The following is a 45,757-nucleotide window of genomic DNA, read 5'->3' on the forward strand; positions in this document are numbered from 1 at the left end:
CGAGAACATCATGATCTGCCGGGACGGGAGCGCCAAGCTCGCCGATTTCGGGATCGCCATCGAAATGCGGGAGAACGTCCAGCGGCTCACCCAGGTGCACGGGGCGCTGGGCACCCGGCAGTATTCGGCCCCGGAGTATCTGCACCACGGGCAGATCACCGACCTGAGCGATGTGTACTCGTTCGCGGTGGTGTGCGCCGAGGTGCTCAATCACGCCTACGGTCCGGCCGGGATGCCGGATGAGATCAAAGTCGTACTGGAGCAGTCGCTTTCGCCGGATCCGACGCAGCGGCACCAATCCGCGGCGGAATTCCAGCATTACTTCCGCGAGGCGATCGAACGGTCGCGGCAATCCAGCAGAGCGCCCCGGCCCGCGGTTCCGGATCAGCCACGCCTGACATCGGTGCTCACCCCGGGTCCGCCGCGTGAGACCGAGTCCGAACCGCCCGACCCGCTGGTCTATTCGTCCACCTGGAGCTACCTGACGGCCCCGGTGCTGGCGTCCAGGCAGAAGCTCTTGGCCGGATTGTCCAGGGATGACTACCGTTTCGTGGCTGCCCTGCTGGCCACCACCGCGGTCATCGGAATCATGCTGGGCGGCTTGGCTTTCACGCTGCTCACCTGGGTGGTCGTCGAGATCGGAAAGCTCTTCTAAAAAGGTGATGCGGTGAGATATCGACAGGCGGGCATGGCATGGCAGCGTTACCTCTACCCGGGTTCGCGTGCCTCGCACTGGCTTTGGATTGGCGTCCGGGTGGGCGTGGCGTTCTTCGTGCTGACCATCGTGGTCATGACCTTCGCGGTGCTCTCGTGAGGTGCACGCGGTGAGAACCGTCTGCCTGAACTGCCTCACCGAATTCCGCTACGACCGTGAGCGCAACCGCTGGTACACGGTCATCCGCCAGCGCAACGGCGGCTATGCCAAACAGATCGAAACCTACTTCGACAAGCTGAATCTGCGCTGCCCCAAGGGTTGTGAACTCGATCCGGTCACCCTGGATCACCCCACCAAGGTGATCGGCTTCGTCGGTGAGTCGGCCTCGTCCAAGAGCCATCTGATCGTATCCATGATCCATTCGATGATGAACGATCCGCACCTGGCCGGGCGCTTCTCCTTCATCGTCTCCCCAAAGTCCGCGAGCCTGTGGACCGCCCTGGAGGCCCGCCTGCTCGATCGCCGCGCCCTGGACGCCACCGGACCGCGCCGCATGGCCATGGACCAGACCCAGCGCACCGACGGCATCGCCATGAACGCGCAGCGGCAATCCCAAGGCCACACCTGGGCCGGGCTGGAACAGCGCAGACCCATTCTGGTGACGGCGTATTCGGTACACACCGCGAGCGCGGTGAATCTGGCGTTCGTGGATGTGGCCGGGGAGGACATCGCCGACGGCGCGGTCGCCGCGCGGGTGAGCCCGCATCTGGCGGTAGCCGATTTCCTCTGGTTCGTGGTGCCGTCCACGCTGAACAAGCAATACTTGGCCCTCATGCGCGAACAGGCCGATCCCGATGATCAGGAGAGCCTGAGCAATATCGTCGAACATTCGCAGACCGTGGGGCGCACCACGCTCATGATCGATCAGATCGCCAAACTGTGGCGCGCGGCGAACAGCTATCCGATCCAGTTGCCCATCGAACCGCCGCGATTGCACGTATCGACCATTGTCGCCAAGACCGATCTGCTCTCGCTGCTGGATCTGCCGGAGGCCAATATCGTTGCCCCGCCCGCGAATTGGGCGGACAGCCCGGTCAGCACCAATGGTTCGGGCAATGCCTACGATCCGCCGCGCATCCGGGAGCGCTGCGAGATCACCCGCAATATGGTGCGGCAGCTGTTCCCGGCGGTGGATTCCGCACTGTCCATTCACTTTCCGTGGAATATGTACTTCCCGGTATCGGCGGTGGGCTGCGGTAAGCGCGGTAACGGCACGTATCCGGTCTTCAAACCGTACGGCGCGGCCGATCCGGTGGTGTACATGCTGGAGATGATCGAGGAGCTGCGGGCCTACCGATGACTGGATTTCCACAGCTGGTGTGTGGCTGGGCGCTGGTTAATCTCGAATCCTCCGGCGCCGGAGTGGGTGTGGTGGCGCGGTCCGGGAATTGGCCCGCGGCACTGGGTTTCACGGTGCGCGAACTGGGATCGCTGGCGACCCTGCCCGAGGGCGGTGAGCCGGTGGGGTTCGCGCTGGAGTTCACCGTGACCAGGGGGATCGCCGTCGCCGGATTGAAGACGCCGTCCCAGGTGCGGCCGGGCACCTGCGTCACGCATTTGATCGCGGGCAATCGCGAGCAACTCGACGGGGCGATGGCGCTGCGGCTCTTCGGATCCGGTGCGTTTCTGCACACCCTGACCGAATCCGTCTCACCGACCGACAGCTGGCCGGAGGCCGCGGCCGAAACGGGGAGCGGGCTCGCCGGGGCGGTCGAGAGCGCCCTCGGACTGTCCTGGCTGCCGGTGCTCGTGGGCGCGGTGCTCGCCCACCTCGACGGCCGGGGGCCGACCCTCGCGCTCCGGGTCGAGGATGCGGGAGAGGCGGTGCGCATGCTGTCCGCGCTGTACGGGGTGCTGCCACGGAATACGCTGCGGGAGTTGACATTCACCACCGGTGCCGCGCCCGTGGCGGAGTTGCCGGGTATCACCGCGGTGATCGGCCGTACCGCTCCCCCGCCGCCGGATCGGCGGATCATCGACGCCGACAGCGGTATCGACAATATCGCCGACACCTATCAGCGCCTGGGCCGCGATATCGTCGAGCATCGACGGGCCGGACTGGCGGTGCCAGCGATGCTGGTGTCGGTCAACGATATTCGGCAGTGGTGCTATCAACAGCAATTGCGCGCCCTGGAACCCGCGCTGCTCGATGACGCGCAAATGGTGCAGGTGCTCACCGATCCGACCCTGAGCCCGGACTGGTTCACCGATGCCACCGTGGCGCGGCGCGCGATTCATCTCGCGCTCGACAACACCGATGTCACAACGGCTTTGGCGAATCTGCCGGTGCGGAATCAGGTGCGCGAGGTCTTCGAGCAGACGCTCATCGATCGGGTCATGTCCGAGACCCGCGATCGCGGGCATGCCACCCGGGTCGCCCGGCAGCTCGGCTTCGACCTCAGCGAAGTCGTGGCGGCGGCGGCCTTCCGGCGGCTGGACACCGGAACGCTCAGCGCGAGCGATGCCAAAACCGTCTGGCCGCAACTCGAACGGGACTGGACCACCGGCGATACCGAACAGCGCGCCCTGGTCATCGAACGGCTGCAACGACATCGGGCGCTGCGCGAGTTCACCGTCGGCGCGAAGGACCGCTATCTGGTGTACGAGACGGTACGCGCCGAGATCGGCGATCCGGCGGTGCATACCGGCAGTAGTCAATTGCTGCGCACCGCCATGTACAGCCAGCTCGCGATCGTCGCGCAGCTCATGGTGAATATCTCCTGCACCAGCCGGGATCGCTATGTGTTGGAGCAGATCATGGCGTGTGCGCCGCCGGATCGGCTGCCCGGACTCATCGCCGAATGCACCCGGTACCCGGCGGTGGACGCGTTCGAACTCATGAAGGCGGTCACCATCGTTCGCGCCGAACCGGCCGAGCTGGTGGACGCGCTGAAACCGGCGTGGAGCGCACTGCGCCGTGTCATCGGCCTGCCGCAGGCGCTGGAGGATCTGGCGGTGCTCGATGCGCAGGCGGCACAGCCGCAGGCTCAGGCCGGGCGGAATCGGTTGCGGCCGAATCTCTTCGGGCGCAGCGGCAAAGGGCGCGGCGACTGGACCCGGGCGGAGGTCTCGGCGCTCATCCGGGCGGCGATCGACGACCCGCTGCTGATCGCCGAACACCGGGAAATGCTCAGCGCGGCAATAGAAACCGATAACGAGTTCGTCGCCCGCCGCATGTCCGAACACTCGGACGCCACCGGCGCACCCGCGCTGCTGAAGCAGATCCTCATCGTCGCCGGACACGATCGGGTGCCCGCACTGCTCACCCTGTGCGCACAACAGCACGACCTGGAGCCGCACGCCCTGTTCCGCGCCATCTGCGATCTGGATCTGGACTCCGCCGCCCTGGTCGAACTCCTCGACGGCGGCTGGCCGCACCTGCGCACCCGCCTGGACCTGCCGCACCGCATAGCCAACCTCATCGTGCTGGACGCGACGGCCACGCTCCCGGCCCGCTTGAAACCGCTATCCGCCCCGAAGAAGCAGCGCCGCAACAGTTTCTGGCGCTGAGATGAGACAGACGGGTGTGAATCCCGACCAAAGGCACGCCGGGATGACGGGGGTCCTCACCTCGAAGCTGATGGGTCTGCGAGGGATGTTCAGCAGCCGAGGCAGCCTGGCGGGAGCACCTCGCACCACCAGGGTTTGGGCGGTGGGATGGGGTCGTCGGGGCTGCCCGCGCCCGAAACCAGCCAGTCCCCTTGCACATTCACCTCGCGGGGGTCCAGGGCTCGGGTGGCGGGGCCCGCCGCGACGGAACCGTCGAGGTTGAATTTGCTGCCGTGGCATGGGCAGTTGACGGTGCCGCCGGAGATGTCGTTCACGGCGCAGCCGAGGTGGGTGCAGATCACCGAGAGGCCGATGAAGGTGCCTGGGTTCGGCTGTGTCACAACGGTATTGCCGATGATCACGCCGGAGCCGACGGGGATGTCGGAGGTTCGGGCGAGGGCGTTGTCCGGTGCGCCGGGGTCGGTGATGACCGGGGCGGCCTCCGGGATCGGCGCCTGCTCTTCGGAAGCGGGTGCGACCGGCACGGCCGGAGCGGGACCGGCGATGAGCTGACCGTCCCGCACACTCACCTCGCGGGCGACCAGCGGCCGGGTCGCCGGACCCGCCACTACTGAACCGTCCAGGGCGAAACGGCTGCCGTGGCACGGACAATTGATCGTTCCGCCGGACAGCGAGTTCACCGCGCACCCCTGATGAGTGCAGACGGTCGAGAAGGCCAGGAAGGTTCCGGCGCTGGGCTGGGTGACGACGGTATCGCCGAGAATCGCGCCCGATCCGACCGGAATGTCCGACACCCGGGCGAGCACGGTGCCGTCGATCGGCGCGGGACCCGGTGCCGGGGGCGGTGGTTCGGTGGTCGGCGGCACGGTGGTGGATGGCGGCGCACCGGAGGTCGTGGTCGGGGACGACATCGACGAACTCGTGGGCGCGGAACTCCGCTGCCCGCCGGTGCACGCGGCCGCGAACACCAGCACGCTCGCCCCCGCCACAATTTCCCGGCGTCTGATCGGATCTGTGGTCATGTCGACCTCGGTTCACTCGGCACGCTTCGCTCGTTCCACGAGGCGACACCGGGATCGGTTCAGTCGGGCACGGTCTGACCTTCAGTCGCGAACAGCCTGAAGTTCAGTCGCGCGCAGCCCTCAACAGCCCGGGGCCGGGCGGTTCCGGACCCGGCGCGCACGCCGCCGTGGCGCGCTGACCAGCAGTGGAGCGATCGGCCCGGTGTACCCGCTGGCGATCAATTCGACGGTGGCGAGGAACTTTTCGGCGAAGCGCTCGGCGGTCTCCGGATCGAATCGGGCCATCGGATACAGGAACGGCCCGTCGATTCCGACCGGTGCGCCGGTGTGGTCGTAATGCTCGGTGAGCCCGAATTCCAGATCGTGTTTGGCGCGCACCACCCCGGTCGGCACCTCGGTCACCGACAGTCCGCCCGGAATCGATTCCCCGGGCGGGGCGGCGTCATCGCGTTGCAGGATGAGCGTGGCCTGGAAGAGCGGATGATTCGGATCCTGCGGCAGGCAGCGCAGCAGTCGCGGATTGGAGGTGTCCGGATTCGCGAAGGCGGCCAGGGCGACTCGGCGCACCTGATCGAGCAGTTCGGTCATATCGGCGGCGCGGTCCAGGCGCACCCGCATGAGCACATCGTCCGCGAGATTGCCGACGATATCGGCGAGCAGCGGATCATCACGGCCGGACACCGCGGTCGCCACGGTGACATCGGGCGATTTCGCGAAGGCAGACACCGCGACCGCGAAGGCGGTCTGCAGCATCATGAAAACGCTCGAACCGCTCTGCCGGGCGCGGTGCAGCAGCATGCGGTGGATATCGGCGTCCAGGCGCACCCGCAGTAGCGCGCCGGCGGCGTCCCGATATCCGGAACCGGCTCTGTCATAGGGCAATTCGAGCGGGATGGGCCGTCCGACCAGATTGTTCGCCCAGTACCGCAGCTGGGTGCTGGCCCGGCTGGACGGATCGTCGTACGCGCCCAGGTATTCGTGCTTCCACAGCGTGTAGTCGATGTAGTCGACCGGCAGCGGCGGCCACGCGGGAGCCTGTCTGCTCGCGCGCGCCAGATAGGCGGTGACCAGATCCCGCATGAGCGGACCCATGGATTGACCGTCCAGGGAGATGTGGTGCACAACCAGCGCCATCACCACATCCCGCGCCCCGAGCCGGAACACCCGGGCCCGGATCGGCACCTCGGTGCCGAGGTCGAAGGCGCGGCCGCTGAATTCGGCGATGCGCTCGGTGAGTTCGCCCGCGAAACTGTCCACCACGCGCACATCGATCCGTGCCACATCGGCGTCCATGACCACCTGCACGGGTCCGTCCGCGGTCGCCGGATAGCAGGTGCGCAGCGGAGCGTGCCGCCGCATGACGTCATCGATGGCGGCCAGCAGTGCGGGGATATTTACCGCCTGACCACGAATCCGAAACGCGCGAGCAACATTCCAGTCAGCGGAGTATCCGGCCGCCGCGGCATGCCACATGCGTTCCTGCGCGGGTGCGAGCGGAATCCTGGGTGTGCGCGGCATGCGCCGCAGCATCGGCGACTCGGTCACGATGCGCAGGAATTCGGCAGTGTCAGCAGGCTTTTTCCGCTCCACCGGCCGGGTCCAGGCAGCAACGGGTACCGCCATCGTCGCCGTCCTCTCAGCTGCCAGCCGATCCGAAATCACCGCCGCCCAAAGATCCGGCAGCGCTGCGGGACGACAGTGCGGAGAACGTTAGCAAAGCTATGGCAATTTGGGGGACCCAGAAAAGAGACACAGACCACTGCGTCCGAGAGGTTTACGCAAGCCCCGGAAAACTTGGGCTCGGCCCAATGGTCGGACCATCGCGCGCTGAGCCCGGGAGTCCGGGCTCAGCGGATGACGTCAGCGACGGGTGACCGTGGTGGGGATGCTGGCGAAGCCGCGGTTGTTCGAGGAGTGGATGCGGCGCAGGCCGTCCGGATCGATGTCGTAGTCGGAGACCGCGGCGGCGATCTCGGACAACGCGGTGCGCAATTCCAGCAGCGCGAGATTGGAGCCGAGGCAGTGATGCCGGCCGCTGCCGAACACCAGCGAGGAGGTGGTGTCGCGGTCCAGATAGAAGGCGTCCGGATCGGAGAAGACCTCCGGATCGCGATTGGCCGCACCGGTGAGCAGCAGTACCCGGCCGCCCGCCGGAATGGTGACGCCGTGCAGCTCGATGTCCGCGGTGGCGGTGCGCAGATTGGTCTGGGTGGACGGATCCCAGCGCATGGACTCGTCGATCCAGTCCTCGATGCGGCCGTCCAGGGCGAGGCGGCGCTGATCCGGGTGCAGCCAGCCCGCATGCCAGGTATTGCCGAAGGTCAGCATGGCGGTTTCGATGCCCGCGCCCACCAGCAGAATCAGTACGCCGACAATCTCTTCCGGGGTGAGGCGGTCATCGCCGTCGGCGGCGTCGAGCAGTCCGGAGAGCAGATCGTCCTGACGCTCCTTGCTCCGCTCGATGGTGAGTTCGGTGTAGTACCCGACCAGTGCGCCGATGGCCTGCACGGCCTCGGGCCGCAGATCGGTGGATTCCTCATCGGTGTACATGATCTCCATGCCGAGCTTGCGGATCATCTCCCGATCCGCCTGCGGCACCCCGACCAGTTCGGAGATCACATCGGTCGGGAACGGCCCGGCGAAATCGGTCATCAGATCGAAGCTGCCGCGTTCGAGCAGCGGATCGAGCACGTTGCGCGCGATCTCGCGTAGTCGCGGCGCGAGCCCCTGCACCCGATGCGCGGTGAACGCGCGCGCCACCAGTCCGCGCAGGCGGGTGTGCTTGGGCGGATCCATCGCGACGAAGGAGAAGAAATGTTCGGCCTGCGGACCCCAGAAGGCGGGCTCCATCCGGATGCCGTTCACACTGGAGAAGCGTTCGGAATCGCGCAGCGCGGCCAACACGTCGGCATGCCGGGACAGCGCCCAGAAGTCGTCGGTGTCGTTCCGGTAGACGGGAGCCTCGGTACGCAACCTGGCATAGTGGGGGTACGGATCGGCGTGAACTTCGAAGTCGTATGGGCTGTAGCGCGACATGATCAAACACTAATCGAATTGGATTGGGAGCGTTGTGAACTCGGAATCGGCAGCGGAGCGGATCGACACCACCAAACCGCACCCGGCTCGTCGCTACGACTACTGGCTGGGCGGTAAGGACAATTTCCCGGCCGACCGGGAGTCCGCGGACGCCGTCGCCGAGGCCTTCCCCACGGTCCGGCTGGCCGCGGTGGAGAACCGCAACTTCCTGCGCCGGGTGACCCGATACCTGGCCGCGGAGGCCGGGATTCGCCAGTTCCTCGATATCGGCGCGGGCCTGCCCACCGCGGGCAATGTGCACGAGATCGCGCAGGGCATCGCGCCCGAATCACGCATCGTCTACGTGGACAACGATCCGATCGTGCTGGTGCACGCGCGCACCCTGCTGAACTCCGCGCCCGAGGGCCGGACCGCGTACCTTGATGCCGATCTGAACGATCCCGAACGCATCCTGAACCATCCGGATCTGCTCGCCACCCTGGATATGAAGCAGCCGGTGGCGCTCATGCTGGTCGCCATCATGCACTTCTTCACCGACGACCGGCATCCGTACGAATTGGTGCGCACGCTCTGCGACGCGCTGCCGCCGGGCAGTCACCTGGTGATGTCGCATGCCACCAACGACTTTCTGGAGCCGGAGGATCTGGCGGCCACCACCGAGGCCAACAAGCGCAGCGGCGTGCCCTTCCGACTGCGCTCCAGCGCCGAGTTCGCGAAGTTCTTCAGCGGATACGAGATGGTGGCGCCGGGTATCACCGCCGTCATGGAGTGGCGGCCCGACGAGTATCGGGCGCAGCCGCGCGCGGAGGCCGTATCGATGCTCGGCGGCGTCGCGCAAATCTCGTAAATCGCGACAAAGCGACCGCTTACAGCCTGCCGGTTTCCTTCAGCACCCGGCGGGCCTGCGCGAATAGCATGCCGACATTCACCGTTTTACGGCAGACCACCACGATAACCACGTCATCGCGGCTCTCGGTGCGAATGAACAGGTGTGTGAGGTTATCGCTGTTGACCAGAATCTCCTGGAAATAGTGCCGCTCCAGGCGAATTCCGCGCCGCTCCTTCCAAATATCCTCGATCATCACCACATTGCGCCCCTGGAACAGATCCAGGGTGGCGGCGGCGAGCAGATCGAGCACTTCCTGCGGATGATTGTCGACGGTCTCCACCGCCAGCAGCATTCCGGTGGTCATATCGATGGCGCCGGCGGCCAGGCATTCCGGAACTTCCGAGCGCAGCACTTTGACCATAATTCCGATGCGGTCCGAGAGGCTGCCCGGTCCGGTCGCGTTCGTGGTACTCATTGCGTCCTTTCTGTTTTCCGCGCGGTGGCGGTCCGTTGATAGGCACGGGTGGCCGGTTGCGGTGGGCGCGGCGGCAGCGTGTCATTGATGCCGCTGGCGCCGCGGCGGCGGCGCGGCAGCAGTGATCTGGCCCCGCCGCGCGCGGGTTCGGTCATCGGCAGCTGCACGCGTTCCAGCGGTGCGATACCGAGCAGATCGGCGTCGAGCATCCGCACCACGTCGACGGTCACCGCGTACAGGCTGCGGCTGAGCTGCATGGCGATATCGCGGCAACTGTGCCGGCCGTTCACCCAGAGCAGGATCTCCTGCCACTGCGCGGCGCTGCCGTGACCGTCCTCGTGGCCGGCGAGCAGTTCACGGCCGGTATCGGTGAGCACCAGATGATTTCGATGCGGGGAGACGCGGCCGTGCGCGAGGGCGGCCAGCCGCCGCTCGGTCTCGAACAGCAACCAGGCGGTGTCGATGCCGGGCAGTTCGCCCGACTCCGCGGGCGCGTCCTGCCAGCCGCATCCCGACACCCAGCCCGCGGTGATGGCGAATATCCCGTCCAGGGCCGCCATCTGGGCGACCAGGCGCACATCGGCCGCACCGGTGCTGATGCGCCCGGGCCGCGCGAGCAACTGCCGCACCCCGGGCGCGCCGGGCGATTCCACCGTAATGATCTGTCCGGCACGGAAATACAGATCACCGCCGGGTTCACCGGTGACTCGCAATATTCCGGTGTGCGCGATGGCCGCCGCATTCTCCGATTCGCCGACCAATTCGCGGGCGGACTCCCGGCCGAGCACCGTCAGGCGACCGGACTCGGCGAGAGGACCCGTGGTCATGCTCGAACTCCTGGAAATGGTCGTGCACGAATAGCGAAAAACACACGCCTGGTATGTATTTCGGCGCGCTTTCGGTAGCTCGAGTGCGCCGCGTGCTCGATATCCTGACAGCCCAGCAGTTTTGGAGCAACGGAATGCGGGGAATTAGGGACCAAAGTCCCATGGTCAGCTCGTCAAGCCGGGTATGCGCGAGGGTTGCCGGGGCAATAGTTTGCTGAAATGACCTGTCCAGCAACAAATACCGGCCGGTCGAATTCGACCGGCCGGTATTTGTGAACGGTATCAACGATCAGTGATCGCGCTCCACCACGCAATCGGCCAATTCCATCAGATCCCGCGCACCCCGAAATCCCGCGATACACGATTTCGCCGCCCGCACCCGGCGGATGGACTCGGCCTGCGCCCAGCGTCTGCCACCGGCGCGGGTGATCAGATCCGCGGCGCGCAGGGCCGCCGCGGCGTCCAGCGGTTCGCCCGAGCGGTACAGCTCGGCGAACTCCCGCCCGGCCGCGGTACCGGACTCCAGCGCCACCACGACCGGCAGACTGCGCTTATGCCGCATCAGATCATTGCCGACCGGTTTTCCGGTGCGCACCGGATCGCCCCAGATGCCGATCAGATCGTCCACCAGCTGGAAGGCGATGCCCAGTTCCCGCCCGAAGTGGTCCATCGCCTCCACGACGTCCGGGCGCGCATCGGCGCACAGTGCGCCCATGGCACAGGCGCAGCCGATCAGCGCACCCGTCTTGTACTGGAGGGTCTCCAGGCATTCGTCAAGGGTCACTTCATCTTTCGACTCTGCCGCACAATCCCGCTGCTGGCCCAGGCAGAGCTCGATGACCGCCTGTTCGAGTCGCGCTATTCCGGACAGTCCGGCGATCGGCGCACCGGCGAGGGTCCAGATGGCCAGGCCGTGCATGGCGTCACCGGCGAGCACCGCATCGTCGATGCCCCAGACCCGCCAGGCGGTGGGGCGGCCGCGCCGGAGCTCATCACCGTCCATCACATCGTCGTGCAGTAGCGTGAAGTTGTGCACCAATTCCACTGCGGCAGCGGCATGTACGGCCTTTTCGGGTGATCTGTCCGAGTCCCCGCGCCCGCTCGCGGCGCGCGCGGCGGCGAGCACCAGCGCGGGCCGCAGGCCCTTACCGCCGGATTCGCCGAGGGTCGGCACCCCGGCGGCGTCCCACCAGCCCAGGTGGTAGCCCGCGACCAGCCGCAGTTCGGCGGGCAGGGTGTCCACCGCGGCGCGCAGCAGTGGTCTGGTCAATTGCTGGGCGCGCGAAAGGATTCGGTTCGCGTCACCGCCTTCCACCCAGGGCATTCCATTGCCGTAAGCGGGATCTGCCGCTGCCGAGGAACTCATGGCCACCTCCATTGACGCTGGGACTCGTAGTCGCCGAGTCGATCTCGTGGAATTCGAACCGGGGATTACCGGCCCGTGGTCGGCGTGCAGGCGATGGAGGGGCGGCGCTGCGGGCGCGGGGGTTGACGGCGAGCGCGGCGGGACAGCGTCCAGGGCTCCATCGTCAGGCCCCTCTCGCTGGGCGAAGTGCGAATTCGCTGGGCAGATTGAGAAACGAACTTGCGTCAGAACCTTTACCGCTACAACGTGATCCGAGTCACAGATCATGGTAAAGGCCCATTGGCCGTTAGCCAACACTTCGCAATCACCGCCGACCGACCGGTACCGTACGTCCGACTCATCTTCAGGAGGCTCAGCCATGACCGGATCCGCACTCGACCGCGCCGAAATCCTGCGACGCGTAGCCGCACGGGGCCGCATTCGCGTGGTCGTGGCCGGTGGCGGCACGGGCGGGCACACCTACCCTGCGGTATCGGCCGTGCGCGCGCTGCGCGATCTGACGGCCGAGGCGGGTGCTACCGCAGAGGTGTTGTGGGTCGGCGTGCCGAACAGCTTGGAACAGCGTGTCTCGGATGAAAACGACATTTCGTTCACGGGCATCAAGGCCGGAAAACTGCGGCGCGATCGCAATCCGCTGAAGATGCTGAACGCGGCCAATGCCAAGGACGCATTGCGGGTTCCGCTCAGCGTGCTCACCGCACAGGCGGTGGTGCGGCGCTTCCGGCCGGACGCGGTGCTGTGCACGGGCGGATACGTCTGCGCTCCCATCGGACTCGCCGCGGCACTGCGGCGACGGCCCCTGGTGATCCACGAGCAGACCACCGGCATCGGCAAGGCCAACCAGCTACTCGCCCGCGCCGCCGACCGGATCGCGCTCAGCTCCGCGGCGTCGGTGGAACGGCTGCCCGCCAAGGTGCGCGGGCGCGCGGTGGTGACCGGCAATCCGATTCGGCCCGCGCTGACCACCGGTGATGCGAAAGCCGCTGCGCCCGCGCTGAATTGGACCGGATACTCCCCCGAACTGCCCACCGTGTACGTCACCGGCGGCGCGCAGGGCGCGGTGCAGATCAACGATCTGATCGATGAACTGCTGCCCGAACTGCTCACCATCGCCAATGTGATCCATCAGTGCGGCAAGCTCTCCTACGATCGGGTGCGCGAGCGCGCCGCCGCGCTCCCGGCCGACCTGCGCGAGCGCTACCTGGTGCGCGAATTCCTCGGCCCCGAACTCCCCGATGTGCTCGCCCTCGCCGATGTGGTCGTATCCCGTTCCGGCGCAGGCACGCTGGCCGAGCTCACCACCCTCGGCAAGCCCTCGGTACTGATCCCCTACCCGCATTCGGTGGGCGGCGAACAGATCCGCAATGCCCAGATCCTCGCCGACCACAATGCCGCCCGGGCGCTGTCCGGCGCGGACGCCACCGCCGCCAACCTGCGCACCGCCCTGTTCGAACTGCTCACCGAACCCGATTCGCGCACAGCGGTTTCCGCCGCCGCCCGCGCCCAGGGCCATCCGGACGCCGCCGAACAGCTCGCCCTCAACGTCCTGGACCTCGCCACCCGCTGAGCCTTCGTAACCGAAGCGGCACTACAGCTTCCGGGCGATCAGCCACCCAGGACGGGGTCAGCCGCCGATGACGAGGCAGGTGCTGGTCGCCGTGGCGAGCAGTGTTCCGTCGGCGTCGCGGACGTCGGCTTCGGCGAAGGCGACGCGGCGGCCGGGTTTGGTGACCCAGCCGTGCACGGTGAGCTCACCGGTGTGCGCGTGGATGGGGCGCAGGTAGTTGATTTTGATTTCGATCGAGGTGTAGCCGACGTTCGCGGCGAGGGTGGTGTGCACGGCACACCCGGCGGCGGTGTCCAGCAGGGTGCAGGCGACGCCGCCGTGGATCATGCCGATCGGGTTGTACATGGATTCGTCCGGCGTGCAGACGAACACGACATCGCCGTTCGCCACCTGAACGGGGCGCATATTCATGAGCCCGGCGATGGGCGCGCCCGGGATCTCGCCGTCGACCATGGCGGTCAGGTACTCCAGGCCGGTGCGACCCGGCGCTGCCTCCAGCGAGACCTTGGGGTCATGCCAGTAGACGGTTTCTGCTGCGCACCTCGCCCCAGGATTCGGGGCTCGCGGGCGGTTCGGTGGTGATCGTCATGGAAATGACCCTAACACCCTGGGTTCACAATGTGAATGTAGATAGGATGTAGGGCATGGCACGGAACTGTTCGGTCGCGGCCGCACTCGGGATAGTCGGCGAGCAATGGGCGCTGCTCGCGCTGCGCGAGGTCTTCCTGGGCGTGCGCCGCTTCGACGCCATCCAGGAGGCGACCGGCGCACCGCGCGCGGTCCTGATCCGGCGGCTGCGCACGCTGGTGGATTCGGGCGTACTGGAACTGCACGACTATCGCGAACCGGGTTCGCGCACCCGCCAGGAGTACCGGCTCACCGCCGCGGGCCGCGAATTACAGCCGGTGCTGACCGCGCTCATGCAGTGGGGCGATAAGCATTTGGCGGGACCGGGCGGGCCGCCACTGGCGGTATCGCACTCCGACTGCGGTGCGCCGGTGCGCGCGGTACTGCGCTGCGATGCCGGTCATCAACTCCCCGATACCGGGCGTGGGCTGATCGCCACCCCGGCCGGGCGTCAAGCGGAGTAACCGAATCCACATCGCGGGCAAATCCGGTTGCGCACAATACCTTCCGGCACCGTTACGCACGAGTGACGTTCGCAACCGACCGATCGCCCCGAAAAACGGGTAATGTCGGTGGTGTCAGCAAGTTCTCGGCTATTCCAAGAGTTTGGAGATGCCATGCAAATCCAGGTCTTCGCCGACAAGCACATCGGCGGCAGCGCGGCACTCATCGAGCAGGCGCAGGACACCATCGAATCCATCCTCGACCGCTTCGCGGACAATCTGACCCGCGTAGAAGCCCACGTCACCGACGTGAACGGCCATAAGGGCGGCTCCGAAGACAAGCAGTGCAACCTGGAGGCGCGCCCCAAGGGGCAACCCCCGGTGGCGGTCCGCCATCGCGCCGCCACCGTCGAAGAGGCGTATATCGGCGCCGCGGAAAGCATGGCCCACCTATTGGACAGCCGCTTCGGGCGACTCCATCAGCACAAGGGCGGCGAGACAATCCGCCATATGGCAGCCCGCTAGCATCGGCGAAATACGCTGAACAACCGGGTGATTCGCGTACGCGAATCACCCGGATGCGCGGGGCTTGGAGTGACATAGGGCGATTCGCCCGAACCGAATTCGGTATGCAGCCAAAGAACCTGTATCACATACGGATTCGCCTTCGTTCGGTAAGAAGCCCGCCGCAAGTCGCGGGCAGGCTATGGTCGATCAGGGCAGTAGGCCCAGACGCCGGGCGCGCACGACGGCTTCATGGCGAGAATGCGCGCCCAGTTTGGTCATGGCGCTGCGCAGGTAGCTTTTCACCGTTTCGGCGCGAAGCGAAAGTCGCAGCGCCGCTTCCGAATTGGTACAGCCCAGGGCGATCTGGGCCAGCACGTCCAATTCCCTGGGTGCGAGGGTGATCTCCCCCGCCGGATCCGTCACACCGGACACCAGGCGTGCCAGTTTATCGGTCACAGTGCGTAATCGGTTGCGGGCCAGTGCATCCGACACCGACGGTGTGATACCGCGCAATTCCGCGTGCAGATCCCGGAGCTGTTCGGCGAATACGACATCCGGACCGGTTACCGCCGCTGCCGCATCGCGCGCGGACGCCAGCCGCAGCCGCCGGTCCACCTCATCGCGAATGGTGAGCTCGACGCTCAGCCGCTGTCCGGATCGCACCATGGCATCGGCGACCCGATCCCCTATCGGCCCCGAATCTCGGTTGGCCACGTAGAGCACCGCGCGCGCCTGCCCGCCGACCACCACGGGCACCGCCACCACCGCACGCAGGCCCTCGCCCAGGACCGGGGCGTCATAGTGATGGGTAATGGTCGACGCCGAGCGGTAGTCGGCCACCGAACGGGGCCTGCCCGTGGCGATCGCGCTACCGCCCAGCCCCGAACTCGGGGCGACAACCAGTCCGCGCATGCCATTGGTCCTGGTCCCGACGAATTCGCTCAGTACCAGGCCGCCCGCGTGCACCGTGCCGCCGAACACCACCGGGGCCTTGGAGAGCGCGGCGATCTGCCGTAGTTCGGCGCGCAGGGCGTCGCCATCGTCGGGGCGCAGCAGGGCGTCTGTGGCGGAGCTCATCGGGTACCCCCGTTCGGGGCTGGTCGGGGTGGCGGTGTGACGTGGATCCTACCGAAGTGAGCATGAGCACGGACCGGCTCCGGCCGGTGAGCTATTCCTCGGGGGCGTGGAGCACGCCGCTACTCGGGGACACCATCGGCGACAATCTCGATCGCACGGCGGCCCGGTTCGCCGACCGCGACGCGTTGATCGACTACACCACCGGCCTCCGCTGGACCTACCGCGAGTTCCTGGCGGAGGTGAATGCCTTGGCGCTGGGGCTGCTGGCGAGCGGGCTGGGCAAGGGCGACCGGGTGGGCATCTGGGCGCCGAACTGCCCGCAGTGGACGCTGGCGCAGTACGCGACCGCCAAGATCGGCGCGATCCTGGTGAATATCAATCCGGCCTATCGCGCGCATGAGCTGCGCTATGTGCTGGGGCAGGCCGGAATTCACACGCTGATCGCCGCGCCGTCGTTCAAGACCTCGGATTACGCGGCCATGATCGCGCAGGTGCGCCCGGAATGCCCGGACCTGGCACAGGTGGTGCTGCTGGACAGCCCGGAATGGCGGCGGCTCTTCGAAACCGGTCGCGCGGGCGATCCGGAACGCCTGGCGCTCGCCCAGGCCGCGCTCTCGGCGGACGATCCGATCAATATCCAATACACCTCGGGCACAACGGGTTTCCCCAAGGGAGCCACGCTCAGCCATCACAATATCCTGAACAACGGCTACTTCGTCGGCGAGCTGTGCGGCTATACCGAACAGGACCGCATCTGCATTCCGGTTCCCTTCTACCACTGCTTCGGCATGGTGATGGGAAATCTCGCCGCCACCAGTCACGGCGCGGCCATGATCATTCCCGCGCCCTCGTTCGAACCGCGCGCGACGCTGGAAGCCGTTGCGGCCGAACGCTGTACCTCGCTGTACGGGGTGCCGACCATGTTCATCGCCGAACTGGCCGATCCGGAATTCGACACCTACGACCTGTCCAGCCTGCGCACCGGCATCATGGCCGGATCGCCCTGTCCGGTCGAGGTGATGAAGCAGGTCATCGAGCGCATGGGCATGGGCGAGGTGAGCATTTGCTACGGCATGACCGAGACGTCCCCGGTCTCCACCCAGACCCGCGCGGATGACAGCCTGGCCCAGCGCACCGCCACCGTGGGGCAGGCCGGACCGCATATCGAGATCAAGATCGTCGACCCGGTCACCGGGCTGACCGTGCCGCGCGGACTGCCCGGCGAACTGTGCACGCGCGGCTATTCGGTGATGCTCGGGTACTGGAACGATCCCGAGAAGACCTCCGACGCCATCGATTCCGCGCGCTGGATGCACACCGGCGATCTGGCCACCATGGACGAGGACGGCTACGTGGCGATCACCGGCCGCATCAAGGACATGGTCATCCGCGGCGGCGAGAACATCTATCCGCGCGAGATCGAGGAGTTCCTCTACAGCCATCCGGACATCCTCGACGCACAGGTGATCGGCGTGCCGGACGCCAAATACGGTGAAGAGCTGATGGCATGGATTCGCATGCGCGAGAACGCGACTCCGCTCACCGCCGAATCCCTGCGCGAGTTCTGCACCGGCAAGCTCGCGCACTACAAGATCCCCCGCTACGTACATCTGGTGGATGAGTTCCCGATGACCGTGACCGGCAAGATCCGCAAGATCGAGATGCGCGAGATCGCCGTGAACCTGCTGAACCGATCCACCGAGGAGACCGCATGACCACCGCGACGCCCACCTCCAATACCGCGGCCTACCGCGCCGCCCGCGATCTGCTGGTCGCGCACGCCACCGACTACACCGCCGCGCTGGAGCATTTCGAATGGCCGCGCCTGACCGGCGTATTCAATTGGGCCACCGACTGGTTCGACGTCATCGCACGCGGTAACGACCGCACCGCGCTCTGGATCGTCGAGGAGGACGGCGCGGAACAGCGCATCACCTTCGACCAGATGGCCGACGCGTCGGATCAGGTGGCGACCTGGCTGTCGAGTCTCGGTGTGGGCAAGGGCGATCGGGTGATGCTCATGCTCGGCAATCAGGCCGAACTGTGGGAGGCCATGCTGGCCGTGGCCAAGCTCGGCGCGGTGATCATGCCGACCACGGCGGCGCTGGGCCCGAAGGATCTCATCGACCGGATCGACCGGGGCGGTGCGGGTTTCGTGATCACCAATGCCGCCGACACCGCCAAGTTCGACGAGGTGCCGGGGGACTACGTGCGAATCGCGGTGGGACAGCAGGTATCCGGCTGGCGTTCCTACGCCGAGGCCACGATGACCATGTCGGCGGGTCCGTTCGCAGCGGTCACCGAGGTGGATGATCCGCTGCTGGTGTACTTCACCTCCGGCACCACCAGTAAGCCGAAGATGGTGCAGCACTCCCAAATCAGTTATCCGGTAGGGCATCTGTCGACCATGTACTGGATCGGCGTGCGCCCGGGCGATGTGCATCTGGCGATCAGCGCGCCGGGCTGGGCCAAGCACGCCTGGAGTTGTTTCTTCACCCCGTGGCTGGCCGAGGCGACCATATTCGTCTACAACTACGGCCGTTTCGACGCCGCGGCGCTGCTGGAGCAACTGCGTCGCGCGGAGGTGAACACGTTCTGCGCGCCACCGACGGTGTGGCGCATGCTGATTCAGTCCGATCTCGGCGAGCGACCGGCCGGTCTGCGTGAAATCCTCGGCGCCGGTGAGCCTCTCAACCCCGATGTGATCGCACAGGTGGAGAAGGCGTGGGGTCTGACGATTCGTGACGGCTTCGGACAGACCGAGACCACATTGCAGGTCGGCAATACGCCAGGACAGCCGGTCAAGCCCGGATCCATGGGCCGACCGGCCCCGGGAGTGCCTGTCATACTCGTGGACCCCATCACCGGAGAACTCGCTGATGAGGGCGAAATCTGCCTTGACCTGGGATACACTCCGGTCAACCTGATGACCGGATATCTGGGCGATCCGGAACGCAATGCCGCTGTCACGGCGGGGGGCTTCTACCACTCCGGTGATGTCGCCTCACGCGACGACGACGGATACATCACCTATATCGGCCGCACCGACGACGTCTTCAAGTCCTCCGACTACAAGGTGTCGCCGTTCGAGCTGGAAAGTGTGCTCATCGAGCACCCAGCCGTGGTCGAGGCGGCGGTCGTCCCGCAACCGGACGACACCCGTCTCGCAGTTCCCAAGGCATACGTTTCACTCGCCGCCGGATGGGAACCCGATCGCGAAACCGCCCGCGCCATACTCGAATACGCCCGCGACCACCTCGCCCCTTATCTGCGAGTGCGCCGCGTGGAGTTCACCGAGCTACCGAAGACCATCTCCGGCAAGATCCGCCGCGTCGACCTGCGCCACCGCGAAGAGCGGGCGCACGCCGCGGGCGAGCGGATTCCCACCGAGTTCCGATACGAGGAAGTTTTCACCGAAACGCAGCCGTAGTCCCTTACACCGCACCTCATTCCGACGACCGATTGGAGCCCTGCGTGCCCCACAGCGTGGAGACCGCCACCGCCTACGTCATCGCCGCCCTCGAGGACAAGGGCACCGCTACGCGCGACGATTTCGACGTGACCGGCATCGTCAGCGCTACTCACCGTCTCGCCGAGACCTGGGATTTCCGTTCGGTGGATCGCGGCAGGTTCTGGAGTATCGCGGCAACGTTCCTCAGGTCATGAACTCGAGCGATACCGGCATGTGATCAATTCGTATGCGCGGGAAGGGCGGAACCACGAGTTCGCGCTGGCGTACACTGGGATTCTGCCCTTCTCGAGCGACCCTTTCCGCATGACCCGGTCTGCTCACCCCACCGCGGCAGCCACTCAATGGAGAGGGCGCTTGATGATGACGGTATCCGGGCACCCCGCGCACCCCTCCCCGCCTCCGCTCACGCCCCCGGCGTGGCCGACCACCGGCTGAAATCCACAGTCGGGCAAGCACATGCCGCCGTTCATGGACCGCAACGACGCGGGCCGGCAGTTGGCCGGGCTGCTCGCTGCTTTTCGCGGTGACGATGTGGTGGTCCTCGCTCCGCCCGGCGGCGGGATGCGGGTCGCCGCCGAACTGGCCGCCACCCTGCACGTGCTGCTGGACGTAATCCTGGTGCGCCCCTTGGCCGTTGCCCGTCATCCCGACCTGGTGTACGGAATTCTCGGCGAGGACGAAACACTGCTCATCGACACCACCGCCGTGGCGGGCGGGAGCCTGTGCGAAGCCGAGCGGGCCGCCACCGAGGAGGCACAGGCGGAAATACTGCGCCGCAATGCCTTCAGCCTGCGCGGTGATCGCAAACGCGTGGACCTGTCCGAGCGCACGGTGGTGGTGGCCGACGATTGCGTGGCCGATGCCACCGCCCTGCGCGATATTTGCCGAATGGCCCGGCTGCACGGCGCGATCCGCATCGCCGTCGCGGTCCCCGTCGCGGCACGGCAGGAATTGGGCACGCTCTCCCCGTACGCGGACAAGATCGTCTGCCTCAATGCCACCGCGCAGCCGCCGGATGCCGATCGCTGGTACGTGCAGAGCGATCTGACCACCAGTACCGATATCGCCGCACTACTGGCGGGCAATCACTCCTGCGGCTGGTCCGATGGTTTCGCGGGCGGGGACAAGCGCACCACCCCGGCATCGAGATCGAGTTCCAGTCGCGGCCGGTGGTCCTGACCGCCGCTGTCCTCGCTGCCCTCGTCGGTCAGCTTCTTACCCGGGAACAACTCGCCGATGACACCCACGCCGTCCACGATAGCTCGCGTGGCGGAGGCGCTCCGGGATCAGTGCGAGCGGCTCATTGCGCACCGCTGCCCAGTGCTCGCATCAGCTGATCCTCGGTGATCGGCGGCACCGGGAGCGGATGCGCGGCGGCCGCGCGCAGACCGTCGAAGACCAGGGCGAGATGGCGTCGCCAGGCATCGGGGGCCAGGGTTCCGGTGGCCTCGACGATCCGGGTGTGCGCCCAGGTGATGAAGGCGATGTCCTCGAGCACCCAGTCCGGGCGCAGCACTCCGGCTCGCTGTGCGCGCGTGACGATTTCGCGCATTCGGTGGTGGCCGTCCTCGCGGGCGCGGGCGATGGCGGCGCTCGGCGCGGCCCGGACGGCGAGTTCGTTGAGCAGCCGGTCGCCCGCCTGGAGTTCGCACACCTGCTCCACCAGATAGGTGAAGGATTCCCAGGGGTCTTCGATCAGCAAGGCGCGCTCGGCGATTCGGCCCCCGGCTTCGATGCGGTCCTCGACGGCGGCGGCGATCAGATCATCGCGGGTGGGAAATCGGTTGTAGAGCGTGCCGATGGCGACGCCCGCCCGGGCGGCGACCTCTTTGAGCGGTGCGTCCAGACCGCGTTCGGCGAAGACCTCGCGGGCCGCGGTCACCAGGGCGTCGCGATTGCGGCGGGCATCCAGGCGCAGCGGCTTGTTCGAGGACATCCGCCGATCCTACAAATTCGGCATGTGAAATATGTTGAGCATAGGTTCAACTTAAGCTAGCGTCACGACGGTAACTTGAACCAAGGCTCAACTTAGTGAGGCGCTATGAGCAAGACCATCGCGATATTCGGTTACGGACCCGGGCTCGGCGTCGGGACGGGCCGGCGCTTCGGGCGCGAGGGTTTCCGGGTCGCGGTCATCGGACGTAACCCGGACAAGGCCGAACGGCACGCCGCCGACCTGCGGGCCGAGGGCATCGAGGCGGCGGCCTTTCCCGCGGACGTCAAGGACGCCGATCAGCTGGACAAAGCCGTCGCCGCGATTGGGGAGACCTTCGGCCCGATCGATGTGGCCATGCACGGCGCGGCCGGGGAGATGAGCGATCGCGTCCCGAGCACCCTCGCATTGGATGTGCCCGGACTCCGGGTTCCCATCGCGCTGAAACTGCATTCGCCGATCCTCATGACCCGGGCGCTCGCCCCGGCCATGATCGAACGCGGTGACGGTGCGCTGCTGTACTCCTCCGGATCCTCACCGCACGCGTCGCAGCCGTACCTGTCGAATTTCGGTGTGGCGCTTGCCGCTCAGCGCGGTTACGTCCATCAGCTCGCCGATGAACTCCGGGGCACCGGCGTCTACGCGGGCGTGCTGAATATCGGCGTGCTGATCGGCGGCAGCCGCGCCGAGGAGATCGTCGACAACCATCCCGAACTGGTCCCGGCCGGGGTGGAGATCGCCCGCATGACCAATGACGAACTGGGCGAACACTATTGGCGCATGTACACCGAGCGGGACAGCGTGGAGATCGACGTCGGCTTCTAACGGCCGAACATGCGCGATTTCAGCTCGCGTTCGGCCTGACGCAGGCTCGCGTCCAGATCCAGCCAGGTGCGCTGGCGCGGGGTCTGACCCTCGCCCATCCCGGTCATGACGAAGGTGAACACGCCCCGCAGGACCTGCCGCCGCCTGCCCGGGGAGTGCACGGCCAGGGTCATGGCGATGACCATCCCGACCCGGGTGACCGTGAAGGTGGCATCACCGTCATGCCGTCCGGCGGTGAATTGCCGTGGCCGCGCGGTGATCTCGACCCAGTCGACGGTGGTGCGCGGAATCCGCTCGCACAGCATGTCGGTGAGCCGCTGCCGAATCATGGCGGGCGGATCGAAACCGAGCTGCCCCAGCCAGGTGGCGTCATCCGGCAGCAGGGTGAAATCGTCCGCGCACCATTGATTGATGCTCGGCTCATCCGATACGGCTGTTCTCATACTCACGCGCTCCCCTCTCTCGTGAGTGTCTGTGCAAGCGGGGCCCGCCGCAACCGGTTTGGGCTAATCGGTTGCGGCGGGGGCGAAAACGCCCCGGGTCAGCGTGGTCATGATGGCGTCGACGAGTTCGTGGCGCGGGGTGGTCTCCTGTTTGGCGGCCTCCCACGCGGCATAGAGCAGCGCCCAGAAGGTGCGGCGCTGCCAGGACAGCGGCAGCGTCGCACCGGTGGTCTCGCCGACGCGAATCAGGATGGCGTCCACCGCGTTCTCGCTCTGCGCGAGTTCGGCCCAGAGTTCGGCATCACCGGCGAGGGCGGGTTCGGAGTAGACGAACAGCAGGATCGGGCCGAGGTCGAATTGGCCTTCCACGACCCGGCGCAGCGCGGCCGCCGGGGTGCCGCCGCCGGGTTCGGCGCGCTCGATGGCCTCGGTGCTCAGCTCGGTGACGTGCCGGGCGAGGGCGCGCAGCAGATCGAGTCGTTCCGGGAAGTAGCGGTGCAGGGTGGTGCGGCCGACATCGGCGGCGGTGGCGATCTGGCCGAGCGAGGCCGCCGGGGTGGTGATGAGCACCTCGGCCGCCGCGTCCAGGATGGCGGCGCGGGTGCGGGCCCGGATACCGGTTCTGGCTGCTCCGGTGCCGGTGGCGGCGGGTGTGGCGGGCATATCCGGAACGGTATCAGGCCGATCCTGAACAGAGCATGACTTGACTCTAATGGAACATCTGTGTTCCATTAGAGGTATGCAGAGTACCGAAGTCACCCTTGCCGCGACCGGGCGCGCCCAGCATCTGATGCTGCTGTGGTCGTTCGTGCGCCCACATCGGGGACGGCTACTGCTCGCACTCTGCCTCGGCTTCGGCTATACCGCGACGGCGCTGGCCACTCCCCTGGCCACCAAATGGATCCTCGATTCGGTGGGAGCCGATGGCTCACTGCTGCAACCGATTTCGCTGCTGCTCGGACTGCTGGTGCTGGGCGCGGGATTCGGGCTGGCCGAATGGCTGCTGCTGGGCCGAATCGCCGAGCACATCGTGCTGGACGCGCGCGCCTCGCTGGTGCGCCGGTTCTTCCGGGGCGTGCTGCCCGATCTGCAATTCCGGCCCCCGGGCGAACTGGTCACCCGGGTCACCTCGGACACGCTGCTCCTGCGCGAAGCGGCCTCGTCCAGCCTGATCTACCTGATCAACGGCACCATCTCGCTGGTGGGCACGCTGATTCTGATGGCGGTGCTCGATGTACCGCTGCTGCTGTGCACGCTGGTGGCGGTGCTCGTCATCGCGGTGCTGGCGGGCTGGCTCATGCCCGCCATCGCGGTCGCGCAGCGGCAGGCGCAGGAATCGGTCGGGCGGCTCGGCGGCGTGCTGGAGGGCGGTCTGCGCGCGGTGCGGACGGTGAAATCCAGTGGTTCCGAGGAGCGGGAGAGCCGCCGGGTCATCGCGCACGCCCGGGATTCGGCCGCGCACGCCAACCGCGCGGTGCGGGTGGAGGCCATTGCCTGGACCGTGGCGGGCAGCGGAATCCAGTTGGCCATCATCGTGATCCTGGCCTTCGGCGCCTGGCGGGTGCATCAGGGCGCGCTGGCGGTCTCGACGCTGGTCGCCTTCCTGCTGTACGCCTTCGGACTGGTCGAACCCGTCAGCGAGATCACCCGGCAGTTGGCGCAATTGCAGTCCGGCGTGGCCGCCGCCGCGCGCCTGCGCGAAGCAGAAAGCATTCGCACCGAGGATGTTTCGGCCGGGCATTCGGCTGACGACGGTGTCTCCGGGCCGAATGTGCTTACTTTCGAAGATGTTTCGGCCACCTATTCGGGCGCTGATCGACCCGCGGTCGACCACCTGTCGGCGGTCATCCCGCGCCGCGGGCATACCGCCATCGTCGGACCTTCGGGCGCGGGCAAGACCACGCTGTTCTCGCTCATACTCCGATTCCACGATCCCGATGGCGGCCGAATCACTTTGGACGGCAAGGACTATGCCGATCTGCGCATCGATTCGGTGCGCGCCCGCATCGGCTATGTCGAACAGGAGACGCCGCTGCTGACCGGCACCATTCGCGACAATGTGTTGTATCGCCACCCGGATGCGACCGATACCGAGGCGTGGGCGGCGCTGTACGCGGTCGGGCTGGCCGAGACCGTGCACCGCCTGCCGGGCGGGTTGGACGAGCCGGTCGCGCAGACCAGCCTTTCCGGTGGTCAGCGCCAGCGCATCGCGCTGGCCCGGGCGATCGTGCGGCGGCCCGAGATACTGCTGCTGGACGAGGCCACCGCACAGTTGGACGGGCGCACCGAGGCGGCGGTGCAGGAGATCATTCGCGATATCGCCCGCGACAGCGCGGTGGTGACCATCGCGCACCGGCTCTCCACCGTGATCGACGCGGACACCATCTGGGTGCTGGAGGATGGTGCGCTGCGGGCGGCGGGAACCCACCGCGAGTTGTACGCGAACGATGAACTGTACCGCGAACTCGTTGCCGCACTGCGGATTTCCGCACCGACGGCCTGAGATCGATACGATCCCCAGGCACACGACTCGGGCCCAGCGGTGATCCGCTGGGCCCGAGGTGTTTTCGCACACCGTCGAATCAGGCGACCGCGACGAACTCCTGCTGCGCGGCGGTGGCGGCGGGGCGGCGCAGCACGGTGACGCTGATGGCCAGGGCCGCGACGAGCACGCCGGTGGCGATCATGAAGGCCAGGCGGTAGCCGTCGGTCAGGGCGGCGGCCTCGGTGGCCCCGGCGGTGAGCCGCTCTCCGGTGCGCGAGGCGGCCAGGGTGGACAGCACCGCGACACCGAACGCCATGCCGACCTGCTGGGTGGTGTTGAACAGTCCGGAGGCCAATCCGGCGTCGTCGGCGCGGGCGGCGGACATGCCCAGGTTGGTCAGCGCGGGCAGCACCAGGCCGCCGCCGGCGATCAGCACCATCATGGGCAGCAGATCGGTGACATAGGAGGCGTGCACCGGAAGCCTTGTCAGCCAGGCCATTCCGGCCAGCAGCAGCACCAGTCCACTGATCAGCACGGCGCGCTCACCGAAGCGGGTGATCAGGCGAGCCGAGACGAACAGTGACACACCGCCGATGGCCACCGCGGCGGGCAGCATGGCCAGACCGGTCTGCAGCGCGCTGTAGCCGAGCACCCGCTGCATGTACAGCGCGACGATGATCTGGAAGGCGAACATGGCCGACAGGGTCAGCATCTGCACCACATTCGCGCCGGACACATTGCGGGAGCGGAAGATACGCAGTGGCAGCAGCGGGGTGGCGGCGGTGCGCTGGCGAATCACGAAGGCGGTCAACAGGATCAGCGACAGTGCGCCCAGGCCCAGGGTGTGCGCGGACAGCCAGCTGTACTCCTCGATCTTGACCACGGTGTAGATGCCCAGCATGAGTCCACCGGTCACCAGCAGTGCGCCCAGCGCGTCGGCTCCGGCGGCCAGACCCAGTCCGCGATCGGCGGGCAGCGCCTTGATGGCGAGCGCGACGGTCAGCACCCCGATCGGCACATTGATCAGGAAGATCCAGTGCCAGTTCAGCGCATCGGTGAGCACGCCGCCGAGCACCTGGCCGATGGATGCGCCCGCCGCGCCGGTGAAGCTGAAAATGCCGATGGCCCTTGCCCGTTCGCCCTTCTCGGTGAACATGGTCACCAGGATGCCGAGCACCACCGCCGAGGCGATCGCACTGCCGACGCCCTGTAGAAACCGGGCCGCGACGAGCATGGCCGGGCTGGTGGCCGCACCCGCAAGCAGTGAGGCGGCGGTGAAGACGATATTGCCGGTCAGGAACATTTTCTTGCGCCCGATCAGATCACCGAAGCGGCCCGCGAGCAGCAGCAGTCCGCCGAAGGCGATCAGGTACGCATTGACGGTCCAGCTCAGCCCAGCCGGCGTGAAGCCGAGATCCTGCTGAATCGCGGGCATCGCCACGGTCACGATGCTGCCATCGAGGATGGTCATCAGCGTCGCGGCGGACAGCACCGCGAGGGCGAGATTTTTGGACGCAGTCATGATCTTCTCCTGTTCGAACCAACAAGAGAGACCGTACTAGATAGTTCCGTTGCAGACAATCTCTAACGGACTCTTTTTGTGAACCGGCTGGTCACTGCCGTGCACGGCGCGCGGTGGATGCCTCGGCGGTGGTCGAAAGGTGCCCTTCCACCAAATGATTCAGCGCTTTCACCAGAGCGTCCCGCTCCCCCTTGGGCAGCGACCCGAGCGCATCTCGATGCACCCCGTCCACGATCTCCTGACTGCGCGCGGCCAGCTTCGCCCCCTTCGGGGTGACCGCGATGATCCGCGCCCGCCGATCGGTACTCGACGGCTGCCGCTCGGCCAGCCCCGCCTTCTCCAGCGCATCCACGGTGACCACCATCGTGGTCTTATCCATATCCCCCAACTCCGCGAGCTGCGCCTGCGTCCGCTCCTCCTCCAGCGCATGCACCAGCACACAGTGCATCCGCGCCGTCAACCCGATCTCCGCCAACGCCGCCGACATCTGCGTCCGCAACACATGGCTGGTCCGATCCAGCAGAAACGACAGATCACGTTCGGTACGCACAGGCGCCAGAGCAGTCATACCGCAAAGTATAGTTTTGTAGCGGATAATCCGCATTCACCCGGATATGACTATCGGGCGGCGGCCCGCGCTCTGCGCTGTGCGGCCAGATCGGCATAGCGGGCGGGGGTGAAGTCGCCCAGGTATTCGGTCAGCGCGTTGCGGGTGCGGCGGGTCGGCACCTCCATATCGGTGAGCAGATCATCGATATGGTGGATCAGGTGCGGGCCGACATAGAAGCCTCGGGCGCGGGCCGGAAACTCCTCGGCCAGCCAGGCGCCCACCCGGGCTATCTCGGCATCCATCTCATCGACGGTGGGCAGCTTCAACTCGGCCGCGAATACCTGCGACAGCCAGTGCGCAGAGACCTCCGAGGTGAGCTGGCACGCGGTCGAGGAGGCGTAACCGATGAATCCCAGGCGCGGTTCGGCGGGCGGAAGGATATGACGATAGAGCCTGAATCCATTGTCCCGGAACAGTTCCGAGGCAAGATCCGCCGCGAGGAACGGTAATGTCTGACGCCAGCCGGTGGCGAACAGCACGATATCGGCCGCCAGCCGGTCGCCGTCCGCCAGGCGCACCTCGTCCGGGCCGAACGATTCGATCGTTGTGCGGCGCAGTCGGATTCGCCCGGCCCGCGCCATCGGATAGAACTCCGAGGTGAATCCGGCATTCTCCAGGCCGCGCGGCAGGCGCTGTTCCGGAACCAGGATGGACGGCATGCGGAGCAGCGTGCGCAGTACCAGTTCGACTGTGCGCCAGAAGATCCGGGGCAGTGCGCGGCCGCGCCCGTGCAGGAATCGCTCGACCCTGTTTCGCCGGTGGTAGGGCATGAACAGCTCCGCGATTCGGCCGAGTAAGACCTGGTCGGCCGGGATGCGGCCGGGAAACCAGCGCGGAGCCATCCAGTGCGGGGTGCGAAATACCAGGGTGCAGTCACGCGCGTGCGCGGCGGCCCAGGCGGCGCAGTCCAGCGCGGATTTTCCGGCCCCGACGACGATGACCCGTCGGCCCGCGAACAGTGCCGGATCGGTCGCCTCACTCGAGTGCAACACGGTTCCGGCGAAGCGTTCGCGGCCCGCGATATCCGGCAGTTCGGGTTCGGAGTAGGTGCCGGTGCAGACCACAACGAAATCGCAGGCCAGCTCGATCGGACCGTCCGGGCCGATGCCGGTGACCGTGAAGCCGGACTCGTGCCGGGCCACCTCGGTCACCCGTGTCGATAGTCGAATAACCGGGTTCAGCTCGAACCGGGCGGCATAGGAAGCCAGGTATTCGCGTACCTGGGCGGCCGTCGGGAACATGTCCGCGCCCGGATCGTACGGATGATCGGCGAAGGCGTAGGTATCACGAGAGTTGTTGGTGCGCAGTCCCGGATAGGTGCGCGACGGCGTCCACACGCCGCCGATCTCGGGCTCCTGCTCCAGCACGTGAACGTCGAATCCGTCCTCGCGCAACACTTTTGCCGTCACGAGACCCGATATTCCGGCCCCGATCACGACAACCCGCTTGCATTCGACCATTACGCCAGCCCCCTCGCGCCGAAAGACCTCCCGATGCTAGCCCGTGCGGGCGGTACCGGGAGGTTCGATCGGCAGGCGGTCAGCTCGCCTTGGGGCGGTCGCGGTAGAACCAATCGTCGAGGGAGAAGTCTTCGCGGATTTTCTTCTGGTCCACCAGGAATTGTTTGGTGCCGGTGAGGAGGGTGATGCCCTGGGGGGAGAAGAGGTCTTCGGGGATGGATTCGAGGCGGGCGGTGGCGCGGACTACGGCTTCGGGGGCTTTGGATTGGGTGACTTCGTAGTTCACGTAGTCGGTGAAGTGGTCGCGGGCGAATTTGTTGGCGTCGTTCAGGATTTGCTGCCAGGTGGGGCCGAAGTCCTTGTGGGTGTCCAGGAAGTCCTGGCTGCTGACCGCGGAGCTGGTACCCGCCAGGGTCGGATGGTTGTCGCGGACCGAGTCCACCAGGTGGAATCCCTTGGCCAGGAACGCCTGTAGCGATGCGGACGGGTTCACGTCCGGCAGCGCCACCGCCGCGACGTCACCGCCGTTGAGAGGAGCCTCGGCGTCGGTGGCGAGCAGGTGGATCAGCTGCGCGGAGATGCCTTCGGCCTGGAGTGCGCCCTGTAGGTAGCGGTCGATGTAGGAACCGAGCTGGACGCCGACCTTCTTGCCCGCCAGATCCTTCAGCGTGCGGATGGCCGGATCCTTGGCGACCACACCGGCGTTGTAGTTCACCGAATTGATGCCCAGCAGCCGGGTTTTCAGGCCGCTGCCGCGCGCCACCAGGGCGGGGGTGTCGCCGTAACTGGCCACATCGAGCCGTCCGCCGACCAGGGCCTGGTTCAGGTCCGGGCCGTTGGGGAAGCTGTAGACCTCGATATTGTCCACACCGAGGGGTTTCAGCGCGGGCAGCACCACACCGCGCTGGTGTGCGAACCCGAGGGTTCCGGTCAGCACGTTGCCGCTGCCGATGACGCCGATGCGGAGGGTTTTGATCTCGGTGCGGGTGGCCGAACTATCGGCGCCCGAACCGCAACCGGACAGCACCAGTGCGAGTGCGGCCACGGCGGCGGGAACGAGCTTTCTCAGGGTGCGCATGAAGAACTTTCGTGAAGATCAGGGTTCGGAATGCAGCGCTGTCAGTTCGGACAGGCGCGGCGGTGGAGCGCCGTGGGGCAGACGCGGGCCGATCGCGACCAGGCTGCCGGGCTTGCGGCCCTGACCCCAGCCGATCTCGCGGCGATAGCGGCCGACGTGTTCCTCGGGAATCGCCGTGGGGTCGGGCAGCGGGGTCACATCCGGCGATACGTAGAGGGCGTCGGTCGGGCAGTACGCCTCGCACATGAAGCAGGTCTGGCAATCCGATTGCCTTGCGATGAGCGGGATTCCGCTCTCGGTGCGATCGAAGACATTGGTCGGGCAGACATCGACGCACTTATCGCAGCCGATGCAATCCTGGGCGCGGACGAGCTCGATCATCAGGCCACCGCCGCACTCGCGCCGACGGGCTGCTGTCCGGGAGCCGCCGAGGTGGCGGTCCAGACCTCGTGCAGACCACCCGAGAGAATGTGATGGTGCTGCGCCGGATCGAGATCGGGGTGATCGGCGCGCTTACTCATACCGCGAGTCTCGGTGCGGGACAACGCCGATCGATACATGAGCCGCCCCACCGCGGTGATGGCGGCGGCCTGTCGGGCGCGTACCCGCTCATCACCGGTGGCATCCCCGCCCAGACCGCGCTCGGCGCGCTCCCACAGCGAATCGAGTTCCGCCAGCGCGGGGGTGATGCGATCGCCGTGCCGCATCAGGTTCTTCTCGAACGGGATCAGCTCCGCCTGCGCGGCCGCCACGACCTCTTCGGCGGACACGGATTCCGAAGTGTCAGGGCGCAATCCGACCTGTCCGGCCCCGCGCAACGCGGCGTGATCGGGACGCGAATCGCGTGCGAACTCCGCCGCGCCCCGGCCCGCCCAGCTGCCCGAGGACATGGCCCAGGCCGAATTATGGCTGCCGCCACCGGTGAAGCCGCCGCAGATGCGCTCGCGGGTGGCCGCGTCACCGGCCGCGTACAGCCCGGGAACCGTTGTGGCGCAGTTGTCATCGACGATATCGATGCCGCCGGTACCGCGCACGGTGCCCTCGGCGAGCAGATCCACCTCGAATCGATCCTGGAACGGGTCGATGCCGCGGCGATCGAACTGCAGGAAGAAGTTCGGCTGACCGAGTCGCATCTGCGCCTGCACGGTGGCGTCGGCGCGATCCAGCTGCGCGAACACCTTCTCCGACAGCAGGGTTCGCGCGATGACCGAGCGGCCCTTGGTGGAGCCCGCACCCTCGACCACGCGGCCGTCCTCGTGGAAGAAGGTGGCGTAGCCGTAATAGGCGGTCTTGGTGATGGTCGAACCCTTGGGCACGATGGCGTAGGCGTTGGAGAACTCCATACCGGAGAACCGCGCACCCACCTCGGCGGCCATGAGCGCGCCGTCACCGGTGTTCACATTGGTGCCCAGCGCCCGGGACAGGAACGCACAGCCGCCGCTGGCCAGCACCACCGCGCCCGCCGCGATGCGGTAGTCGCGGTCGGCCTGCCGCTGATAGCCCGCCACGCCACGCACCACGCCGTCGGCATCGACCAGAAGTTCCAGTGCCGGTGAATGATCCAGGATGGTGACCCCGGCGCGCTTCACCCAGGCGCGCATGCGGCGCATGTATTCCGGGCCCTGCACACCGGTGCGCATCTGTTCGCCGGTGCTCTCGTTCACCGGGAACGGGTAGCGGCCCTCGACCGCGAGGCGGTTCATATTCGCATACGTCTGATCCAGCACCCGATCCATCCAGTAGTGGTCGGCCAGGTGCCCGCCGAGCGTTTCGCGACTGGCCTTGGCATTGGCGCGGGCGGTCGCCTCGGGGGCCACGTACCAGACGCCGGTGCCGGAAGGCGCTGTGGCGCCGCTGGTTCCGCAGTAGCCCTTGTCCACCAGCGTCACCTCCGCGCCGGCCTCGCGGGCGTGGATGGCGGCCCAGCAGGCGGCGGGTCCGCCGCCGATGACCAGCACATCGGTACTCAACTGCCAGGTTTCACTCATGGTCGGCTCCTGTCGGTGCTTCGGGGTCGACGCCGAGTGCGAGCAGCAAGCGGCGGCGGAGGTCGGAGAAGGTGGGGTCGAGCACCGAACGCGGGCGCGCCACGGTGATGTCGAAGGATTCGGCGATCTGCCCGTCGCGCAGGACGAGGGCGCGATCGGCCAGCAACAGGGCCTCCTCCACATCGTGGGTGACCAGCAGCACCGCCTGCCGGTGCTGGGTCCACAGGCGCGCGACGAGCGCCTGTGCTTTGAGGCGGGTCAGCGCGTCGAGTGCGCCGAAAGGTTCGTCCAGCAGCAGCAATTCGGGATTGCGGACCAGGGCTCGGGCGAGGGCGACGCGCTGCGCCTCACCGCCGGAGAGGGTGGCGGGCCAGACATCGGCCTTGGCCGCCAGGCCGACCTCCTCCAGCGCGGCGATGGCCTGTGCCTTGGTGGCGCGGTTGACGCCGAGAACGACATTGCGCCACACCGACATCCACGGGATCAGTCGATGTTCTTGAAACACAATGGCTTTCGATGCCGGGGCCTCGAACTGTCCGGCGAATCCCCTATCGAGCCCGCCGAGTCCGCGCAACAGGGTGCTCTTACCGGATCCGCTCGCGCCGAGCAGCGCCACGAACTCCCCCGGCGCGATATCCAGATCGACTCCGCTGAGCACGGTGCGCCCGGCGAAAACCCGGCGCGCCCCGCGAATGCGTACCGCGCTCGCAATGGTGGTGGTCATCTACGCTCCCTCGAATCCGGTTCGCCAGGAAAGGAATCGGCGCTCGAGCACCCGCACGAACAGATCGGTGAGCAGACCCAGCACGGCGTAGATCACCAGCACCAGGAAGATCTGATCGGTGCGCAGGAACTCCTTGGCGTCGTTCATCAGGAATCCGAGACCCACCGGCGTGGTCTGCATCTCGGCGACGACGAGTGTGAGCCAGCCCAGCCCAAGCGCCTGCCGCAGCCCGACCAGAATCTGCGGCAGCGCACCCGGCAGGATGATCTTCGATGTCAGCTGTAACCGGTTGAGCCCCAACGATTCCGCCGCCTCGACCAGGCGGGTGTCAACCCCGCGAATACCGGCCAGCACGTTCAAGTAGATGGGGAAGATCGGCGCGACGATGATCAGCGCGATCTTGAACTCATCCCCGATCCCGAACCAGATGATGAACACCGGCACCAGCGCCAACGTCGGCAACATCCGCATCGCCTGCAGCGGCCCGTTCACCAAATCTTCCGCTATGCGGAACAACCCGGCCGCCGCCCCCAACACCAGCCCGATCACGATCCCGATCGACAACCCCACCGCGACCCGCCGCGACGAAGCCGCCAAATGCTCCCACAACTCCCCAGAGACAATCAGCTCCCGCCCAGCCTCGATCACCTCCGTGGGCGCGGGCGTGGTGGCCCCCAGCCACCCCCGAGCCCCCAACTGCCACAGCACGAGTACCAGCACCAACCCGGAAGACTTCCGAGCCACCGACACCAACCTGCGCGCAATCACCCGCGCCCGGGATTCCGTCGTATCGAATGGTGCAGCCTCGGGCACAACAGCCGGGCGAGGGTCGGAAGCGACCGCCACCGCCAATCCAGGCGGGTCCAATTGCAGAGTCATCGGACACGTTCCTCACGGGAGAGTAGGTGCCCGAAACCGTAAGTTCCCCAACCCTTCCCCTTGAACGTTTCAGATCAGACCGATTCTGAAGCCCCGAATTTTTCCACGATGTGGAAAGCCCCTTGCGGAATTCCGCGCGGCTACCGTGGGGAACATGATCGGCAACATGCTCTACGCCCACCTGGCCGAGATCCACGAGCGCCTGCGCGGATTCCCCGTGGAGAAGAACATATCCACCGCGCGCTTCAACGAAATCCTCGACCTGCACCGTGCCGACGGCTGGCACCGCGTCTACGAGTACACCGGCCCCGACGCCTGGATCGACTACGGCCGCATTCACCTGAAGAACGGCCGCACCGTCCTCAGATTCCGCTGGAACAACTACGACGAAGGCAGCGTCACCGGTCCGCGCGGGAACATCGAGGACATCGCCCGCCTGGTCCGCTGAACCATTTCACAACCGCGAGGGTTCGGTCGCGACGGCCGTGCCGGCGCGACGCAGGGATCGGCTGATGAGCCAGCCGAAGGTGGCGGCGAAGGGGGACATGACCACCGCGTATAGGGCTGCGGGGACGGCTATTTCGGTGCTGTCCAGGACGCTGATGGCAATGGTGATGGCGATGGCGCTGTTGTGGACGCCGATTTCCATCGAGGAGGCGATGGCTTGGCGTTCCGGTACGCCGAGCAGGCGTGGGAGCCAGTATCCGACGGTGAGGCTTATCGCGCACAGGAGGGCTACGACCAGGCCGATTGTGGGGAGGTCGCCGTTCATGCCGGAGCGGTCCGATGCCACCGCACCGATTACGACGAATACCAGGATGATCGCCGATGCGATGCGGACCGGGCGATCCATTCGGTCGGCGAACAGGGGGCGTAGCGCTCGCACCGTCATGCCGATCGCCACGGGGATCAGCACTATCGCGAATACCTGTACGGCCTTTCCGAATTGCACGCCCAGGGAGCCCGTTCCATCCTCGGGACCGAAATGGTCGATGGCCGCGTTGGTGATGAGCGGGACCGTGAGCACCGAGATGACCGAATTCACCGCTGTCAGGGAGACATTCAGCGCGACGTCACCGCCGAACAAGTGGCTGAAGAGGTTCGCGGTCGCGCCTCCCGGGGAGGCGGCCAGCAGCATGACGCCGATGGCAGCCAGTGGTTCCAGCCCGAACAGTGTCACCAGGCCGAACGCCACCAGCGGTAGCACCACCATCTGGCAGACGAGGGCGATCAGCACCGCTTTCGGCTGTTGCGCGACGCGGGTGAAGTCGGCGGGGGTGAGGGATAAGCCCAGGCCGAACATGATCACGCCGAGCGCGATCGGCAGTGCTACCGCGATAAATCCGGAATTCATTGCGCCCCGTCACCTTTCACCGCACCTGCTACAGCCCTCAAACCACTCACCTACGACAGTAGCGGGAGGGTACGACGTTTCACGCGCGTTCGAACCCGCCACGACTGGGCAGGCGCCGGACACGTTCGGCAAGTGAGCGATCGACGCCACACCGGCGATCGATCCGGAGGGCACGCGATCCGCACCGCCGGGAGGGCCGGAATCGGGGTTCAGCTGCAGGTTCGGGGTGCCTGCGCGACTTGTCGGTGGGGTCACATACCTTGGGCGCATCGTATCGATCGGGAGGGAAGCGATGGCCTCGGAATCGGGTGCCTTGCCGGATCAGCCGGCTTGGGAAAGTGCTTCTGTCGTAAGGGTTTTGCCCGCTGTGGCGGCGCGGAAACTGAATAAGGTGCCGTTCGTGGAATTGGCCGACGGACGGCTGCAGGGAGTGGTGTCGAGCGGGTCCGACATCTCCCGGGTGTATGTGGCTTCGGTGACGGCGGGGACGCACGGGCTCAGTTGCAGCACCAATAACAATCGGCCGTGTGGCGGGTTGAATCAGGGGTGGGCCTGCAAGCATCTGGACTCGCTCATCGATGAGGCCGTATTGCAGTACGGGCAGGAGCGAGTGGCCCGATTTCTCCGGGTCGACGTACCCGAAGGGGCGCGGATCTCGTCCTGTCTCAATGGATCTCGCGACCCGGCCCCGGCCGCCGCGGTGTTCAGCCGGTTCCTGCGGCATCTGACCTATCTGGAATTGCCGGGCAGCGCGACGCCGATTCCGGAGTTGCAGTGGTTTCCGGCGGGGGTGGGTCGCTGATGCAGGCCGTACAACTGGACGCGCTGACGTCCGAACCCGCCGGGGTCACCGCCGCGCTGGAGGTGGTGGGCGGTTTCGATACCGCACTGGTCAATGGACTCGCACGGGTTTCCGAACCGCAGAGCGCCGCATTGGGGGCGCTGGCCGGGGCCGTCGCCGGATCGCCACTGGCCGAGGCTGTCGCGGCGGCGGTGGCCAAGGTGAGCACCGGAGCGATCGGGACCAATGAACTGTCGGCGCTGGCGGGCGCTCGTGCCGCGCTACTGGGCGCGGTGCATGACGCACTTGTCGCGCAGGCCGATACGACGTTGGGCCGCAGTCGATTCGAGTGGAACAGCGCGTCGGAAGCCGTCGCCCCGAGCCAGCTCGCCATCGGATCACGCGCCTGGCTGGGCGAACTGGCCATCTCCGGATGGCGCGGTGTCGACCACGATTTGGTAGCGGCCGCGGATCAAACCGTGGAGGCGCTGCTTGGTGAACCCGCGCTGCGGCGACTGGCGGTACTGCTCGACGGGTTCACCGCCGAACTGAGCGCCTCCGCGCCCATAGCGAGCATGGATCGGGTGCCCGCGCGACGCTGGGCCGACCTGTGGGCGCGGGCCCTGCTGCTGTCCTGGCGCGGCACGGAATCCACTGCCGTCGAGTCGATTTCGGGACGGCTACTGCCCCTGGGCGTAGATGTGCACGAGCACGGCACCGCGGTGCAGGCACAGGTGTACGGCGTGTTGGAGACGGAGGGGACAGCACGGCAGGTGCGGGTATCGGTAGCGGCCGCCAAGGTGGACACCATTGTGGGACCGGCGATTTGGCAGCTGCTCGGCGGCCATCGCCAACTGCTGACGGCGCTGGCCGAACATCGAGCGCTGGAGCTCACCGATATGCCACTGGCGGCGACCGGCGATCTGCTGTGGGATGACGATCGGGCGCGGGCTGGGGAGGCCGCCGATCCGTTCGTCACCGCCACCGTGCAATTGCCGCAGGCGCAGGCTCCGGCCGTCGCGCCGTTGGATCGCGATCCGGTCCACATCGCAGTACCGGTTCTGCTCGAGGGGTACCGGTTCCGCGATGGCGCACTGGAATTGGGTGAGGCGCGGATACGGGTCGAGCTGGACGCATTGCCGTCCGCGGGTCCGCTCACATCGGCGGGAGTCGGCGGCTCCAGCTCGATGATCGGCTTGCTGCGCTGGGATGCGAGCGGCTGGTCGGTGCGGCCGCTGGCCATCCAGCGCAAGGTGAAGACCGCGCTCACCGCTTTCCACAACGGTGATTGGGCGCTCGGGCCGACCGATCCCAAAATCGCCAAGGCACAGGCGAAGTCGGGCGATGCCGTCGCCGTATTGCGCGAACGCGCGGGACGGTTGCTGCGGAAATGACCAATCATGAAACGCGCAGGCAGATCCTGTACTGGCGGCTGCTGGCCGGTGTCTTCAGTGGCGATCAACAGCCGACTCTCGAGCAGGCGAGCGCCGGGATCGTCGACGATCTCGGATTGCCGCTGGCGGTGCTGGATCCGGGTATCTCCATAGACAATGTGGTGCAACGGTATCCGGCGATGCGGGCGGAGTTCGACGGACTCGATTTCACCGAGGCGGAGCAAGTCCCGCCGGTGGAAGCAGCCGCGGGCGATACGACCGAAGACTCCGCGCCCGAGGCAACCCCGTCCGAGGCAGCACTGTCCGAGGCGATCCAGCCCGCAGACTCCGCACCGGAGGCGCTCCAGACCATCGGCGCGGCCGATGTGCGCACTGCCGCACTGGTTTCCAAACTGCTGCTTAACGTCTTCGCCACCGGCTCCGGACAGGTCAGCGCCACTCAGCTCGCGGGTTGGCAATCCGACGCCAACTGGCTGCGCCGCTGCCTGGGCGAGGAGGCGAGCAGCGTGCAGGGCGTGCTCACCGGCCTGGAAGGCGAACTGGTATCGCGCATGCGGTTGCGCGAAGTGCTCGCTGATCCACACCTGGCTGCCCAGCTCACCCCGAGCATGTCGCTCATCGAGCAGCTGTTGCGCGATAAGCACAATCTGTCCGGCGTGGCGCTGGCCAATGCCAAACGCCTCATCCGCCGCTATATCGACGAGGTCGCCGAGGTACTGCGCACCCAGGTGCAGCAGACCAGCGTCGGCACCGTCGACCGCTCGGTGCCGCCCAAGCGCATCCTGCGCAATCTCGATGTGGACCGCACCATTTGGAAGAACCTGCCCAACTGGAATCCGCAGGACGAACGCCTGTACGTCGACCGGCTCTACTACCGGCAGACCGCCAAACGCACCGTCCCCGCCCGCATGATCGTGGTGGTGGATCAGTCCGGATCCATGGTCGATTCGATGGTGAACTGCACCATCCTGGCGTCCATCTTCGCGGGCCTGCCCAAGGTGGATGTGCACCTCATCGCCTATGACACCCGCGCCCTGGATCTCACCCCGTGGGTGCACGATCCATTCGAGGTGCTGCTGCGCACCAATCTCGGCGGCGGCAATGACGGCCCGATCGCCATGGCTATGGCGCAACCCAAGATCAGCGATCCGAAAAACACCGTGCTGGTGTGGATTTCGGACTTCTACGAGTTCGATCGCTCACAACCGCTGTTCGAGGCCATGGAGGCCGTGCACCGGTCCGGGGTCAAACTCATTCCGGTCGGCTCGGTGAACAGCTCCGGCCATCAGAGCGTCAATCCGTGGTTCCGGGAGCGCTTCAAAGCCCTTGGCACCCCGGTCATTTCGGGACGCATCCAGAAACTCGTGCACGAACTCAAGAACTTTCTCGACTAGGAGACACCATGAACGACGTTTTGCGCGCCCCCGCCGAGATCAAGTACGCCGAGGAACTCGATTGGCTGGAGTCCATCGACGACAATCCCAAGCCCTTCTCGTGGCGGCTGAGCCCGAAGATGGTGCGGCTGTTCATCTTCGGCTCCGAACGCGCCGACGGACTGGATCGCGAAGTGGCGCAGAAGTGGTTCGGCGATCGCAGCTTCGTCGAGCGCAGCATCGTCACCCTGGCCTCGGACCGCGGACTGCTGCTCATCGGCGATCCGGGCACCGGTAAGAGCTGGCTGGCCGAATTGCTGGCCGCGGCCATCAGCCGCAATTCCACGCTGGTGGTGCAGGGCACGGCGGGCACCACCGAGGATCACATCAAGTACTCGTGGAATATCTCCATGGTCATCGCCAAGGGGCAGTCGCGGGAATCGATGATCCCGTCGCCGATCATGACCGCCATGGAGCAGGGCGTGATCGGGCGCTTCGAGGAGCTCACCCGTTCCACCAGCGATGTGCAGGACGCGCTCATCTCCATCCTGTCGGAGAAGTACGTCTCGATTCCCGAACTCGATGACGACAATGTGGTTTTCGCACAGCCCGGCTTCTCCATCATCGCCACCGCGAACAGCCGCGACCGGGGTGTGAACGATCTGTCCTCCGCGCTGAAACGGCGCTTCAACTTCGTGCGGATTCCGGTCGTCTCCAATAAGAAGAGCGAGGCGGAGATCGTGCGCTTCCGCACGGCGGAGCTGCTGCGCCGCCATTCCCTGGAACTGGAACTGCCGCCCACGCTGCTGGACATCCTGCTGGAGAGCTTCGCCGATCTGCGCGCCGCCGCGGCCGCCGCCACCAGCGATGACGACAAACTGGAGTCGGCGCTGTCCACCGCCGAGCAGATCGGCGTGCTCGAGGACGCCATCCTGCACAGCCAGTTCTTCGGCGCGAAGGAATTGAGCGCGGAAACCCTCGCCGGTTCGCTGGTCGGCTCGCTGGCCCGGCGCACGCCCGAGGATCTGGCGATTCTCAACAAGTATCTGCACGGTGTGGTCGAACCGCGCATCAAGACCAACAAGGGCAAGGCTCCCTGGGGCGAATTCCTGGAGGGCGGCCGGGCCGCGATCGCGAGGCTCTCATGACCGTCTCCGATATTCGTTCCGCACCGAATACCTTTGCCGCGCTGCGGGATCAGCTGACGGACGCGGCCGTCGCGTTCGCGGGTGCGCCCGGAGCGGCAGGGGATATCCTGGCGGGCATAGTCGACGATGTCGACCGGGCGCTGTCGGAGCGGCTGGAGATCTTCCCGGTCTGCCACCACTCCCCCGCCTCCGGGCTGGCGATGGTGCGGCGGCTGCGCGATAAGCAGCCGAGCGTCATCTATATGGAGCTGTGCGAGGATATGCGCCCGCTCCTGGATGAGCTGCGCAATTGCCGATTGCCGGTCGCATTGCAGGCGTTCGCCACCGATACCGCCGGCTTCCCGGCGGAGTGGGCTCCGCTGTCGGTGGTCGCGCCGATCACCGAATCGTCGGCGGAGTATCAGGCCATCGCGTACGCGCTCGATACGCCGGGCGTGGAATTGGTGCTGGTGGATCGGTCGACAGACCATGTCTTCCAGTGGGGTTCCGACGACGAGGAAACACCGGCCGAGGAAACACCGGCCGACGGTGAGCGGCCCGAGGACGACGGGCTGCACGGTTCCGCCGTCGGCATCGAAATCGGTGATCTGCGACCGCGTTTCGCCGAGCTGGAAGAGCATCTGCTGCATCACGGCAAGGTCCGGCACTGGTCCGAATGGTGGGACCAGTACGTCGAACAGCCGCTCGCGGATGCCGACTACGACACCTATCGACAGGTCATGGTGTTGATCGGCAGTCTGTTCCGGCGACTGCGGCGCGGCAGCACCGCGGAGGACGAGAACCGGGAACGGTACATGTGGACTCGAATGCGAGAACACCTGTCCGCCAACGATATCGATCCGGCGCGGGCGCTGTACGTCTGTGGTGCGGCGCATGCGGCCAGCCCGGTGGAGCAGTTCGGCGTGGACTCGGACGCACCGTTCGAGATCTCGCCGCGTTCGGCCACCACGTGGCATTACGGGCTGATTCCCTCCAGTCATTCCGCGATCGAAGCGCAGTTCGGGCTCGCGGGCGGTGCGGTGTCCATCGCCGCCGCCACCTGGGCGAAAGGGTTGCGGCGCGGCAAATTACAGCCTTTCGAGTTGGAAGGGCAGCCGGGGGCGAAGAAGCGCGTCAAGAAGCTGCCGCTGCCCGGTGAATCGGAAGCCGAAGTGGCGGATCAGCTTTCGGGATTCCTGTCCCGGCCGCCGGTACTGGATCCGCTCGATGAGGCCGAACTGCTGGAATGGTCTGTGGACATCGTCCGGCTGGCCCGGCGCAATGGCTATCTGGCCAGCACCGCCGACGCCATCGCGATCTTCGAGACCTCGATCCTGTTGGCGGGCTTGCGAAATCGTGCCCGACCGACGCCGTACGACTTCCAGGACGCGGCCGTCACCTGCATCGAGAAGGACCGGGTACCGGGCCGCCGCGATGTGCGGCGACTGTGCGAAATACTGCTCGGCGGCGATCGTATCGGCCAGGTCGGCTATGCCGCGCTCCCGCCGCTCGCCCGCGATGTCCTCGATCGTCTCGAACCGCTCGGACTCGACCTGTCCAAGCGCACGCTGCAACGCGCACTGCTGGACCTGAAATCGAATCCGGACCTGCGCCCGTGCTCGGATCTGCTGTGGCTGCTGCGCAGACTGCTGCCGCAGGATGCGTTGCGCCCCATCATGGGTTCGCGCGGACTCGGTGAGACCTCCATCCAGGAGAGCTGGGATATCGGGCTGGGCAAACACCAGCGCTCGCTGGTCGAACTCGGCTACGAAGGCGTCTCGGTGGAACAGGTGCTGGAGCAGCGCCTGCGCCGCGCGGTCACCGCACCGGACGCGACGGCCGCCGTGGCGCTCGCCTCGGTCGAAGACGCCCTGGTCTATCTGGGCTCGGCCCGCCTCGCCGCCGAACTAGGCAACCGCGCGGTCGAACTCCTGGCCGCCGAGCGCACGGTAGACGACGCTCCCATCGTCCTGCGCCGTATCCGCCTGCTGCTCAACTACTTCCGCTCCACCGAAGGTGGCCTCCCCACCTGGTGCGAACGTTTCGTAACAGCCGGTTACGCCCACTACTGCACCCTGCTCCCCACCGCCTTCACCTCGGAGGAGACGGGCCCCGCCCAGGTGGCGGCCATGCTCGGCTTCCTCTTCGGCATGGAGAACCTGGCCCTGTCCCTGGGTTGCGACCACACCCAGCTGGAACTGTCCGTCCTGCAATCCCACCCCGAATCCCCCGCCAAGATCGCGCTACTCTGGGCGGCGCGCTTCCAACTCGGCATGCTCACCATGGCCGAACTCCGCACCCGCTGCGACGCCATGCTCACCAACCCGCTGGTGCTGCCAACGGTCCCGCACTACATAAGCGGCTTCATCCAAGCCATAGACCCGGCCCCGGCCCTGAAACCCTTTGTCGTGGAACTATTGTCGAAAGCCTTCGGCACCCTCCCCGACACGGTCCTACTCCCCTGGCTCCCGAAACTCATCACCACCCTGAAAGACCAAACAGCCGACCTCATCCCCGGCCTGGTCCGCGAAGCAGGCCGCACCTTCCCCGGCGCACTACTCGCCGTGGACGCGTTCGTCCCGCCGTGGTCAACCGAAACGACCACGGTCGCAACAGCTTCGGTAACCGTACCGGACGGACCGGTCACTGAACTGCTGGCGATGCACCCCGGCACCTGTGATGCTCTCGCGGAAGTCCTCGGTATCGAGGGCAACTGGCGCACGGCCGGACCGACCGGGAACAGCGAGGTAACCGATCTACTGGACCGGTTCCCCGCTGCCGCCGTCGCACTGGCGGCCCAGCTGGGACAGTCACTCGCTCGACACTGATTCGAACCGTTTCCGGTCGGCGGCGGGCTTCGGCACCTGATGCAGGACGGTGACGTTGTCCGCCGCGGCCGGGGTGTCCGGGTAGAACCAAACGATTATCGCGAGACCCACTGCGGCACCGAGGATTTGGGCGGTGATGTAGGCGGGGGCCGAGGCGGGGGCGATGCCCGCGAGGGTGTTGGAGAGGGTGCGGGCCAGGGTGATGGCGGGGTTGGCGAACGCGGTGGAGCTGGTGAACCAGCAGGCCGCGCCTATGTAGGCGGTGATGGCGGTGGCGGAGAGGGTGGGGCGGGAGGCTCGGGACAGGGCCAGGATTACCGCGAGTAGGCCTGCGGTGGCGACTATTTCGCCTATCAGGTGGCCGGTGGTGACGCGGTGGTTGGTGGAGAGTTGGATCGGGGGGAGGTCGAACATGACGTTCGTGAGGATCGCGCCCGCGGTGGCTCCGAGGGTTTGGGCGAGTGTGTACGCGAAGACCCGGGGGCCGGGCAATCCGCGGCCCAGGCGGCGACCGATGAGCCAGTCCGCCACGGAGACAATCGGATTGAAATGTGCTCCCGAGATGGGGCCGAAGACCAGGATCAGGACCCAGAGGCCGAGCATGATGGCGATGGAGCTTTCCAGGACCTGGAGGCCAAGATCGTTCGGGGACCAGCGCTGGGCGGAGATGCCGGAGCCGATGACCACCGCGACCAGGAGTGCCGTGCCGAGGAATTCGGCCGCCAAACTACGCGTTGGCTGCCACGACATAGTCACCGACATGGTGCAGGTCGGGATAGAGGCGGTGGGCCAGGCGGCGGGATTCGTCGGTGGGGGGCACCAGATCGGGGATGAGGATGCAGCGCAGGCCGGCGGCGTGGGCGGCGCGCAGGCCGTTGGTGGAATCCTCCAGGGCCAGTGTGTCATCGAGGTCGAAGGCGAGGGTCGCGACGGCCTTCAGATACGGCTCGGGGTGGGGCTTGCCATTGTCCACGTCCTGGCGGGTGATCACGGCGTCGAAACGGTCGATGAGACCGGTCAGCCGGAGGTGATGGTCGGCCCTGTCCCGGGACGACGAGGTGGCGATGGCCTTCGGAATGCCCTGCTGGTCAAGAATATCCAGGAGTGCGAGGGCACCCGGTTTGGTCGTCAGCTCACCATCGTCGACGAGGCGGCGCAGGTGCGTCTCGTGCAATTCGAAGTACTCCGCCAGTGGGAAATCCGAGCCGTAGGCATCCGCGGCCAGTTCCCGGCAGCGATCCGCCGGAACCCCGATCATCGATCGGCAGAATTCCACCGGCATGTCATAGCCGAGTTCGGCGCCTGCGCTGACCAGCGAACGCATGGCCAATCGCTCCGAATCGATGAGGAGGCCGTCCATATCGAACACGACCGCGCGCACCGGGTTCATCGAACACTCCCTTCGAGTACCGAGGTCAGCCTGCGTCGCACCGCGACGTCGACACCCTCGTGGGTCAGATCGGCCAGCGCGTCACCGACCTGGCGTTGCAGTCGATCCGGCTCCGGCAGCGTGCCGAAGATATCGGTGCGCTGCAGGAATCTTTGCGCGCACAGGTGCGAATCCGCGACATCGGCCAGTGGCGTCAGCGAGTTCGCGCGCGGATCGATCACCTCCATCACCGCATCGGCGGCTCGCGCGGCGGTGAACCAGCGAATCCACGCGGCGATCAGCAGTGCGGCCGCGGGCGTCGGGCGGCCCGCCGCGACATTGTCCCGCAGGGCGGCAACGACTCTGGGCATCATCTTGTCCGACCCATTGCGGCCGACCCGGGTCATATCGTGGCAGATCGCCGGATTGCGGAAGCGAATCATCAACTCGTCCACGGTCCGTCGCAGTTCGGCGGGCGGCAACGACAGCGTCGGACCCTGCTCGCACAGCATGAACTGGCGGGCCAGCGCACCCAGCGTGGGATCCGCGGCCGCGGCCGCCACGGTGCGGTACCCGGCCAGCGCACCCAGATAGGCCAGCAGCATGTGAGTTCCGTTGAGCAGGCGCAGTTTTGCCAGTTCATGGTCGGTCACATCGTTGACGAAATGCGCACCGGCCAGATCCCAGCGCGGCCGGTCACCGTCGAAATCCTCGATGGTCCAGGTCATGAACGGTTCCGCCGAGACCGGCGCCTGATCTTCGATGCCGCCCAGCCAGTTTCGCGCCGCGGCCGGATCGGCCGGGGTCGCGGGCTGCACGATCCGGTCGACGACACTGTTGGGGAACTGGACATTGCGCGCGATCCAGTCGGCGAGACCGCCATCGCGCAGGGCCGCGAAATCGATGACGGCGGCGCGCAGCGTGCGGCCGTTCGCGCACAGGTTGTCGCAGCTGAGCACCACCGGCGGCGTACCGCCGCGGCGGCGCACCTCGGCCAGTCCGTAGACCAGCATGCCGATCGGGGTGACCGGGCGACGCGGATGGCGCAGATCGTGGCGAACCTGATCACAGTCGAGATCGAGTCGCCCGGTGACCGGGGAGACGCAGTAACCGCTCGCGGTGACGGTCAGGGTGACGATCTTGATCCCGGGATCCGCGATCCGGCTCGGCACGCCGAGGCGATCCGACGGCGCGTGCACCCCTTCCACAATGGTGCCGACCACCTCGACCCGCGCCTGCCCGTCATCGTGCAGCAGCGTCGTATAGAGATTGTCCTGAGAACGCAAGGCGTCCACCACCATTGGGCGCGCCATGGCCACCGAGACGATCCCCCAGCGCGGGTCCGATACGGCATCGATGGCATGCTGGGTCACCAGCGCCTGATGCGCGCGATGGAATGATCCACAACCCAGATGCAGGATCCCCTTCGTGAGACTGCGCGGCGCGAAACCGGGCCGCGTGACACCGCTGGGCAGACGGCCGAGCACCGCCTCGGAAAGGCGCGGAACAGGCGGGGCGGGCGGCAGATCCGTCGCGGTGAATTCGATGTACCGAGCGGGCGAGATATTGAACACGTTACGCATGCACGACTCCGTGAATCCAAAAGTAGAAGACGTTGAACAGAGGCGTCAATTCGGCGGTGAATCCGGCGCAGCGCATACGCTAACCCCGATTTCTCAATCGTTGGTTAACAACCGGCTGTTTACTGGAAGCGTCAACAATCCGCAGGTGAGCGGGCCGGGCGTAAGGGATCCGTAAATTGCCAAGTCATATGCGGCGAATCAGAAGAATAAATCGGACACGGCGGTCCGCGAAATCCTCACGGTGAATCCGATCACATGGCCGAATTCCACCGCCGATCAAACGATTCGAATTCTCCGGCGGCCCGGCCCCGCGCAGCTCGCGGGCTACATCGACATCGGATCGCTGTAGATCACCCGGGTGATCTGACTGGATTCGGTGATCACGGTAAGCCGTACAAAGACCTGAAGATTCACCTGCCCGATCGCGCCGGAAACCGAGACCCGGGTGTTCTCCAGATCGATCGACGAAACCGGCGTGGTCATCGGAAATTTCGCCAGCGAGGTCTCGGTGACGGTGCCGGGTTCGAT

General features: G+C 66.5%; 44 protein-coding genes (1 of these 44 running past the window's edge). 20 read left to right on the forward strand and 24 right to left on the reverse strand.

Features of this window, described 5'->3' with window-relative positions; translation table 11 throughout:
- The 4 genes in view from ACFC0O_RS45850 to ACFC0O_RS45865 are tightly spaced (at most 12 nt apart) and all read left to right on the forward strand, a layout consistent with a single transcriptional unit that may run on beyond the window.
- Nucleotides 1–655, forward strand: the 3' portion of a protein-coding gene (locus ACFC0O_RS45850; protein ID WP_375968569.1) for a serine/threonine-protein kinase. The gene continues 476 nt to the left of window position 1, outside the view; only the last 655 of its 1,131 coding nucleotides appear in the window; its start codon lies off the left edge, out of view; it ends in the stop codon at nt 653–655.
- A 12-nt stretch (nt 656–667) separates the two neighbouring features.
- On the forward strand, nt 668–814 hold the full coding sequence (locus ACFC0O_RS45855) for a hypothetical protein (protein ID WP_364638839.1): 147 nt from the start codon (nt 668–670) through the stop codon (nt 812–814).
- Nucleotides 815–824: 10 nt separating this feature from the next.
- Nucleotides 825–2,015 (forward strand): hypothetical protein, encoded by a 1,191-nt coding sequence (locus ACFC0O_RS45860; protein WP_364638842.1) that lies wholly within the window; start codon nt 825–827, stop codon nt 2,013–2,015.
- Complete coding sequence (locus ACFC0O_RS45865) at nt 2,012–4,225, forward strand: hypothetical protein (RefSeq protein ID WP_375968570.1); 2,214 nt, start codon at nt 2,012–2,014, stop codon at nt 4,223–4,225. The genes ACFC0O_RS45860 and ACFC0O_RS45865 overlap by 4 nt, the downstream gene beginning before the upstream one ends.
- Before the next feature lie 89 nt (nt 4,226–4,314).
- Here ACFC0O_RS45865 and ACFC0O_RS45870 read toward each other — a convergent pair whose 3' ends face one another.
- From ACFC0O_RS45870 to ACFC0O_RS45880, 3 genes are all read right to left on the reverse strand, one after another.
- Complete coding sequence (locus ACFC0O_RS45870; protein WP_375968571.1) at nt 4,315–5,247, reverse strand: ubiquinol-cytochrome c reductase iron-sulfur subunit; 933 nt, start codon at nt 5,245–5,247, stop codon at nt 4,315–4,317.
- Nucleotides 5,248–5,367: 120 nt separating this feature from the next.
- The gene (locus ACFC0O_RS45875) at nt 5,368–6,870 is read right to left on the reverse strand and encodes a condensation domain-containing protein (protein WP_375968572.1); all 1,503 of its coding nucleotides are present in this window, start codon (nt 6,868–6,870) and stop codon (nt 5,368–5,370) included.
- Nucleotides 6,871–7,107: 237 nt separating this feature from the next.
- Nucleotides 7,108–8,283, reverse strand: coding sequence for a cytochrome P450 (locus tag ACFC0O_RS45880; RefSeq protein WP_375968573.1), 1,176 nt, complete (start codon nt 8,281–8,283; stop codon nt 7,108–7,110).
- Nucleotides 8,284–8,317: 34 nt separating this feature from the next.
- Here ACFC0O_RS45880 and ACFC0O_RS45885 point away from each other — a divergent pair, with 34 nt between their 5' ends.
- Nucleotides 8,318–9,130: an SAM-dependent methyltransferase gene (locus ACFC0O_RS45885; protein ID WP_375968574.1), complete on the forward strand. Its 813-nt coding sequence runs from the start codon at nt 8,318–8,320 to the stop codon at nt 9,128–9,130.
- A gap of 19 nt (nt 9,131–9,149) precedes the next feature.
- Here the strand turns inward: ACFC0O_RS45885 and ACFC0O_RS45890 are convergent, their stop codons facing one another.
- The 3 genes from ACFC0O_RS45890 to ACFC0O_RS45900 form a co-directional block, all read right to left on the reverse strand.
- Nucleotides 9,150–9,587, reverse strand: a complete 438-nt coding sequence (locus tag ACFC0O_RS45890) for a hypothetical protein (protein ID WP_375968575.1) — start codon at nt 9,585–9,587, stop codon at nt 9,150–9,152.
- The gene (locus ACFC0O_RS45895; protein ID WP_375968576.1) at nt 9,584–10,414 is read right to left on the reverse strand and encodes a hypothetical protein; all 831 of its coding nucleotides are present in this window, start codon (nt 10,412–10,414) and stop codon (nt 9,584–9,586) included. Before ACFC0O_RS45895 ends, ACFC0O_RS45890 begins: the two co-directional genes overlap by 4 nt.
- 289 nt (nt 10,415–10,703) lie before the next feature.
- Nucleotides 10,704–11,780: a polyprenyl synthetase family protein gene (locus ACFC0O_RS45900; RefSeq protein WP_375968577.1), complete on the reverse strand. Its 1,077-nt coding sequence runs from the start codon at nt 11,778–11,780 to the stop codon at nt 10,704–10,706.
- Between the two features lie 358 nt (nt 11,781–12,138).
- Here ACFC0O_RS45900 and ACFC0O_RS45905 point away from each other — a divergent pair, with 358 nt between their 5' ends.
- Nucleotides 12,139–13,347 (forward strand): UDP-N-acetylglucosamine--N-acetylmuramyl-(pentapeptide) pyrophosphoryl-undecaprenol N-acetylglucosamine transferase, encoded by a 1,209-nt coding sequence (locus tag ACFC0O_RS45905; protein WP_364638868.1) that lies wholly within the window; start codon nt 12,139–12,141, stop codon nt 13,345–13,347.
- A gap of 57 nt (nt 13,348–13,404) precedes the next feature.
- On the opposite strand, the gene ACFC0O_RS45910 is transcribed toward ACFC0O_RS45905, so the two are convergent.
- Entirely contained in the window at nt 13,405–13,800 is a 396-nt protein-coding gene (locus ACFC0O_RS45910; protein WP_375968578.1) for a PaaI family thioesterase, read from the reverse strand.
- Between the two features lie 191 nt (nt 13,801–13,991).
- Between ACFC0O_RS45910 and ACFC0O_RS45915 the strand changes: the two genes are divergently transcribed.
- Both ACFC0O_RS45915 and ACFC0O_RS45920 read left to right on the forward strand, forming a co-directional pair.
- A complete protein-coding gene (locus ACFC0O_RS45915) occupies nt 13,992–14,438 on the forward strand; it encodes a winged helix-turn-helix transcriptional regulator (RefSeq protein ID WP_375968579.1) in 447 nt (148 codons plus the stop codon).
- Nucleotides 14,439–14,591: 153 nt separating this feature from the next.
- The gene (locus ACFC0O_RS45920; RefSeq protein WP_364638877.1) at nt 14,592–14,942 is read left to right on the forward strand and encodes a ribosomal subunit interface protein; all 351 of its coding nucleotides are present in this window, start codon (nt 14,592–14,594) and stop codon (nt 14,940–14,942) included.
- A gap of 189 nt (nt 14,943–15,131) precedes the next feature.
- On the opposite strand, the gene ACFC0O_RS45925 is transcribed toward ACFC0O_RS45920, so the two are convergent.
- Nucleotides 15,132–16,001, reverse strand: a complete 870-nt coding sequence (locus ACFC0O_RS45925) for a response regulator transcription factor (protein WP_375968580.1) — start codon at nt 15,999–16,001, stop codon at nt 15,132–15,134.
- Nucleotides 16,002–16,063: 62 nt separating this feature from the next.
- On the opposite strand from ACFC0O_RS45925, the gene ACFC0O_RS45930 reads away from it, so the two are divergent.
- The 4 genes from ACFC0O_RS45930 to ACFC0O_RS45945 all read left to right on the forward strand — a co-directional run bounded on the left by ACFC0O_RS45930 (nt 16,064) and on the right by ACFC0O_RS45945 (nt 20,652).
- Nucleotides 16,064–17,716: an AMP-binding protein gene (locus tag ACFC0O_RS45930; protein WP_375968581.1), complete on the forward strand. Its 1,653-nt coding sequence runs from the start codon at nt 16,064–16,066 to the stop codon at nt 17,714–17,716.
- On the forward strand, nt 17,713–19,431 hold the full coding sequence (locus ACFC0O_RS45935) for an AMP-binding protein (RefSeq protein WP_375968582.1): 1,719 nt from the start codon (nt 17,713–17,715) through the stop codon (nt 19,429–19,431). Before ACFC0O_RS45930 ends, ACFC0O_RS45935 begins: the two co-directional genes overlap by 4 nt.
- A 44-nt stretch (nt 19,432–19,475) precedes the next feature.
- A complete protein-coding gene (locus ACFC0O_RS45940; protein WP_364638889.1) occupies nt 19,476–19,667 on the forward strand; it encodes a hypothetical protein in 192 nt (63 codons plus the stop codon).
- A 274-nt stretch (nt 19,668–19,941) separates the two neighbouring features.
- Entirely contained in the window at nt 19,942–20,652 is a 711-nt protein-coding gene (locus ACFC0O_RS45945) for a phosphoribosyltransferase family protein (RefSeq protein WP_375968583.1), read from the forward strand.
- Between the two features lie 121 nt (nt 20,653–20,773).
- Here the strand turns inward: ACFC0O_RS45945 and ACFC0O_RS45950 are convergent, their stop codons facing one another.
- On the reverse strand, nt 20,774–21,409 hold the full coding sequence (locus tag ACFC0O_RS45950) for a TetR/AcrR family transcriptional regulator (protein ID WP_375968584.1): 636 nt from the start codon (nt 21,407–21,409) through the stop codon (nt 20,774–20,776).
- A 105-nt stretch (nt 21,410–21,514) separates the two neighbouring features.
- On the opposite strand from ACFC0O_RS45950, the gene ACFC0O_RS45955 reads away from it, so the two are divergent.
- Complete coding sequence (locus ACFC0O_RS45955) at nt 21,515–22,231, forward strand: SDR family NAD(P)-dependent oxidoreductase (protein ID WP_375968585.1); 717 nt, start codon at nt 21,515–21,517, stop codon at nt 22,229–22,231.
- Here the strand turns inward: ACFC0O_RS45955 and ACFC0O_RS45960 are convergent.
- Nucleotides 22,228–22,680, reverse strand: a complete 453-nt coding sequence (locus ACFC0O_RS45960) for a hypothetical protein (protein WP_364638901.1) — start codon at nt 22,678–22,680, stop codon at nt 22,228–22,230. The genes ACFC0O_RS45955 and ACFC0O_RS45960 overlap by 4 nt on opposite strands.
- A 57-nt stretch (nt 22,681–22,737) precedes the next feature.
- Nucleotides 22,738–23,337, reverse strand: a complete 600-nt coding sequence (locus ACFC0O_RS45965) for a TetR/AcrR family transcriptional regulator (RefSeq protein ID WP_375968586.1) — start codon at nt 23,335–23,337, stop codon at nt 22,738–22,740.
- 76 nt (nt 23,338–23,413) lie between these two features.
- On the opposite strand from ACFC0O_RS45965, the gene ACFC0O_RS45970 reads away from it, so the two are divergent.
- A complete protein-coding gene (locus tag ACFC0O_RS45970; protein WP_375968587.1) occupies nt 23,414–25,177 on the forward strand; it encodes an ABC transporter ATP-binding protein in 1,764 nt (587 codons plus the stop codon).
- A gap of 79 nt (nt 25,178–25,256) precedes the next feature.
- On the opposite strand, the gene ACFC0O_RS45975 is transcribed toward ACFC0O_RS45970, so the two are convergent.
- From ACFC0O_RS45975 to ACFC0O_RS46010, 8 genes are all read right to left on the reverse strand, one after another.
- Complete coding sequence (locus ACFC0O_RS45975; protein WP_375968588.1) at nt 25,257–26,681, reverse strand: MFS transporter; 1,425 nt, start codon at nt 26,679–26,681, stop codon at nt 25,257–25,259.
- A 91-nt stretch (nt 26,682–26,772) separates the two neighbouring features.
- The gene (locus ACFC0O_RS45980; protein WP_375968589.1) at nt 26,773–27,249 is read right to left on the reverse strand and encodes a MarR family winged helix-turn-helix transcriptional regulator; all 477 of its coding nucleotides are present in this window, start codon (nt 27,247–27,249) and stop codon (nt 26,773–26,775) included.
- Nucleotides 27,250–27,299: 50 nt separating this feature from the next.
- Nucleotides 27,300–28,751, reverse strand: a complete 1,452-nt coding sequence (locus ACFC0O_RS45985; RefSeq protein ID WP_375968590.1) for a flavin-containing monooxygenase — start codon at nt 28,749–28,751, stop codon at nt 27,300–27,302.
- A gap of 79 nt (nt 28,752–28,830) precedes the next feature.
- Entirely contained in the window at nt 28,831–29,829 is a 999-nt protein-coding gene (locus ACFC0O_RS45990; RefSeq protein ID WP_375968591.1) for an ABC transporter substrate-binding protein, read from the reverse strand.
- Between the two features lie 18 nt (nt 29,830–29,847).
- Nucleotides 29,848–30,210 (reverse strand): 4Fe-4S dicluster domain-containing protein, encoded by a 363-nt coding sequence (locus ACFC0O_RS45995; protein WP_375968592.1) that lies wholly within the window; start codon nt 30,208–30,210, stop codon nt 29,848–29,850.
- Nucleotides 30,210–31,817 carry an FAD-dependent oxidoreductase gene (locus tag ACFC0O_RS46000; protein WP_375968593.1) on the reverse strand — a complete coding sequence of 536 codons (1,608 nt, stop codon included), beginning with the start codon at nt 31,815–31,817 and terminating at the stop codon, nt 30,210–30,212. The genes ACFC0O_RS45995 and ACFC0O_RS46000 overlap by 1 nt, the downstream gene beginning before the upstream one ends.
- Complete coding sequence (locus tag ACFC0O_RS46005) at nt 31,810–32,541, reverse strand: ABC transporter ATP-binding protein (protein WP_375968594.1); 732 nt, start codon at nt 32,539–32,541, stop codon at nt 31,810–31,812. The genes ACFC0O_RS46000 and ACFC0O_RS46005 overlap by 8 nt, the downstream gene beginning before the upstream one ends.
- Nucleotides 32,542–33,420: an ABC transporter permease gene (locus tag ACFC0O_RS46010; protein ID WP_375968595.1), complete on the reverse strand. Its 879-nt coding sequence runs from the start codon at nt 33,418–33,420 to the stop codon at nt 32,542–32,544.
- Between the two features lie 154 nt (nt 33,421–33,574).
- On the opposite strand from ACFC0O_RS46010, the gene ACFC0O_RS46015 reads away from it, so the two are divergent.
- Nucleotides 33,575–33,868 (forward strand): hypothetical protein, encoded by a 294-nt coding sequence (locus ACFC0O_RS46015; protein ID WP_375968596.1) that lies wholly within the window; start codon nt 33,575–33,577, stop codon nt 33,866–33,868.
- Nucleotides 33,869–33,874: 6 nt separating this feature from the next.
- On the opposite strand, the gene ACFC0O_RS46020 is transcribed toward ACFC0O_RS46015, so the two are convergent.
- Entirely contained in the window at nt 33,875–34,774 is a 900-nt protein-coding gene (locus tag ACFC0O_RS46020; RefSeq protein WP_375968597.1) for a bile acid:sodium symporter family protein, read from the reverse strand.
- 400 nt (nt 34,775–35,174) lie between these two features.
- Here ACFC0O_RS46020 and ACFC0O_RS46025 point away from each other — a divergent pair, with 400 nt between their 5' ends.
- Genes ACFC0O_RS46025 through ACFC0O_RS46045 form a run of 5 tightly spaced genes read left to right on the forward strand, consistent with a single transcriptional unit; the run spans nt 35,175 to nt 42,277 of the window.
- Complete coding sequence (locus ACFC0O_RS46025) at nt 35,175–35,576, forward strand: hypothetical protein (protein ID WP_364638937.1); 402 nt, start codon at nt 35,175–35,177, stop codon at nt 35,574–35,576.
- A complete protein-coding gene (locus tag ACFC0O_RS46030) occupies nt 35,576–36,949 on the forward strand; it encodes a hypothetical protein (protein ID WP_375968598.1) in 1,374 nt (457 codons plus the stop codon). Before ACFC0O_RS46025 ends, ACFC0O_RS46030 begins: the two co-directional genes overlap by 1 nt.
- Complete coding sequence (locus ACFC0O_RS46035; RefSeq protein ID WP_375968599.1) at nt 36,946–38,343, forward strand: VWA domain-containing protein; 1,398 nt, start codon at nt 36,946–36,948, stop codon at nt 38,341–38,343. Before ACFC0O_RS46030 ends, ACFC0O_RS46035 begins: the two co-directional genes overlap by 4 nt.
- Before the next feature lie 8 nt (nt 38,344–38,351).
- Nucleotides 38,352–39,470, forward strand: coding sequence for an AAA family ATPase (locus ACFC0O_RS46040; protein WP_364638944.1), 1,119 nt, complete (start codon nt 38,352–38,354; stop codon nt 39,468–39,470).
- Nucleotides 39,467–42,277, forward strand: a complete 2,811-nt coding sequence (locus tag ACFC0O_RS46045) for a DUF5682 family protein (RefSeq protein ID WP_375968600.1) — start codon at nt 39,467–39,469, stop codon at nt 42,275–42,277. Before ACFC0O_RS46040 ends, ACFC0O_RS46045 begins: the two co-directional genes overlap by 4 nt.
- Here ACFC0O_RS46045 and ACFC0O_RS46050 read toward each other — a convergent pair.
- The 4 genes from ACFC0O_RS46050 to ACFC0O_RS46065 all read right to left on the reverse strand — a co-directional run.
- Nucleotides 42,260–43,027 (reverse strand): aquaporin, encoded by a 768-nt coding sequence (locus ACFC0O_RS46050; protein ID WP_375968601.1) that lies wholly within the window; start codon nt 43,025–43,027, stop codon nt 42,260–42,262. The genes ACFC0O_RS46045 and ACFC0O_RS46050 overlap by 18 nt on opposite strands.
- Entirely contained in the window at nt 43,005–43,667 is a 663-nt protein-coding gene (locus tag ACFC0O_RS46055; protein ID WP_375968602.1) for an HAD family hydrolase, read from the reverse strand. The genes ACFC0O_RS46050 and ACFC0O_RS46055 overlap by 23 nt, the downstream gene beginning before the upstream one ends.
- Complete coding sequence (locus tag ACFC0O_RS46060) at nt 43,664–45,229, reverse strand: mannitol dehydrogenase family protein (RefSeq protein WP_375968603.1); 1,566 nt, start codon at nt 45,227–45,229, stop codon at nt 43,664–43,666. Before ACFC0O_RS46060 ends, ACFC0O_RS46055 begins: the two co-directional genes overlap by 4 nt.
- Nucleotides 45,230–45,553: 324 nt before the next feature.
- The coding region (locus ACFC0O_RS46065) for an MspA family porin (RefSeq protein WP_375968604.1) at nt 45,554–45,757 on the reverse strand (204 nt) is incomplete at its 5' end.

It is taken from the genome of Nocardia sp. NPDC056100 (assembly GCF_042266325.1).
Taxonomy (GTDB): domain Bacteria; phylum Actinomycetota; class Actinomycetes; order Mycobacteriales; family Mycobacteriaceae; genus Nocardia.

Excerpts from the sequence above, each read along its gene's own strand:
- ACFC0O_RS45905 (WP_364638868.1), top strand. The coding sequence starts at position 12,139 with ATGACCGGATCCGCACTCGACCGCGCCGAAATCCTGCGACGCGTAGCC.
- ACFC0O_RS46030 (WP_375968598.1), top strand. The coding sequence starts at position 35,576 with ATGCAGGCCGTACAACTGGACGCGCTGACGTCCGAACCCGCCGGGGTC.
- ACFC0O_RS45915 (WP_375968579.1), top strand. The coding sequence starts at position 13,992 with ATGGCACGGAACTGTTCGGTCGCGGCCGCACTCGGGATAGTCGGCGAG.
- ACFC0O_RS46020 (WP_375968597.1), bottom strand. The coding sequence starts at position 34,774 with ATGAATTCCGGATTTATCGCGGTAGCACTGCCGATCGCGCTCGGCGTG.
- ACFC0O_RS45895 (WP_375968576.1), bottom strand. The coding sequence starts at position 10,414 with ATGACCACGGGTCCTCTCGCCGAGTCCGGTCGCCTGACGGTGCTCGGC.
- ACFC0O_RS45980 (WP_375968589.1), bottom strand. The coding sequence starts at position 27,249 with ATGACTGCTCTGGCGCCTGTGCGTACCGAACGTGATCTGTCGTTTCTG.
- ACFC0O_RS45890 (WP_375968575.1), bottom strand. The coding sequence starts at position 9,587 with ATGAGTACCACGAACGCGACCGGACCGGGCAGCCTCTCGGACCGCATC.
- ACFC0O_RS45880 (WP_375968573.1), bottom strand. The coding sequence starts at position 8,283 with ATGTCGCGCTACAGCCCATACGACTTCGAAGTTCACGCCGATCCGTAC.
- ACFC0O_RS45865 (WP_375968570.1), top strand. The coding sequence starts at position 2,012 with ATGACTGGATTTCCACAGCTGGTGTGTGGCTGGGCGCTGGTTAATCTC.
- ACFC0O_RS45900 (WP_375968577.1), bottom strand. The coding sequence starts at position 11,780 with ATGAGTTCCTCGGCAGCGGCAGATCCCGCTTACGGCAATGGAATGCCC.
- ACFC0O_RS46015 (WP_375968596.1), top strand. The coding sequence starts at position 33,575 with ATGATCGGCAACATGCTCTACGCCCACCTGGCCGAGATCCACGAGCGC.
- ACFC0O_RS45870 (WP_375968571.1), bottom strand. The coding sequence starts at position 5,247 with ATGACCACAGATCCGATCAGACGCCGGGAAATTGTGGCGGGGGCGAGC.
- ACFC0O_RS45955 (WP_375968585.1), top strand. The coding sequence starts at position 21,515 with ATGAGCAAGACCATCGCGATATTCGGTTACGGACCCGGGCTCGGCGTC.
- ACFC0O_RS45945 (WP_375968583.1), top strand. The coding sequence starts at position 19,942 with ATGGACCGCAACGACGCGGGCCGGCAGTTGGCCGGGCTGCTCGCTGCT.
- ACFC0O_RS45990 (WP_375968591.1), bottom strand. The coding sequence starts at position 29,829 with ATGCGCACCCTGAGAAAGCTCGTTCCCGCCGCCGTGGCCGCACTCGCA.
- ACFC0O_RS46000 (WP_375968593.1), bottom strand. The coding sequence starts at position 31,817 with ATGAGTGAAACCTGGCAGTTGAGTACCGATGTGCTGGTCATCGGCGGC.
- ACFC0O_RS45965 (WP_375968586.1), bottom strand. The coding sequence starts at position 23,337 with ATGCCCGCCACACCCGCCGCCACCGGCACCGGAGCAGCCAGAACCGGT.
- ACFC0O_RS45930 (WP_375968581.1), top strand. The coding sequence starts at position 16,064 with ATGAGCACGGACCGGCTCCGGCCGGTGAGCTATTCCTCGGGGGCGTGG.
- ACFC0O_RS45935 (WP_375968582.1), top strand. The coding sequence starts at position 17,713 with ATGACCACCGCGACGCCCACCTCCAATACCGCGGCCTACCGCGCCGCC.
- ACFC0O_RS46010 (WP_375968595.1), bottom strand. The coding sequence starts at position 33,420 with ATGACTCTGCAATTGGACCCGCCTGGATTGGCGGTGGCGGTCGCTTCC.
- ACFC0O_RS46040 (WP_364638944.1), top strand. The coding sequence starts at position 38,352 with ATGAACGACGTTTTGCGCGCCCCCGCCGAGATCAAGTACGCCGAGGAA.
- ACFC0O_RS46050 (WP_375968601.1), bottom strand. The coding sequence starts at position 43,027 with ATGTCGTGGCAGCCAACGCGTAGTTTGGCGGCCGAATTCCTCGGCACG.
- ACFC0O_RS45975 (WP_375968588.1), bottom strand. The coding sequence starts at position 26,681 with ATGACTGCGTCCAAAAATCTCGCCCTCGCGGTGCTGTCCGCCGCGACG.
- ACFC0O_RS46035 (WP_375968599.1), top strand. The coding sequence starts at position 36,946 with ATGACCAATCATGAAACGCGCAGGCAGATCCTGTACTGGCGGCTGCTG.
- ACFC0O_RS45875 (WP_375968572.1), bottom strand. The coding sequence starts at position 6,870 with ATGGCGGTACCCGTTGCTGCCTGGACCCGGCCGGTGGAGCGGAAAAAG.
- ACFC0O_RS46055 (WP_375968602.1), bottom strand. The coding sequence starts at position 43,667 with ATGAACCCGGTGCGCGCGGTCGTGTTCGATATGGACGGCCTCCTCATC.
- ACFC0O_RS45985 (WP_375968590.1), bottom strand. The coding sequence starts at position 28,751 with ATGGTCGAATGCAAGCGGGTTGTCGTGATCGGGGCCGGAATATCGGGT.
- ACFC0O_RS45995 (WP_375968592.1), bottom strand. The coding sequence starts at position 30,210 with ATGATCGAGCTCGTCCGCGCCCAGGATTGCATCGGCTGCGATAAGTGC.
- ACFC0O_RS46060 (WP_375968603.1), bottom strand. The coding sequence starts at position 45,229 with ATGCGTAACGTGTTCAATATCTCGCCCGCTCGGTACATCGAATTCACC.
- ACFC0O_RS45925 (WP_375968580.1), bottom strand. The coding sequence starts at position 16,001 with ATGAGCTCCGCCACAGACGCCCTGCTGCGCCCCGACGATGGCGACGCC.
- ACFC0O_RS45910 (WP_375968578.1), bottom strand. The coding sequence starts at position 13,800 with ATGGTCGACGGCGAGATCCCGGGCGCGCCCATCGCCGGGCTCATGAAT.
- ACFC0O_RS46005 (WP_375968594.1), bottom strand. The coding sequence starts at position 32,541 with ATGACCACCACCATTGCGAGCGCGGTACGCATTCGCGGGGCGCGCCGG.
- ACFC0O_RS45970 (WP_375968587.1), top strand. The coding sequence starts at position 23,414 with ATGCAGAGTACCGAAGTCACCCTTGCCGCGACCGGGCGCGCCCAGCAT.
- ACFC0O_RS46045 (WP_375968600.1), top strand. The coding sequence starts at position 39,467 with ATGACCGTCTCCGATATTCGTTCCGCACCGAATACCTTTGCCGCGCTG.
- ACFC0O_RS45950 (WP_375968584.1), bottom strand. The coding sequence starts at position 21,409 with ATGTCCTCGAACAAGCCGCTGCGCCTGGATGCCCGCCGCAATCGCGAC.
- ACFC0O_RS45920 (WP_364638877.1), top strand. The coding sequence starts at position 14,592 with ATGCAAATCCAGGTCTTCGCCGACAAGCACATCGGCGGCAGCGCGGCA.